57 protein-coding genes and 2 tRNA genes (1 of these 59 cut by a window edge) are annotated in these 55,839 nt (G+C 60.3%); 37 read left to right on the top strand and 22 right to left on the bottom strand.

All coding sequences use genetic code 11. The features are described from left to right. Positions 1-66: 66 nt before the first annotated feature. Positions 67-2,205: a putative bifunctional diguanylate cyclase/phosphodiesterase gene (locus tag GJ698_RS22350; protein ID WP_154360070.1), complete on the bottom strand. Its 2,139-nt coding sequence runs from the start codon at positions 2,203-2,205 to the stop codon at positions 67-69. Positions 2,206-2,207: 2 nt separating this feature from the next. Next, positions 2,208-5,021, bottom strand: a complete 2,814-nt coding sequence (locus tag GJ698_RS22345; RefSeq protein ID WP_154360069.1) for a hybrid sensor histidine kinase/response regulator — start codon at positions 5,019-5,021, stop codon at positions 2,208-2,210. 116 nt (positions 5,022-5,137) lie between these two features. Between GJ698_RS22345 and GJ698_RS22340 the strand changes: the two genes are divergently transcribed. Then, positions 5,138-6,358, top strand: coding sequence for a glycosyltransferase (locus GJ698_RS22340; RefSeq protein WP_229260118.1), 1,221 nt, complete (start codon positions 5,138-5,140; stop codon positions 6,356-6,358). A gap of 127 nt (positions 6,359-6,485) precedes the next feature. Here the strand turns inward: GJ698_RS22340 and GJ698_RS22335 are convergent, their stop codons facing one another. The 6 genes from GJ698_RS22335 to GJ698_RS22310 all read right to left on the bottom strand — a co-directional run bounded on the left by GJ698_RS22335 (position 6,486) and on the right by GJ698_RS22310 (position 12,553). Beyond that, on the bottom strand, positions 6,486-7,406 hold the full coding sequence (locus GJ698_RS22335) for a PEP-CTERM sorting domain-containing protein (protein WP_154360067.1): 921 nt from the start codon (positions 7,404-7,406) through the stop codon (positions 6,486-6,488). Between the two features lie 142 nt (positions 7,407-7,548). After that, positions 7,549-8,223, bottom strand: a complete 675-nt coding sequence (locus GJ698_RS22330; RefSeq protein WP_154360066.1) for an acyltransferase — start codon at positions 8,221-8,223, stop codon at positions 7,549-7,551. Next, positions 8,223-9,320, bottom strand: a complete 1,098-nt coding sequence (locus tag GJ698_RS22325; protein ID WP_154360065.1) for a nitroreductase family protein — start codon at positions 9,318-9,320, stop codon at positions 8,223-8,225. Before GJ698_RS22325 ends, GJ698_RS22330 begins: the two co-directional genes overlap by 1 nt. Then, on the bottom strand, positions 9,317-10,186 hold the full coding sequence (locus GJ698_RS22320) for a ThiF family adenylyltransferase (RefSeq protein ID WP_154360064.1): 870 nt from the start codon (positions 10,184-10,186) through the stop codon (positions 9,317-9,319). The genes GJ698_RS22325 and GJ698_RS22320 overlap by 4 nt, the downstream gene beginning before the upstream one ends. A 91-nt stretch (positions 10,187-10,277) precedes the next feature. Further along, positions 10,278-10,478, bottom strand: a complete 201-nt coding sequence (locus GJ698_RS22315) for a YbdD/YjiX family protein (protein WP_154360081.1) — start codon at positions 10,476-10,478, stop codon at positions 10,278-10,280. After that, positions 10,478-12,553, bottom strand: coding sequence for a carbon starvation CstA family protein (locus tag GJ698_RS22310; protein ID WP_154360063.1), 2,076 nt, complete (start codon positions 12,551-12,553; stop codon positions 10,478-10,480). The genes GJ698_RS22315 and GJ698_RS22310 overlap by 1 nt, the downstream gene beginning before the upstream one ends. Before the next feature lie 255 nt (positions 12,554-12,808). Between GJ698_RS22310 and GJ698_RS22305 the strand changes: the two genes are divergently transcribed. From GJ698_RS22305 to GJ698_RS22285, 5 genes are all read left to right on the top strand, one after another. Continuing rightward, positions 12,809-14,179: a cache domain-containing protein gene (locus GJ698_RS22305; protein ID WP_154360062.1), complete on the top strand. Its 1,371-nt coding sequence runs from the start codon at positions 12,809-12,811 to the stop codon at positions 14,177-14,179. Further along, a complete protein-coding gene (locus tag GJ698_RS22300; protein WP_154360061.1) occupies positions 14,176-14,793 on the top strand; it encodes a response regulator in 618 nt (205 codons plus the stop codon). Before GJ698_RS22305 ends, GJ698_RS22300 begins: the two co-directional genes overlap by 4 nt. A gap of 253 nt (positions 14,794-15,046) precedes the next feature. Next, entirely contained in the window at positions 15,047-16,216 is a 1,170-nt protein-coding gene (locus tag GJ698_RS22295) for an EAL and HDOD domain-containing protein (RefSeq protein WP_154360060.1), read from the top strand. A 3-nt stretch (positions 16,217-16,219) separates the two neighbouring features. Further along, a complete protein-coding gene (locus GJ698_RS22290; protein WP_154360059.1) occupies positions 16,220-18,304 on the top strand; it encodes a putative bifunctional diguanylate cyclase/phosphodiesterase in 2,085 nt (694 codons plus the stop codon). A 41-nt stretch (positions 18,305-18,345) separates the two neighbouring features. After that, positions 18,346-18,435 (top strand) — tRNA-Ser (locus GJ698_RS22285). Between the two features lie 130 nt (positions 18,436-18,565). Here the strand turns inward: GJ698_RS22285 and GJ698_RS22280 are convergent. The 6 genes from GJ698_RS22280 to GJ698_RS22255 form a co-directional block, all read right to left on the bottom strand. Then, entirely contained in the window at positions 18,566-19,585 is a 1,020-nt protein-coding gene (locus tag GJ698_RS22280; RefSeq protein WP_208023864.1) for a tyrosine-type recombinase/integrase, read from the bottom strand. A 41-nt stretch (positions 19,586-19,626) separates the two neighbouring features. Continuing rightward, positions 19,627-19,887: a DUF4224 domain-containing protein gene (locus GJ698_RS22275; RefSeq protein ID WP_166454930.1), complete on the bottom strand. Its 261-nt coding sequence runs from the start codon at positions 19,885-19,887 to the stop codon at positions 19,627-19,629. A 217-nt stretch (positions 19,888-20,104) separates the two neighbouring features. After that, positions 20,105-22,075: a ParB/RepB/Spo0J family partition protein gene (locus tag GJ698_RS22270; protein ID WP_166454929.1), complete on the bottom strand. Its 1,971-nt coding sequence runs from the start codon at positions 22,073-22,075 to the stop codon at positions 20,105-20,107. Positions 22,076-22,086: 11 nt separating this feature from the next. After that, positions 22,087-22,605: a hypothetical protein gene (locus GJ698_RS22265; protein ID WP_154360055.1), complete on the bottom strand. Its 519-nt coding sequence runs from the start codon at positions 22,603-22,605 to the stop codon at positions 22,087-22,089. A gap of 366 nt (positions 22,606-22,971) precedes the next feature. Then, positions 22,972-23,295 (bottom strand): Arc family DNA-binding protein, encoded by a 324-nt coding sequence (locus GJ698_RS22260; protein WP_154360054.1) that lies wholly within the window; start codon positions 23,293-23,295, stop codon positions 22,972-22,974. 225 nt (positions 23,296-23,520) lie between these two features. After that, on the bottom strand, positions 23,521-23,976 hold the full coding sequence (locus GJ698_RS22255; RefSeq protein WP_154360053.1) for a hypothetical protein: 456 nt from the start codon (positions 23,974-23,976) through the stop codon (positions 23,521-23,523). 409 nt (positions 23,977-24,385) lie between these two features. Between GJ698_RS22255 and GJ698_RS22245 the strand changes: the two genes are divergently transcribed. The 29 genes from GJ698_RS22245 to GJ698_RS22110 all read left to right on the top strand — a co-directional run bounded on the left by GJ698_RS22245 (position 24,386) and on the right by GJ698_RS22110 (position 49,904). Then, positions 24,386-24,853, top strand: a complete 468-nt coding sequence (locus tag GJ698_RS22245) for a phage regulatory CII family protein (protein WP_154360051.1) — start codon at positions 24,386-24,388, stop codon at positions 24,851-24,853. Further along, complete coding sequence (locus GJ698_RS22240; RefSeq protein WP_154360050.1) at positions 24,846-25,262, top strand: hypothetical protein; 417 nt, start codon at positions 24,846-24,848, stop codon at positions 25,260-25,262. Before GJ698_RS22245 ends, GJ698_RS22240 begins: the two co-directional genes overlap by 8 nt. Next, entirely contained in the window at positions 25,262-27,856 is a 2,595-nt protein-coding gene (locus tag GJ698_RS22235; RefSeq protein ID WP_154360049.1) for a DUF5906 domain-containing protein, read from the top strand. The genes GJ698_RS22240 and GJ698_RS22235 overlap by 1 nt, the downstream gene beginning before the upstream one ends. A gap of 246 nt (positions 27,857-28,102) precedes the next feature. Continuing rightward, entirely contained in the window at positions 28,103-28,720 is a 618-nt protein-coding gene (locus GJ698_RS22230) for a hypothetical protein (RefSeq protein ID WP_154360048.1), read from the top strand. A gap of 70 nt (positions 28,721-28,790) precedes the next feature. After that, positions 28,791-28,865: transfer RNA gene (locus tag GJ698_RS22225), tRNA-Gly, on the top strand. A 13-nt stretch (positions 28,866-28,878) separates the two neighbouring features. Beyond that, positions 28,879-29,205, top strand: coding sequence for a hypothetical protein (locus tag GJ698_RS22220; RefSeq protein WP_154360047.1), 327 nt, complete (start codon positions 28,879-28,881; stop codon positions 29,203-29,205). A gap of 159 nt (positions 29,206-29,364) precedes the next feature. Beyond that, positions 29,365-29,721: an HNH endonuclease gene (locus GJ698_RS31295; protein WP_154360046.1), complete on the top strand. Its 357-nt coding sequence runs from the start codon at positions 29,365-29,367 to the stop codon at positions 29,719-29,721. A 329-nt stretch (positions 29,722-30,050) separates the two neighbouring features. Further along, positions 30,051-30,533 (top strand): hypothetical protein, encoded by a 483-nt coding sequence (locus GJ698_RS31445; RefSeq protein ID WP_371865413.1) that lies wholly within the window; start codon positions 30,051-30,053, stop codon positions 30,531-30,533. 89 nt (positions 30,534-30,622) lie between these two features. Then, positions 30,623-32,245, top strand: coding sequence for a terminase large subunit (locus GJ698_RS22210; protein ID WP_371865415.1), 1,623 nt, complete (start codon positions 30,623-30,625; stop codon positions 32,243-32,245). After that, positions 32,242-33,477, top strand: coding sequence for a phage portal protein (locus GJ698_RS22205; protein ID WP_154360044.1), 1,236 nt, complete (start codon positions 32,242-32,244; stop codon positions 33,475-33,477). The genes GJ698_RS22210 and GJ698_RS22205 overlap by 4 nt, the downstream gene beginning before the upstream one ends. Positions 33,478-33,485: 8 nt before the next feature. Next, positions 33,486-34,160 carry an HK97 family phage prohead protease gene (locus GJ698_RS22200; RefSeq protein ID WP_154360043.1) on the top strand — a complete coding sequence of 225 codons (675 nt, stop codon included), beginning with the start codon at positions 33,486-33,488 and terminating at the stop codon, positions 34,158-34,160. A 64-nt stretch (positions 34,161-34,224) separates the two neighbouring features. After that, positions 34,225-35,574: a phage major capsid protein gene (locus GJ698_RS22195; RefSeq protein WP_154360042.1), complete on the top strand. Its 1,350-nt coding sequence runs from the start codon at positions 34,225-34,227 to the stop codon at positions 35,572-35,574. 56 nt (positions 35,575-35,630) lie between these two features. Beyond that, on the top strand, positions 35,631-36,008 hold the full coding sequence (locus GJ698_RS22190; protein WP_154360041.1) for a hypothetical protein: 378 nt from the start codon (positions 35,631-35,633) through the stop codon (positions 36,006-36,008). After that, positions 36,005-36,559: a head-tail connector protein gene (locus tag GJ698_RS22185; RefSeq protein ID WP_154360040.1), complete on the top strand. Its 555-nt coding sequence runs from the start codon at positions 36,005-36,007 to the stop codon at positions 36,557-36,559. Before GJ698_RS22190 ends, GJ698_RS22185 begins: the two co-directional genes overlap by 4 nt. Continuing rightward, entirely contained in the window at positions 36,559-36,882 is a 324-nt protein-coding gene (locus tag GJ698_RS22180; RefSeq protein WP_154360039.1) for a phage head closure protein, read from the top strand. The genes GJ698_RS22185 and GJ698_RS22180 overlap by 1 nt, the downstream gene beginning before the upstream one ends. Beyond that, positions 36,879-37,403 (top strand): HK97 gp10 family phage protein, encoded by a 525-nt coding sequence (locus GJ698_RS22175; RefSeq protein WP_371865412.1) that lies wholly within the window; start codon positions 36,879-36,881, stop codon positions 37,401-37,403. The genes GJ698_RS22180 and GJ698_RS22175 overlap by 4 nt, the downstream gene beginning before the upstream one ends. Next, positions 37,400-37,759 carry a DUF3168 domain-containing protein gene (locus tag GJ698_RS22170; RefSeq protein WP_154360038.1) on the top strand — a complete coding sequence of 120 codons (360 nt, stop codon included), beginning with the start codon at positions 37,400-37,402 and terminating at the stop codon, positions 37,757-37,759. The genes GJ698_RS22175 and GJ698_RS22170 overlap by 4 nt, the downstream gene beginning before the upstream one ends. A 106-nt stretch (positions 37,760-37,865) precedes the next feature. Beyond that, the gene (locus tag GJ698_RS22165; protein ID WP_154360037.1) at positions 37,866-38,513 is read left to right on the top strand and encodes a phage tail protein; all 648 of its coding nucleotides are present in this window, start codon (positions 37,866-37,868) and stop codon (positions 38,511-38,513) included. Positions 38,514-38,585: 72 nt separating this feature from the next. Next, positions 38,586-39,023: a phage tail assembly chaperone gene (locus GJ698_RS22160; RefSeq protein WP_154360036.1), complete on the top strand. Its 438-nt coding sequence runs from the start codon at positions 38,586-38,588 to the stop codon at positions 39,021-39,023. 17 nt (positions 39,024-39,040) lie between these two features. Next, complete coding sequence (locus GJ698_RS22155; protein WP_154360035.1) at positions 39,041-39,349, top strand: DUF1799 domain-containing protein; 309 nt, start codon at positions 39,041-39,043, stop codon at positions 39,347-39,349. An 8-nt stretch (positions 39,350-39,357) separates the two neighbouring features. After that, a complete protein-coding gene (locus GJ698_RS22150) occupies positions 39,358-44,391 on the top strand; it encodes a phage tail length tape measure family protein (RefSeq protein WP_154360034.1) in 5,034 nt (1,677 codons plus the stop codon). Beyond that, complete coding sequence (locus GJ698_RS22145) at positions 44,391-45,320, top strand: hypothetical protein (protein WP_154360033.1); 930 nt, start codon at positions 44,391-44,393, stop codon at positions 45,318-45,320. Before GJ698_RS22150 ends, GJ698_RS22145 begins: the two co-directional genes overlap by 1 nt. After that, a complete protein-coding gene (locus GJ698_RS22140) occupies positions 45,311-47,128 on the top strand; it encodes a hypothetical protein (RefSeq protein ID WP_154360032.1) in 1,818 nt (605 codons plus the stop codon). Before GJ698_RS22145 ends, GJ698_RS22140 begins: the two co-directional genes overlap by 10 nt. Beyond that, positions 47,125-47,748 (top strand): DUF4376 domain-containing protein, encoded by a 624-nt coding sequence (locus tag GJ698_RS22135; protein WP_166454928.1) that lies wholly within the window; start codon positions 47,125-47,127, stop codon positions 47,746-47,748. The genes GJ698_RS22140 and GJ698_RS22135 overlap by 4 nt, the downstream gene beginning before the upstream one ends. 9 nt (positions 47,749-47,757) lie before the next feature. Then, entirely contained in the window at positions 47,758-48,252 is a 495-nt protein-coding gene (locus GJ698_RS22130) for a hypothetical protein (protein ID WP_154360030.1), read from the top strand. 57 nt (positions 48,253-48,309) lie between these two features. Beyond that, positions 48,310-48,492 (top strand): hypothetical protein, encoded by a 183-nt coding sequence (locus GJ698_RS22125; RefSeq protein ID WP_154360029.1) that lies wholly within the window; start codon positions 48,310-48,312, stop codon positions 48,490-48,492. Next, complete coding sequence (locus GJ698_RS22120; RefSeq protein ID WP_154360028.1) at positions 48,489-48,962, top strand: hypothetical protein; 474 nt, start codon at positions 48,489-48,491, stop codon at positions 48,960-48,962. Before GJ698_RS22125 ends, GJ698_RS22120 begins: the two co-directional genes overlap by 4 nt. Next, a complete protein-coding gene (locus tag GJ698_RS31040) occupies positions 48,959-49,492 on the top strand; it encodes a lysozyme (RefSeq protein ID WP_154360027.1) in 534 nt (177 codons plus the stop codon). Before GJ698_RS22120 ends, GJ698_RS31040 begins: the two co-directional genes overlap by 4 nt. A gap of 88 nt (positions 49,493-49,580) precedes the next feature. Next, positions 49,581-49,904, top strand: coding sequence for a hypothetical protein (locus GJ698_RS22110; RefSeq protein WP_154360026.1), 324 nt, complete (start codon positions 49,581-49,583; stop codon positions 49,902-49,904). A gap of 45 nt (positions 49,905-49,949) precedes the next feature. On the opposite strand, the gene GJ698_RS22105 is transcribed toward GJ698_RS22110, so the two are convergent. The 4 genes from GJ698_RS22105 to GJ698_RS22090 all read right to left on the bottom strand — a co-directional run bounded on the left by GJ698_RS22105 (position 49,950) and on the right by GJ698_RS22090 (position 51,744). Next, positions 49,950-50,372, bottom strand: coding sequence for a type II toxin-antitoxin system HicB family antitoxin (locus tag GJ698_RS22105; protein WP_154360025.1), 423 nt, complete (start codon positions 50,370-50,372; stop codon positions 49,950-49,952). 122 nt (positions 50,373-50,494) lie between these two features. Next, positions 50,495-50,677 carry a type II toxin-antitoxin system HicA family toxin gene (locus GJ698_RS22100; protein ID WP_154360024.1) on the bottom strand — a complete coding sequence of 61 codons (183 nt, stop codon included), beginning with the start codon at positions 50,675-50,677 and terminating at the stop codon, positions 50,495-50,497. A gap of 90 nt (positions 50,678-50,767) precedes the next feature. Beyond that, positions 50,768-51,001 carry a hypothetical protein gene (locus GJ698_RS22095; protein ID WP_154360023.1) on the bottom strand — a complete coding sequence of 78 codons (234 nt, stop codon included), beginning with the start codon at positions 50,999-51,001 and terminating at the stop codon, positions 50,768-50,770. Next, the gene (locus GJ698_RS22090; protein WP_154360022.1) at positions 50,998-51,744 is read right to left on the bottom strand and encodes an SOS response-associated peptidase family protein; all 747 of its coding nucleotides are present in this window, start codon (positions 51,742-51,744) and stop codon (positions 50,998-51,000) included. The genes GJ698_RS22095 and GJ698_RS22090 overlap by 4 nt, the downstream gene beginning before the upstream one ends. Before the next feature lie 95 nt (positions 51,745-51,839). Between GJ698_RS22090 and GJ698_RS22085 the strand changes: the two genes are divergently transcribed. Then, a complete protein-coding gene (locus tag GJ698_RS22085; RefSeq protein ID WP_154360021.1) occupies positions 51,840-52,514 on the top strand; it encodes a hypothetical protein in 675 nt (224 codons plus the stop codon). 49 nt (positions 52,515-52,563) lie between these two features. Here GJ698_RS22085 and GJ698_RS22080 read toward each other — a convergent pair whose 3' ends face one another. The 4 genes from GJ698_RS22080 to GJ698_RS22065 form a co-directional block, all read right to left on the bottom strand. Continuing rightward, positions 52,564-52,956 carry a hypothetical protein gene (locus tag GJ698_RS22080; RefSeq protein WP_154360020.1) on the bottom strand — a complete coding sequence of 131 codons (393 nt, stop codon included), beginning with the start codon at positions 52,954-52,956 and terminating at the stop codon, positions 52,564-52,566. Between the two features lie 47 nt (positions 52,957-53,003). Next, positions 53,004-53,423: a hypothetical protein gene (locus GJ698_RS22075; protein ID WP_154360019.1), complete on the bottom strand. Its 420-nt coding sequence runs from the start codon at positions 53,421-53,423 to the stop codon at positions 53,004-53,006. Positions 53,424-53,952: 529 nt separating this feature from the next. Further along, positions 53,953-54,342: a hypothetical protein gene (locus GJ698_RS22070; RefSeq protein WP_154360018.1), complete on the bottom strand. Its 390-nt coding sequence runs from the start codon at positions 54,340-54,342 to the stop codon at positions 53,953-53,955. A 47-nt stretch (positions 54,343-54,389) separates the two neighbouring features. Next, positions 54,390-54,722 (bottom strand): hypothetical protein, encoded by a 333-nt coding sequence (locus tag GJ698_RS22065; protein ID WP_154360017.1) that lies wholly within the window; start codon positions 54,720-54,722, stop codon positions 54,390-54,392. Between the two features lie 394 nt (positions 54,723-55,116). Between GJ698_RS22065 and GJ698_RS22060 the strand changes: the two genes are divergently transcribed. Further along, positions 55,117-55,839, top strand: partial view of a helix-turn-helix transcriptional regulator gene (locus GJ698_RS22060; RefSeq protein ID WP_154360016.1) — the 5' portion only. The gene runs 312 nt beyond the window's last position; 723 of the gene's 1,035 nt are visible here — the first part of the coding sequence; the start codon lies at positions 55,117-55,119; its stop codon lies beyond the right edge, outside the window.

The following is a 55,839-nucleotide window of genomic DNA, read 5'->3' as shown; positions in this document are numbered from 1 at the left end:
GCGTTGGCGATTGCTTGGCGGTATGGTATTTGAGGATGTGGTTCCAGCCGCGCCTGGTGATGCGTATCATGTCAGGGCCAGCGCGGATTGGCTGGCCAGCATTTGCGGGATAGTTTCAGGAGGAGAGGGATGGCCGAGGTGGTAGCCCTGGACCAGGTCGCAGCCGTATTGTTCCAGCATGACCAGTTGTGCGGAGGTTTCCACGCCTTCGGCCACCACCGCCATCTTCAGTCCGTGCGCCATGGCGATGATGGCGCGGGTGATGGCGGCGTTTTCCGAATCCAGCGGCAGGCCGCTGATGAAGCTCTTGTCGATCTTTAGCGCCCGCACGTCGAAGCGCTTCAGGTAGTTCATCGACGAGTAGCCCGTGCCGAAATCGTCGATCGACAGGTGTACGCCGATGCTGCGCAACTGCTCCAGCGTGACCATGGTGGCGCGCGCGTCGTCCATCAGCGTGCCTTCGGTCAGCTCCAGTTCCAGCAGCTCGGCCGGCAGGCCGGTGTCGTGCAGCGCCGAGATCACGCTCTGCGTCAGGTTGTCGTCCTTGAACTGCTTGGCCGACAGATTGACCGCCACCCGCACCGGCGGCTTGCCTGCCGTCTGCCAGGTGGTCGCGTGCTGGCAGGCGGTGCGCAGCACCCATTCGCCGATCGGCACGATGAGGCCGGTTTCCTCCGCCAACGGAATGAATTCGGTCGGCGAGATCACGCCACGCTCGGGATGACGCCAGCGCACCAGCGCCTCGAAACCGACGATCCGCGCGCTGGCGACGTCGATCTGCGGCTGGTACAGCAGGTACAGCTCATCGTTCTGCAAAGCCTTGCGCAGGCCGACTTCCAGCTTGACGTGGCTCATGATCTGCATCGTCAGCGAGGAACTGTACAGCTTGGCGTTGTTCTTGCCGCAGTTCTTGGCGTGGTACATGGCGGTGTCGGCGTATTTCAGCAACGAGCTGCAGTCCTCGCCGTCTTCCGGATACAGCGAGATGCCGATGCTGGCGGTGACGAAGATTTCGTGCGCATCCAGCAGGAAGGGGCGACGCATCGCTTCCTTCACGCGATGCGCCACGTTGAGCGCGTTTTCCACCCGCTCCAGGTCCGGTATCAGGATCGTGAATTCGTCGCCGCCCAGCCGCGCCAGATTGGTGTTGGCTTCGGTGCGCGACACCAGGTCGCCCGGCCGGGTGGTTTCGCGCAGGCGCTCCGAGACCGCCTTCAGCAGATGATCGCCCACATCGTGCCCCAGCGTATCGTTGATGCGCTTGAATGCGTCCAGGTCCATGAACAGCACCGCGAACTTCTTGCTGGCCTTGCGCGAACGCACCAGCTCGGCCTCCAGCGTTTCCAGGAAGGCCTGGCGGTTCGGAATGCCGGTCAGCGAATCGCAATACGCCAGCCGGCGGATCTGTTCCTCGTTGCGCTTGCGCTCGCTGATGTCGCGCACCAGGCCCAGCACCTCGTCCGGACCGGTGGCCACCAGCCGCGCCTCGAAATGCCGCACCGGCAGCGGCGCCGGATGCTCGCCCTGGCGTGCGCGCGGCGCCGGACCGGGCAGCGGCAGTTCATAGTCCAGCGAGCGGATGTGTTGCGTCTCCAGCACCGTGTGCACCTGCTCCATCATGTGGTCGGCGATGTCCGGCGGCAGCACCTGGCTCAGATGCCGTCCCACGCAGCGGTCGCTGGAGAACACGCTGCTGGCCTCGTGGCCCTGTTCGTAATCGAGGTAGTAGCCTTCCTTGTTCATGCGGAAGAAGGTGTCCGGAATCGCCGCCAGCACCGCGCGGTGCTGGGCGTCGGCGATGCGCAGGCGGCTGATGGCGTCGCTGGCGCGCAGCACGTACAGCACGCGGTGGCCGAGGATAGGCCAGTTGATCGGCTTGGAGACGAAATCGGTGGCGCCCGCCTCGTAGGCGCGCGTCACGGATTCCAGCTCGTCGCCGCCGGTGACCATGATGATGGGCACGCTGACCTGCGCTTCCAGCCGGCGGATTTCGCGGCACACGGCAAAGCCGTCCATGCCGGGCATCTCGACATCGAGCAGCACCAGGTCCGGCGCCACGCGCTGGTAGCAGGCGAGCGCCTTGACGCCGTCCTCGGCTTCGATGGCGTCGAGGCCGACCTGGGCCAGCATTTCCAGCATCAGCAGGCGCATCGTGGGATCGTCGTCGGCAACCAGGACCAGGCCGCGTTTGGGAGAGGTGGACATGATCAGCTTTCCTTTTCCAGCAGTGCTCCCAACGCCTGCCGCGCGGCCTGGAAAGATTGTTCCATGTCAGCCAGCAGCGGTGCGGCGCCGGCGGTGGTGTCGTTGCGTCCCAGCTGTTCCAGTTCCTTGCAGCGCTGCGCCAGCGCGTCCGCGCCGACATTGGCGCTGCTGGACTTCAGGCTGTGCGCGGCCTTGCACAGCTGGGCGGCGTTGTTGCCGGCGATGGCCAGCCGTATCGCCTGCAGGTAATTCGGCGTGTCGCGCAGGAAGGCCTGCAGCACCCTTTCCAGCAGCGCGTCGCCATTGGCCGGGTTGAGAGCGCGGATATTGTCCAGCGCCTGCATGTTGATGGTTTCATCGTCACGCCGCGGTGTGGCGGGCGGCGGCGCCGCCACGCGCGGCAGGCTGATCCAGCGTGACAGGGTTTGCCCCAGCGCCTGCTGCGTGAAGGGCTTGCTCAGGTAATCGTCCATGCCGGCCGCCAGGCAGGATTCGCGGTCGCCTTGCAGCGCATTGGCGGTGATGGCGATGATGGGCAGGCTGCGCGCGCGGCCGCGCTGCTGTTCGTGGCGGCGGATTTCAGTGGTGGCGGCGAATCCGTCCATCACCGGCATCTGGCAATCCATCAGGATCAGGTCGAAGTCGTCGGCCTGCACCGAGTGCAGCGCTTCCTCGCCGTTGCCGGCGCGGCTGACATCCAGGCCCAGGCCTTCCAGCATTGCGCTGGCGACTTCGACGTTGACGGGATTGTCCTCCGCCAGCAGCACCTTGCGCCGCTTGCGCTGGCGTGAGGGCAGGCCGGTGCTGAGCGCGCTGACCGGTGGCGCGGTCTGCGCGACCGCGACGGGGACGGTGAGCGGCGCCGCAGCCGGCCGTGTTTCGCGGCCACGCAGCGGGGTGGCGATGGCGTCGAACAGGTCGCACTCGCGCGGCGGCTTAATCAGCTGGAAGGCGACGCCGGCTGCGCGCCGCTGCACGCCGTCGGCGGCGTTGCGTTCGGTACTCAGCAGCACCAGGCGCGGCGGCGCCAGCGTGGTGTCGGCGCGGATGGCGGCGGCCAACGCCAGGCCCGAGGTGCGCGGCTGTTCCATGTCGAGCAGCACCACGTCGAAGGCGTGGCCGTTGGCCGCCGCCTGCCGCAGCACCGGCAGGGTGTCGGTGGCGCCGGCGTAGGCGCAGCTGATGCGCCAGGCCGCCAGTTGCCGCTCCAGCGTGGCGCGGCTGGCGGGATGTTGATCGACAATCAAAGCGCGGATTCCCTGTGTTGCGTTGGATGGATCGTCGATATCGACGCGGCGTTTGTCGAAATTTACGGCAAACCAGAAGATGGAGCCTTGAGTTAGCGCATGTTCGACGCCTATCGTGCCGCCCATCAGCTCCACCAGCTGTTTCGAGATCGCCAGTCCCAGCCCGGTGCCGCCGTGCTTGCGGGTGGTGGTGCCGTCGGCCTGCGAGAACGAATCGAAGATGCGCGCGCGCGCTTCGGCCGAGACGCCGATGCCGGTGTCGTGCACCTCGAAGCGCAGGCCGACCGATTGCGCATCCTCGCGCGCCACCACCACCTTGACGGTGATCTGGCCGGCGTCGGTGAACTTGATGGCGTTGCCGAGCAGGTTGAAGATCACCTGGCGCAGCCGGTTGGGATCGCCACAGACGCCAAGTGGAATGTTGTGGGCGATGTCCAGCTCCAGCCGCAGTCCCTTGGCGTGGGCTTGCGGCGAGAACACGTTGTCGATGTCGTCCAGCAGGTCGCGGAAATTGAAATGGATGTATTCCACCGTCAGCTTGCCGGCCTCGATCTTGGAGAAGTCGAGGATGTCGTTGATGATCACCAGCAGGTGCTCGCCGGAGCGCTTGACCATGCTGGTGTAATGGCGCTGCTGTTCGCTCAGGCGCGTGGCCAGCAGCAGTTCCGTCATGCCCAGCACGCCGTTCATCGGCGTGCGGATCTCGTGGCTCATGGTGGCGAGGAAGGCGCTCTTGGCCTGGCTGGCGGCCTCGGCGGCGTTCTTGGCTTTTTCCAGCTGCTCGGTGCGCACGCTGACCTGGCGTTCCAGCTGGTCGCGGTACTCGGCCAAGGCGGCGTCGCGGCCTTCGACCTGCGCCAGCATGTCGTTGAAGCTGTCGATCAGCGCGCCCAGTTCGTCGCTGCGCTGGTGGACGATGCGCGGTGTGGCGTGGCCGCGGCTGACCTGCTGCGCCGCCGCGATCAGCTGACTGACGGGCTCGGCGATGCTGCCCTTGAAGCGCGCCGCCGTCAGCAACGCCATCATGAATGACAGCGCGGCAGCGGCAATGGCGGCGCCAAGGTTTTTCAGGATGTCCAGCCACATGCGCAGTTGCGAAGTTTCCACCATCACCACGCCGATGGCGTCATCGCCCTGGCGCAGCACGCGGTAGGCGCGCATGGCGGGCGCCCACGGCGGCCCGCTGCGCTCGGTGACGATGTCGGCGCTGATGGCCGGTGCGCTCAGTTCGTCCTGTCCCACCTGGCCCTGTGGCAGGCGCGGCGCGGTGTAGCGCGCCAGCAGCTTGCCGGCGCTGTCGTAGAGCGCTGCCTGCAGGATGTCCTGTTCGACCGCCAGCGTGGCCAGCGTCTGGCTTGCCTGGCGGCGGTCGGCGTACAGCAGCGCGGTCTTGCTGTTGCTGCCGATGACGCCGGCCAGCGAAGACAGCTGCTGGCGCGCATCCTCGCTGTGGCTGAGCACCGAGGTGGCGGCAAACGCGACAAACACCAGCAATAGCGCGCTGCCGGTGGACAACACGGACATGATCGTGAGCTTCTGGCTCAGACCGGAGCGTTCAAAGTTGAACATTGCATTCTCCCATCCGTTGATTCCAATAAGAAAAATATATGGATCAGGCAGGCTCGACATTGATTTTTGTCTAAGAGCGCACGTTTGCGCTGGCTCAAACGACGGTCGATTAAACGTTGCAAGCTGCTAGCATGGAACGCAAAAAAATCTTGTTCGTGGCCGAGGCGGTGACGCTGGCGCATGTCGGCCGGCCGCTGGCGCTGGCGCAAATGCTGGACCGGCAACAGTACGATGTGCACTTCGCTTGCGCGCCGGGGTTCGACATGTTTTTCAAGGGCAGCGAGGTTACCCGTTGGACCTTGAACAGCATCTCCAGCGCGCGCTTCCTGGCGGCGCTGGCCGCAGGCAAGCCGGTGTATGACGCCACGACCTTGTCGCAATACGTGGTGGACGATTTGCGGCTGTTGCAGGCGCTGAAGCCGGATGTGGTGATTGGCGATTTCCGCCTGTCGCTGTCGGTCAGCGCGCGGGTGGCGCAGGTGCCGTATGTGGGCTTGATCAACGCCTACTGGAGCCCATACGTGGCGCAGCGTTACCGGGTGCCGGCGATCGCGCTGTCACGGGTGTTGCCGATTGCGCTGGCCGACACGCTGTTCAACCTGGTGCGGCCGCTGGCGTTTGCCTTGCACAGCCGGCCGTTGAACCGCGTGCGGCAGGCGTATCAGCTGCCGTCGCTGGGGCGTGATTTGCGACGCATCTACACCGATGCGGATTACGTGTTGTATTCGGACATTCGGGAAATGTTTCCGGCGCATGAGTTGCCGCTGTCGCATTCCTATCTTGGTCCGGTGACGTGGTCGCCGCCGACGGAGTTGCCCTCGTGGTGGGACAGCTTGCCCGTTGCGCGGGATATGGTCTACGTCACGCTGGGCAGTTCAGGGCAGGGGGCTTTGCTGCCAAAGGTGCTGCAAGCGCTGGCGCCGTTGCCGCTGACGGTGATTGCCGCTAGTGCCGGCAATGTGGATCCCGGGCTGTTGCCGGACAATGCGAGGGTGGCCAGCTATCTGCCGGGAGAGCAGGCGGCGCAGCGGTCGCGGTTGGTGATCTGTAATGGCGGCAGTCCGACCAGTCAGCAGGCGCTGGCGGCTGGGGTGCCGGTGTTGGGCATCGCGGGTAATCTGGACCAGTATTTGAACATGGACGGCGTGGTGAGGGCCGGAGCTGGGGTGCTGCTGCGGTCGGATCGGCTGTCGGAAGAAGGCTTGCGTGTGGCGGCGCTGCAATTGCTGTCGCGCCCCGAACCCCGCGCCGTCGCAGGCCGGATAGCGCAGCAGTTTCAGCGCTACGACGCGGGGGCGCGGCTGGCGTATCTGCTGGCCCAGATAGCAGGGCCTTGAAGCTGACGGCACCCCTGCAACCCGCACACCGCTGCGGCCAGGGGCGGACCCCGTACGGGGTCCGACCCTTTCGTCAGGGGTGAAAAAAAAGCGGACCGGGTGGTCCGCCATTAAACCGCTGATGCGGTCAGGACTGCACCTTGCGGCGCGTGCCCAGCGCCAGACCCGCAAAGCCCAATCCGATCAGTGCCAGCGTGGCAGGCTCCGGAATGGTGGCGAAGCTCTGCGACGAGTCCACCTTCAGGAATGGCACGGTGGTGGGCGTGGAACCGTCCCACATCATGGTTGGGGTGAAGAACGACGGCACATTGGTGGTGCCGGTAAATTTGTCGATGAAGATCGAACCGGTCACCACATCCAGATACAGCGGGTCCACATAGTCGATCATGAAACGCGAATCGAACGAGCCGGTACCGACCGCGCCGGATGCGCTGAAGCTTGCCTCGTTGAACACCAGATGGCCCGACAGGATCAGGATACCGTCACCATCCACGCCGCCGGCGCCGCAACCGGCCGAGGTCACGCCTTCGCCGTAGCAGCGCACGGTGTTGGCGCCGTTGCCGGGCACGGCTTTGCTGCCGTCCGTGATGTTATCCAGATAGATGGCCATGTTCTGCACGCCGGCGTGCAGCGGATCGACGTCCATCGCAGCCGACTGGGTAGGCGGCAGGCCGAAGTTGACGGTGGTAGCAGTTTGCGCGGTCACCAGCTCCTGGAAGCGCACCACTTTGCTGATTTCAAAGGTGGTGTTGAGTCCAGCCGGCGTCACGATGGCCGGGATGTTGCTGTTGGACATAGTGCCGACCACCATCTGCGAGCGCAGTTCGGTCAGGTAAGGCGCGCCGGCGCCGGGGCCGACGATGTTGCCGGGGATGAAGCCCGTCGCCAGGCCGGTATCGGTGACGTTGGTCCACAGGTCAGCGTAGGTGCTATAGGTACCGGTGCCGGTAGGGTCCAGGCCCAGCGTAGGGCCGGCGCTGGCGGTCAGCGGCGCCGTCAGCGCGGCTGCCAGCATGGCGACGGCCAGCGCGGGTTGGTAGGTTTTCATGTGTGCTCCTCGAAAAGGGCCACGGGGATCGAGGCCGTATCGCTTCAAGAGCAAAACCCTTGCCAGTGCTGGTGTATGCTGTGAAATCAAGCACTTGCAAACGACGTAGACGCGATGGCGCCGGCAAGTGTAAAAAAATCCGTCAGGCCTGGCCGGGCGCGGCCTTGAGCCGGCGCGCCGGGATGCCGCCCCAGATTTCGCCAGCGGCAATCTGCGTATCCTTGGTGACCACCGCGCCGGTCGAGACGATGGCGTTGTCGCCGATCCGCACGCCGGCCATCACCACTGCCTTGGCGCCGATGGTGACGGTGTTGCCGATGCGGACCGCCTTCAGTTCCAGCTTCGGCCCTTCGATCACGTGCGCGAAAATCACCGCGTCGTGGCCGATGATGGTGTTGGCGCCGATGTGCGTCAGCGGCGGGTCGAGCAGCGCGCCGGCGCTGTAGGTGTTGGCGCCCAGCCTGGCGCCCAGCGCCAGATAGATCAGCCGCTGGATCGGCACCGGTATGAAGTGGGTGCGGATCAGCGAATTGAACAGCAGCAGGTAGAACAGGATGTTGACGTTGGCCGCCAGCTCGTGACGCGAGTGCTCGGCCACCTGGCCTTCACGCAGCGGCAGCGCCAGCAGGAACAAGCGGTAGACCAGGAACGCATACACGTAGATCAGCACGACAGCGGCTAGCACCAGTGTCACGCCGCGAAAATCGCCCAGCGGCAGGCGGTCGACCACCAGCGCGGTGGTGCCGATGGCCAGCAACAGGATCAGCATCAGCAGCCACAGGAACACCGCCACCTGGCAGAACTTGATGGCGCGCATCAGCGGCCTCCGCTGCCCTGTACCAGCAGCTCGCGCAGCGGACGCCGCAAGGAGCGCGCCGACGCCGGCTCGCCGGCGCCGATGCGGCCCATGAATACCGCCGCCTCCCAGTCCTGCTGGCCGACCAGCGCCGCGCCCTGGCGCGCCAGTTCCGCCGCGCGCGCCTGCATGCCCGGCGTGCTGGAGAACACGCGGCCTTCGCGCACGTAGCGCGAGAAGATCAGCGGCGTCATTTCCGGCTGCATCTGCAAGCCGAGCGACGTCGCGGTCAGCCAGAAGCGCTGCATGGCGCGGCCGGCGGCAACGTAGTCGTCGGTGCGCTGCGGCTTGGGCGACGCGGTCAGCACGAAATGCGCGGCGCAGGCCAGCGACGGGATCAGGTCCATCTGCAGGCGCGGCGCCAGCGTGCCGGCCAGCCAGGTGTTGAAGAAATGCACGCGGCTCCAGTCCTGCATCACCCAGCGCATCAGCCTGGTGGTCATGCCGTCGGCGCCCAGCGCCTGGTCGGGGATGCGGTCCTCGCTGTAGCGGGCGTTCCACTCGATGATGGACTTGTGCACGCGGTGCGCTTCCGGCATGGTCAGGCGCAGCTTGGCGTTGCGGAACATCAGCCGCGCGGCGGCCATGCGCCGGCTGCCTTCCAGCCAGCGGACCTGGTAGCCTTCCGGCAGCGCGGCGGCCAGCGTGGCTTTTTCCACCACGGTCAGCGGCCGGCGGCTGAGGGCGCGGCGCTGCACCGCGCGCGGCAGAATGGCGTCGGCCAGCGGATCGGCTTCCATGCCCGGCGTGGGCAGGAATTCGATGCTGAAGGTGGGGCGGTTGTCGGGCGTGTCGGTGTGGCGGATGCTGCGCAGCGCCAGGCCGAAGGTGCTGGCGGCGATGGCCATGGTTTCCAGCAGCGCGCCAAGCGAGATCTGGCTGGGGTGGCCATCGAGGTCGTAGACGCAGTGGTCGCGCGTGTCGTGGCCGTGCACCACCAGCCGGCGCTCGTCGAGGATTTCGAAGCGCCACGGTTGCGTGTTGTCGCCGCTGGGCGCCCAGCGCGCCAGTTCGAGGATGTGTTCCAGCGTCGTGTCCAGTTGCTGCATCGTATTCATCTGTTCTCTCCTGGCCGGCGCCGCTTGGCCAGCATCATCGCCAGCCGTTGCAGCGGATGGCGGTTGCCGCCGGGACGCCAGGTGCGCACCAGCTTGTTACGAAAGGCGTCGAACTGGTAGCCGCGCGGGGCTGCCAGCACGTCGCCGCGTTGCAGCAGGATCTTCAGCGCCTCGGTGGCGGCCGCGCCCGCGCACAGCTCGCAGCCCATGATGGTAGACGGGCCGCGCTGTTCCTGCAAATTGATGGCCGACGGATCGACCAGGTAGCCGCCGTGCAGCCCGGCCGGCGCCAGACCGACCAGGAAGCGCAGGGCTTTTTCCATGTCCGGCTTGTCGCCCCAGCCGAAATACTCCTCGAACGTCATGCGGCCGGGCAGGAAGTTCATCACGGCCGTGCCCATGCCCAGCGGCGCCGCCGTCACCGCCGGAATGGCGAGCCGGGCGCAGGCGGCAAAAGTGGCCTGCCGCGCGCCGAAGGCAAAGAAATCCAGGCCGTCGACGTACAAGTCTACACCGTTGAAAAACTGGGCCAGGTTGTCCTGGCTGACGCCGTTGGGGAAGCGCACCAGCTTGAGGTCCGGATTGATGTCCAGCGCCATCTCGGCCAATACATCGACCTTGGGCTGGCCCAGCGACGACATGGTGGCGCCCACCTGGCGGTTGAAGTTGGCGATGTCGAAGGTGTCGAAATCGGCGATGTGGAAGGAGCCGATGCCCAGCCGCGCCAGCGTCAGCAAATGCACGCCGCCGACGCCGCCCATGCCGGCGATGGCAATGCGTTTGGTGCGCAGCGTCGCCTGCTCGGCGGGCGTGACCCAGCCGATGTTGCGCGCAAAAGCCTGTTGGTAGTTGAATTGATGTGTCATGCGTCTCCCGTTTTATGGGGTTGGACGCATGGGCACGTTAAAAGTTCCGCCGGGACGAAAAAAAAGCCGGCTCACTGGGAGCCGGCTTTCATCAGCAGCAACCGCCGCGTTTGCCTGCGCCGCCGTAGCGGGCTTCCTGGCGTTCGCGGAAGAATTCCTCGTACGTCATGTACGGCTCGCCCGGATGGGTGGTTTCGCGGTGCGTGACGTAGACGTCGTAGTCAGGCAGGCCCATCATCAGGCGCATGCTTTGCCCGAGGTAGCGGCCGGCCTTGGCGATTTCGCCCAGCATCATTGCACCTTGGCGGTGGACAGGATCAGCGGGCTCTCGTTGGCCGTCGGCTTGCTGTTGGCGCGCGCCGCCATCACGGTGCGGGCGCCGAAGATCAGCACGCTCAGCACGACGATCACGAAGAAGCCGGCCAGCGAGGCATCCAGGTAGTCATTGAAGATCACCTGCTGCATCTGCGCGATCGACTTGGCCGGGGCCAGGATCTTGCCTTCGTCCAGCGCTGCCTGGTACTTGGCGGCGTGGGCCAGGAAGCCGACCTTCGGATTGGCGTCGAAGATCTTCTGCCAGCCGGCGGTCAGCGTGCACAGCAGCAGCCAGATGGTCGGCACGATGGTGACCCAGGCGTACTGGCCGCGCTTCATCTTGAACAGCACACAGGTGCCGAGGATCAGCGCGATCGCGGCCAGCATCTGGTTGGCGATGCCGAACAGCGGCCACAGCGTGTTGATGCCGCCCAGCGGATCGACCACGCCCTGGTACAGGAAGTAGCCCCAGGCCGCCACGCACAGGCCGGTGGCGATCAGGTTGGCGAAGGTGTTCTCGGTTTTCTTCATGGCCGGCACGAAGGCGCCCAGCAGATCCTGCAGCATGAAGCGGCCGGCGCGGGTGCCGGCATCAACGGCGGTGAGGATGAACAGCGCCTCGAACAGGATGGCGAAGTGGTACCAGAAGGCCATCATCTCGCGGCCGCCCAGCACGCCGGACAGGATGTGGGCCATGCCCACCGCCAGCGTCGGCGCGCCGCCGGCGCGCGAAATGATGCTGTGCTCGCCAACATCCTTGGCGGTCTGCACCAGCATTTCCGGCGTGATGAAGAAGCCCATCTGCGAGACCGCATGCGCGGCGGACTCGGCCGTGGTGCCCAGCAGCGCGGCCGGCGAGTTCATGGCGAAGTAGACGCCCGGATCAATGGTCGAAGCGGCCACCAGCGCCATGATGGCGACAAACGATTCCATCAGCATCGCGCCGTAGCCGATGAAGCGGGCGTGGGTTTCGTTCTCGATCATCTTCGGCGTGGTGCCGGACGAAATCAGCGCGTGGAAGCCGGACACGGCGCCGCAGGCGATGGTGATGAACAGGAAGGGGAACAGCGAACCCGACCACACCGGACCGGTGCCGTCGATGAACTTGGTGAAGGCCGGCATCTGCAGATGCGGCGCCACCACCAGGATGCCCAGCGCCAGGCCGACGATGGTGCCGATCTTCAGGAAGGTCGACAGGTAGTCGCGCGGCGCCAGCAGCAGCCATACCGGCAGCACCGAGGCGACGAAGCCGTAGCCGATCAGCATCCAGGTCAGCTCGGTGCCGGTGAAGGTGAACATCGGCGCCAGCGCCGGATTTTCCTGCACATATTGGCCGCCGAAGATGGCGCCCATCAGCAGGATGAAGCCGATGATCGACACTTCGCCGATGCGGCCGACGCGGATGAAGCGGGTGTACACGCCCATGAACAGCGCGATTGGAATCGTCGCCATCACGGTGAAGCTGCCCCATGGCGAGCCGGTCAGGGCTTTCACCACGATCAGCGCCAGCACCGCCAGGATGATGACCATGATCATGAAGGTGCCCAGCAGCGCGATGTTGCCGGGAATCGGGCCCAGTTCGGACTTGATCAGGTCGCCCAGCGAGCGGCCGTCGCGGCGCATCGAAATGAACAGCACGATGAAGTCCTGCACGGCGCCGGCGAAGACCACGCCGGCCAGGATCCACAGCATGCCGGGCAGGTAGCCCATCTGCGCGGCCAGCACCGGGCCGACCAGCGGGCCGGCGCCGGCGATCGCGGCGAAGTGGTGGCCGAACAGCACGTACTTATTGGTCGGCACGTGGTCGAGGCCATCGTTGAGTTTGTTGGCCGGCGTCATGCGGCGGGCGTCGAGGCCCAGCACTTTATCGGCGATGTACAGGCTGTAGAAACGGTAGGCGATCAAATAGACGCAGACCGCGGCGATGACGATCCAGATCGCGCTGATCGATTCGCCGCGGTGCAGGGCGACCACGCCCAGCGCCGACGCGCCGGCCAAGGCCAGCGCAGCCCAGCCGAGCTTGCTGGCCAGGGTGTTCGGTAAGGTGTTCATGCTTCCTCCAAGGTTCTCTTTTTTACCTCCGGGGTCAGGTCCCCCATTTCTACACGGTCTCTGCCGTAGCGCGCTACGGCAGAGACCGTGTAGAAATGGGGGACCTGACCCCGGAGTTGCTTATGATCAGTATTCAGGATTGTGATATCAGCCGCAAGCGCAGCACTACGCACGGTTTGTGCGTACAACTACGTAGGGTGGCGGGCGCGCGGCAGCGTAAAATCGCGGCTACAAGAAGAGAGGGAGGCGCGGCGTATGAAGTTGCGGCAAAAAGTGATTTTCCTGGCCATCACGCCGCTGATCCTGGCGCTGTGCGCGATCGCGCTGGCGGTCCGGCACCAGTCCGTGTTGCTGGCCCAGCAGCAGCGCGACACCATCCAGCACGCTTACCTGAGCAGCAAGGAAGCCGAACTGAAGCACTACGTGGCGCTGGCCTCGCATTCGATTTCGCACCTGTACGAATCCGGCCGCGACGACGAGGCCACGCGTCAGGAGGCGATGCGCATCCTGGCGTCGCTGAGCTACGGCGACGACGGCTATTTCTTCCTGTACGACATGCAGGGCAACACGCTGATGCATCCGCGCCAGCCGGAGCTGGTCGGCCAGAACCTGTTCGGGCTGCGCGACGAGAACGGCCAGCTGACCATCCAGAACCTGATCCAGCGCGCCCGCGCCGGCGGCGGACTGGAACGGTATATGTGGGTCAAGCCATCGACGCATAAGCCGGTGGCCAAGCTGGGCTACGTGATCGCCATGCCGAAGTGGGGCTGGATGATGGGCACCGGCATCTATCTCGACGACGTCGACCAGGCGCTGGCGCAGATCGACGTTCAGCAGTCCGGCAACATCCACAACACCATGCTGTGGATCGCCGGCATCGCGATTGCCGCCGCCGTGGCCGTGGCCAGCTCCGGCCTGGCGCTCAACATCAGCGAACTGCGCGTGGCCGACGCCAAGCTCAAGGTGCTGGCCCAGCGCGTGGTGGAGTCGCAGGAAGAGGAGCGGGCGCGGCTGTCGCGCGACCTGCATGACGGCATCAGCCAGTGGCTGGTGTCGATCAAGCTGCAGATCGAGGCCGGCATGATCCGGCTGTCGTCGGGCAAGCCGGCGCAGCAGCAGGCGGCGCAGGCGGTGTTCGAGCACGCCGCCGACCAGCTCAGCAACGTGATGGCCGAGGTGCGCCGCATCTCGCACAACCTGCGGCCGGCCATCCTGGACGACATCGGCCTGGCCGCCGCCCTCCACCATCTGGGGCAGGAGTACACCCATAGCAGCGGCACTCCGGTACACTTCGAAGCATCGGGCTGCACCGACGCCTTGCCGGACGTCGCCAACACCGTGCTGTTCCGGCTGGCGCAGGAGGCGCTGACGAATATCGAGCGCCACGCCGGCGCCAGCCGCATCGACATCATGCTGGCCGGCGAGGCGCTCGGCGTCACGCTGCGCATCCGCGACGACGGCCATGGCTTCGACGCCGAGGGCATCGCCCTGCATCCGCAGCGCGGCATCGGCTTGCGCAACATGATGGAGCGGATGGATGCCATCGGCGGCCGTTTCGAGATCCGCTCCTCGACCGACGGGACCGTGGTAACGGCCTATGCCGCCAACAACAGTGAAATGCTATGACGAATACAATCAAAATCCTGCTGGTCGACGACCACCCCCTGGTGCGCGACGGCCTGCGCGCACGGCTGGAAGCCATGCCGCAATTTGAAGTGGTGGCCGAGGCCGGCGGCGCGGCCGAAGCGCTGGAACAAGCCGCGCGCCACCCGGTCGACCTGGTGCTGATGGACATTAATATGCGCGGCGCCAACGGCATCGAGGCCACGGCCCAGTTCAAGCAGGCTTTTCCGCAGATCGCCGTGCTGATCCTGTCGATGCACGACAAGCTGGAATATGTATCGCAGGCGATCCAGGCCGGCGCGCGCGGCTACGTGCTCAAGGACGCGCCCGGCAAGGACATCGTGGTGGCCATCGAAACCGTGATGTCCGGCGGCATCTATTACAGCGCCGCGCTGGCCCGCCAGCTGGCGCAGCCGCAGAACCAGGACAACCAGCTGACCTCGCGCGAGCACGAGGTGCTGCGCCACATCGCTCACGGCGAGTCGAACAAGCAGATCGCCCGCGCGCTGGACCTCAGCGTGCGCACGGTGGAAACCCACCGCCTCAACATCAAGCGCAAGCTTGGCATCGAAGGGCAGGCCGAGCTGATCCGCTTCGCGGTGCAAAACGCCCAGTAAAGTGTGGGGAAAAGCCGACGGCGTCAGTCGATAGTATTGAGCAAGTTTCAATAGAACGTGTTTCTACAGCAATATCTGATATATTTCTGCACCAGTCGCTGAAATATTGCTATTGTGTAAAATATTACGTTTGGCGCGCCAGATTGGTCTTAAACTGGTCGTATTGATAACTGCATTGCTCTCCTTTTGGTATATGGTTGCCATAAGTTAAGTGTTGCACTAAGATGGCGCGCATAACCCTTATGAGATATTGATGTCTGCGCCTGAAATCAGCCTGTTTCCACTGGTGGAATTACAAGCAGTATCCAACGCTCATAACGAGTGGGTGGCACTGATTTTTGAGCTCGCGCCTGACGCGGGCGATTCCTTCCAGGCAACACTGACCCTGCTGAAAACGCCGGACGTGTTTGCCGCCCTGGCGCCGCTGGAGTGCATCCTGCCCGTGCCGCAACCGCATTTGCTTGAGCAGTCCCAGCTGGAAGACCTGCCGCCCAACCGCATCATCCTGCGCGTGCCGTCCGGCGCCTGCAGCGACGTGGCGGTGCAGCGCAAGCTGGCCAACTATGCCGAAGCCGGCTACCGCATCATGGTGGAAGGCGTGGCCGAAGGCTCCGCCGCCACCATGTGCAGCGCCCGTTCGCTGATGGTGGACGCGTCGCTGACGCTGCCGCCGGTGCTGGCGCTGGTGGCCCAGTCCGGCCCCCATCTGGCGACCGGCATGGGCAGCGAAGAACGCATCGCCGATTGCGCCAAGGCCGGCTTCAGCTGGTTCACCGGCGACTTCGCCCTGCATCCCTCGCAAGACAGCAACATCGGCGACGGCACCTCGCGCAAGCGCCTGCTGGCACTGCTGGGTCTGCTGGCGCGCGATGCCGATTCGCGCGAGCTGGAAGTGCTGCTGAAGCAGGATCCGGCGCTGGCCTATCACTTATTGAAACTGGTGAACTCGGCGGCGTTTGCGCTCAGTTCGCCGATCCACAGCTTCGGCCAGGCCATCAACGTGCTGGGCCGCCGCCAGCTGCAGCGCTGGCTGCAACTGCTGCTGTACGCGCGCCAGCAGGACGACGGCCTGGCCAATCCGCTGCTGCCGCTGGCGGCGGTGCGGGCGTCGATGATGGAAGGGCTGGCCAAGCAGCTGGGCTGGGACCGCGACCAGCAGGACATGGCCTTCGTGGCCGGCGTGTTCTCGCTGCTGGACGTGCTGCTGGCGATGCCGATGACCGAAATCGTCGCTGCGCTCAGCCTCGACCTCGACGTGGTGATGGCGCTGCTGGACCGCGCCGGCCCGCTGGGCGACCTGCTCAAGCTGGTGGAACAGCCAAACGGCGCCGACCTGGAACAGGCCGGCATCTCCCGCGAAACCTATTGGGAAGCGCAGCTGCAGGCTTACCACTGGGCGATTCAGGTGAGCAGGAACATCTAACCCATGCTCGCGCAAACCGGCTCCGATTTCCTGACCAACAGCGCGGCCCTATGCGACGCGGTGTTGCGCTTGCGCGGCACCGCACTAACCGAGGAGCTGGGGCGCATCGTACGCGCCGTGCTGAACAGTCCGCTGGGCGAATACCTGCCGGCCGATGCCGCCTCGCTGCTGCTGCGTCCGCCGCTGGAGGCGGTGCAGGCTGCCAATGACGACGCCGTGCCCAGCCTGAGCCAGGACATCTATTTCGACCAGCACTATTTCGGCCGCTTCGTGGTGTCCGGCCGCGCCGAGTACAGCGAGCAGGACCGTCAGCACCTGGCCAGCCTGGCCAGCCTGGCCGCCAGCGTGCTGCAAGTGCACTCGGTGGCGCAGCGCACCACCCACGCCTATGTGCAGGTGGAAGCGCAACTGCAGCATCAGGCGCAGATCCTCGACCAGATCCACGAGTCGGTGCTGACGATGGACATGAACGGCTTCATCATCAGCTGGAACAAGGGCGCCGAACGGCTGTTCGGCTACACCGCGGTGGAAGCTGTGGGGCGCAACATCCTGTTCCTCTACGATGACGAAGACATCGGCTTCCACGACGATTTCCTGGAATCGGGCGGACGGCTGATGGAGGTGCGCCGCAAAAAGAAGAATGGCGAGGTGTTCTGGGCCAGCCTGTCGCTGTCGCCGCTGTGCGACATCAACGACCGCTCGATCGGCCTGATCGCCTACCTGACCGACATCACCGAACGCAAGACCGCCGAGGAGCGCATCCACCACCTGGCCTATTACGACGCGCTGACCGGGCTGCCGAACCGCACCCTGCTGACCAAGCTGGTCGACCAGGCGCTGATGGTCGCGCAGCGCAACAAGGCGCATGGCTGCGTGCTGTTCATCGACCTCAACCGTTTCAAGCTGATCAACGACACGCTGGGCCGCAACATCGGCGACGCGCTGCTGGTCGAAGTGGCGCACCGCTTCCGCTCGGTGCTGCGCGACCAGGACCTGGTGGCGCGGCTGGGCGGCGACGAATTCGCCGTCGGCCTGTTCGACATCGGCCAGCATTTTGAAGCCAGCATGGTGGCGCAAAAACTGCTGGCCACGCTGAACGAACCGATCCTGCTCGACGGCCACGACCTGCGCGTGGGCGGCAGCATCGGCATCAGCGTCTACCCGCAGGACGGCGCCGACGCCGAAACCCTGCTGCGACTGGCCGACATCGCCATGTACCGCGCCAAGCAGGAGGGCGGGGCGGAAGGCGACCATGTGGCCTTCTACAGCCAGGACATGAACCAGGGCATGCAGGAACGCATGCGCATCGAAACCGGCCTGCGCAATGCGCTGGGCAACGGCGAACTGCTGCTGCACTACCAGCCGAAATACTCTATTCCGGACGGCAAGATCATCGGCGCTGAAGCGCTGGTGCGCTGGCGCCATCCGGTGCGCGGCCTGGTGCCGCCGTCCGAATTCATTCCGCTGGCGGAAGCGACCGGGCTGGTGGTGCAGGTCGGCGAATGGGTGCTGGAAACGGCCTGCGCGCAGGCGCAGGTGTGGAAGGATGCCGGCCTGCCGCCGATCCGGCTGGCGGTCAACGTTTCGGCGCGCGAATTCACGGCCGCCTTGCCGGGGCGGGTCAGCGAGACGCTGAAACGTTACGGGCTGGAACCGTCGTGGCTGGAACTGGAAATCACCGAAAGCACGCTGATGCACAACATCGACCGCGTGATCGGCATCATGGACCGGATCACGGCCATGGGCGTGACCTTGTCGCTGGACGATTTCGGCACAGGGTATTCATCGCTGTCCTACCTGAAGCGCTTCCCGATCGATACCTTGAAGATCGACCGCTCGTTCACCATCGGCATTCCGGAAGACACCAACGACTGCGCGATCGCCAACACCATCATCAGCATCGCCCAGCAGCTCAAGCACAAAGTGATTGCCGAAGGCGTGGAGACGGTGGAACAGCTGGCGTTCCTGAAGAATTCCGGCTGCGACGAAGTGCAGGGCTACCTGTTCTCCAAGCCGCTGGAAGCCGACGCTTTCGAGCGCGCCTTGCGGGAAAATTGGCTGCCCGACAGCGCCTACCGTGCCGCCTAGGTGGTCTTGGCGGTAGAAATCTGTATAATGCTGCACACTTAGGAAGCGTGGCCGAGTGGTTGAAGGCAGCAGTCTTGAAAACTGTCGACGGGTTAAACCGTTCGTGAGTTCGAATCTCACCGTTTCCGCCACCGAAAACGCGAAAGCCCTTGATTTTCAAGGGCTTTTTTGTTTTTCGGATAGGATTTTGAAGCAGGGAAGAGGTGTTGCCGCAGCAGAGAACTTGCACAGTTGCGGAACGGCGTTCCGCAACCCTCGTTGTTATTTGGTCGGTTTGACAACTTCGCCAGCGCGGCGGTAGACGCGTTTGGTGATACCCAAGTCGGTGTGGCCAAGCAGCTTGCTGGCGTCGTCCAGGCTTTCGATTTCGCTGGCGGCCTTCGGGCGGATGTCGCGGAACTGGAAGGCGCGAATGCGCTTAGCGAGGTCGCGGTTATGGCTTTCCGTGGCCTTGTCGGCGGCGGAAGTACGTGCATCTTCGAAGCGATCACGGATCATTTTTGCCGACAACGGCACACCAGCTTCGGTGCAAAGCAGTTCACCGCTCAGCGGGCGCACGGGCTTGGCCAGCAAGCGGTCGACCAGCTGGCCAAGCTTAGTCCGGTTCCCGTCCACCGTCATGCGTATGCGCAGCACCTGGCTGGTCTTGCCCTGGCGCACGTGTAGCTCGTCGTTGCGGATGCGGCGCTCGCCCATAGCCAGCACGTCCGCTGGCCGCTGGCCCGTGAGGTATGCCATGTCCATCGCCTCCTGCAGCTCAGCTACGCCGGCCGAGTACACGGCATCCCACACGTCTTGCTCGGCGTAGTAGTCGCGCGGCTTCTCCTTGTTTTTACGCACGCCCTTGCACGGATTCTCCGCGTTTGTGACGCCCCATTCGCGGGCCATGTTGAAGACGTGCGACAGCAGCGCGATTTCGCGGTTTGCGCGGACGGGCGCGCTGCGGGCGTCACGGTAGGAGGCGATAGCCGCCGGCTGGATGGCGTCTACCGGCGCCTGGTCGAACACCGGGCGCAGCTGCGTGAGGCACAGCATATTCTCGCGCTGGGTGCTTGGTGCCTTCTTGGGAAGGATGTCCCGGATGTAGCGGTCGAACAGCGGCCCCATCAACTTGGCGTCGACCGGGATGGGGGAACAGTCCAGATCGGCCCACTTGCGCTTGGCCTCGTTCAAGTCTGTCCCGAGGGAAATCTCCTTGCGGTTCCCATTTTCGTCGCGGCCGTTGTACATGTACAGCGTGTAGGTCTTGCCCCCTGCACGTTTGCGCTTCCGCGCGATCATGCGGGGTGGCAGTTGGTTGCCGGTAGTCTTTGGTCGCATGCTTAACGTACCTTGCTCATATCGATGCTCCAGCCGCTGGCTTGCGCGCTGCTGGCCAGCGTGGCTGGGTTGATGCCGGCCATCTTCATGCGCGCGAACATGCGTCCGATGATCGGAATTCCTGCCTTATTCGTGTGAAAGATCCAGCCGTTTCGATTCAGCCATGCCAACTGGTCGGCGCGGCGAATGCAACCGGTGATATCAGCTACTTCATCCGAGCTGAGCGTTTCACTGGTCAAGTGAAGTTCAAAGATTGCGGTCATATTACTTGCCCTCCACTGTAGAAGGTTGGACTGGTGCGCTACTTGCGAATGGGCAGGCCGGGCATGCGAGGCTGCGGGCCTCACATGCATCGGCCTGGCTGTTCGCGAAGCCGTTATGAGCTGCCGCCGAGTAGCACGCGATTGCGATAGCGGCTTCTTGGCTGGCGTATTGGTGATCGATTGCGATGATGTTGCGATCCATTTTTTTCAGGCTTTCTTACTCGTTCGGATATTCCATGTCGGCAGGCAGCCCATCGTTTGGCTGTGGCGATACGGTACGGCTTTTCTTGATTTTGATTACGGGACCGGCCTGTTTTTCTTTGGCGTCCTCTACCTTCTGCTTGAGCTTTAGTTTCGGACGTGGCGCCGGCGACGGCGTTGCGTCCTCCGCCTGGGTGCGCGGTTCTGCATCGCCAGCGCTGGCCGGGACCGACTGTTCCTTCGGAGGCGGCATTTGTATCTCCGCTTGCTTCGGCTTCTTGGCCTCTTTCTTTGCTGCCTTTGCCTTCTGCTTCGCTGCCTTCTCTTTTTCTTTGGCCTTGGACTCTTTTGCAATCGCTGCCCGAATAGCAGCAGCGTCCACCCCTTGATCCGCTGCCGCTGCGAGCATCTGGACCGGCTCTTCCAGATTGCGTGTGTAGGTGAACACGGCGGTTTCCCTAACCAGCAGGACGTCGCGAATCAGTTGCTTTGCCTGGTCAACGCTCATCTGATGAATTTCGGCGAGGATTTTGTTGGTGCCGTTGACGTATTGTTTCTTCTCGTTGTCGTAACCGCTCTCGTACTCAGGGCCTGCCCAGTTCCAGAACTTGCGCAGATGGGCCTCTTCCTGCTGGCCCAAGCCGCGGTACAGTTGGCCAGCCACGATCCGCTCGTCATACAGAGTTGCAAGGCCAATTGGAGCTACGCGTACGGCCTCAAAGAGTTCCTTGCGATATTTGCGCTCGATGCCAGCTTCGCGCTCGGACTTCTGTTCGCGTACTTTGTCCAGCGCCGCGCGGGCAGCGTCGGTTTTGCCGGCGCCGATTACGCCCTCCACCAGTTCCTCCAGTTCATCGGTGCGAGCGATGCTCAAGAATGTGCCTTTGACGTATGGCGACTCAAGCAAGGTGATTTCTGGCAGCTTGTCCTGCAGTAGCGTTCTGTAGTTGGTTGAACCACTGGACAAGTACATCGTCTTGTCGATATCAGACCAGCCAGCGCGAAGGCTTCCGTAGCTGTTCGGCATGATCTTCTTTGCGTCGTCGCCCACAATGATGGTCTGGCCAGTCTTTGCCGCTTCGTCGCGTTTGCGCTGCTGAAACGCTGCGGTCTTCTCGTGGTAGCACGCTGGTTCCGTACAGTAGTCCGTTGCTTCTTCGTCGTCGTCATTTGTATCGACGTCTGGCTGATTGCCCGTACGCTTTTGACAGGTCTCGCAAGAGCCGGCTTTTTCGACTAAGCGCGCGTCTTTGATTGGGAACACGGCGTTCCCAATATCAAGCATATAGTTATGGCGCATATGTTGCTGCGCGGATCGATACGACATCGGCTCACCGGTGTAACGGTTGCCGTCGATGATTTCCTCGGCGGCCTGCACTTGCATCGTCGGCGTCGGTAACCTGGCGATCAGCAGGGCGATGGATGCACTGAACTTGTCGTCCAGGAAGTCGTCGCGAACGCCGTTCGCCAGGGCGCACAACTTCAGGCGCCCGTACACGTAGGACCTTGACTGCTTCACCTTGGCGGCCAGCTGGTCAGCGTTGTAGCCGTGATTGAGCATGAGCTGTTCAAAGCCGATAGCCTCTTCCAATGGATGTGGATTCTCGCGCTGAATGTTTTCCAGCAGTTGAATTTCAGCGGCCTGCTTGTCAGTCAGAGTTTTGACGCTCGCAGGGACTGCGTACAAACCTGCCATGCACGCCGCACGGAAGCGGCGCTCACCGGCAACGATTTCAAATATCTGCGGCGCCTCGGTGGTCGGCGTGCATGGGCGCATGAGGATGGGCTGAAGGATGCCAACCTCTGCGATGTTCTCCGAAAGCTGTTGCAACGCTTCCAGATTGAATCGAGTGCGGTTGGTGTACGAGATGCGGATTAGGTGAGTTGGAATGTCACGATAGCCGTCGCTCACAAGTTCATCGGCAACGATCACTTGGTCAACTGGTGCCGGCACAACCGGCGCAGGAAGTACAACGAGTTTGCTCATGGTGTGGTCTTTCATTGATCGCGGTCGTTTGCCGCTTGGCGTTTGAAATCGGTGATTGGTAGCGCGCGGCGGCGCTTGTTACGCGCATAGCTGTGGATGGCGATGCTGAGCGCTTTATCTTTCAGGGCTTGCTCCAACGGACCGCTGATCTTGAGCGCGCGGTGCGCTACCTCCAGATCAGCAAAAACTGCCGGCATCACGGAAATGCCGAATGGTTCATCGCCCTGGCGTTCAGCCGCAGCTGCATACGCACCTTGGCTGGTGTGGGCTGTGACTGTGCAGACGTCTGCACTGGCTCCGGCGCTGGTGCGAATCTTTACGACGTACTGCTGCAGCAGATGACCATGGATCGCCAGTGCAGTCCGCAGCGCATCTGCGGTGTCGCCCAGGAAGCCGGAGAATCCTGACTGCTGGAGTAGGTCGCCGGCATTCCTGGCGGCGAGACTCAGGCGGTCAAAGCTGGTTACTAGGGCGGTGGTGGTTTCCTCCTGAGTCGCGTCGAGGAGGGTTTGCTTGGTCGGAGAGTTCATTTGCAGACCTCCGCCCGCCCAGCCGGCGATTGTGCAGACGTCTGCACACGTTTGACTGGTGGGTTGAGGTTGCGTGCCTTGATGTACGCGTGGCCTTTGAGGCCATGGAACTTATCAGTGGCCACTGCGACTACACGGACAGGTCCGAGTTCGTCAGATGGGATAGATCTGGGGGATAAACAGTTCATTGCCGCTCCGTTGAAAGATGACGGAGTGGATATTACTAAGTGGTAATTTAAACGTCAACACCAAATAGTAATAATTACTTGAAAAATTACCGTTTCTTAATCTTTGAGGTGAAAAAAAATCGGCCCGTGGCCGATTTCTGACTATCGTGTTGCAAGGAAAAGACGCGGGACGCTGTCGTCAACGAGTGCGTACTAGTCTCAGGATCTCTTGGGTAACCGCCTTGATTTCGGCATTCTCGGTGTGCAGCACGTCCAGCGATTCCTTTGTGTGGAACTGGGAGAGGCGGAACAAAACTTCGGCGTTAAAGGATCGATCATTCAACTGCGCCGCCTGCGTTATTTCACGATGTAGTTCCTCGGGGATTCGAAGCGCAGTCTTAACGCGTGGTGGCTTTTGTTTTTTTGCTAGGGTCATCGCGCGATTGTCGCGCGTTTGTGTAAAATGGTGGAAAAGTGCCGCCACTTTGGCGGCACATCGACCTTCACCGTCATCTATCCCCATCAGAACCAGTCCAGCGAAAAAGTTGCTCCACGGATCGAGTTATTCTTTTTGAGATATATTTACTATTTACTTTGAACAATCAGTAACACTATGCCCGGAACAACGACGCCCGACGTACGCCGCCTAACAGATGCGTATTTAGCAATGAACTTGGAAGCCAGAGAGCAGTTGATAAGAATTGCGGAAGGGCTGGCGGCGCAGCACCCGGCTGAGCGTCCATCTGTATTACGACTGGTTTCCAATAACAGTAACAAATCGTTTTTCTGACACTTCTGCAGCAATCATGATCGAACTGCGCCCGACGTCTGTCGCCTGGCGATAGTTAGTAAGCAGCTCCAGTTCGGCCATGTCTACGTACACCAGCGCCGCCTTCCCCTTTTCAATTTGTCCGAGTGGTATCACTGGCACTAGCGGGGCGCCCATGCTTGGGCCTTTTTGGGCTTCCGGAGGGGCGGCCACTTCATCTGCTTGTGATATAGGGCGATCCAGCCATCCAGCAGTCAGGCCTGCCTTCTTTTCAAGATTACGGGCCTTCTTCTCGCCAAAAGATTTCGTCCGCAGTAGGCCCGAAATCTCCCCCTGGTTCTCACCAGTCTCGTCAATAAACCGCGCCTGCGAGTCTCCGTAGCTATCCCGGATTAGTTGGCGAAGATTTTGTCTGCGTATGTCTTGTATTTGCATAGTGTCATTTTCCCCGCCAATTACCGTTCAGTAAATAACCAAACGGTATTGACCAATCCATTACCATTTAGTAATATTTGCACATGGAAAACTTACTTAAATTTCTAAACCGTTTGTCGAAGCCCGAGCGCTTGGCGTTCTGCACTGCTTGTGCCACGTCTGAACGTTATTTGCGCAAAGCCGTGTCTATAAATCAGCAGCTCGGGGAAAGCCTTTGCATTCGGATAGAGCGTGAGTCGCAGCGGCAGGTGCAGTGCGAATCTCTACGGCCCGATGTTGATTGGGCATTTCTTCGTGGCACCTGCGGCTGCTGCTCTGCTGTCGCGGTAGCGGCAGACGAAAGCAAGTAATCGAGTCCAGTTTAATTTATTGCAGTTGCTTTTTCACCATTCTTTTTAAGAGGTTTTGCATGAGTGTTTCAGACGCCCTTCACAAGACTGTTCACAGCGCGACTGGCGGCCATACGGCGCTTGCGGCGCGCCTGGGCATGTCGCCTGTGATCCTCCGTAACAAAGCAAATCCCAATTCGACCAGCAATAAGCCTACGCTGGACGAAGTGGATCGCATTATCGGTCTGACGGGCGATGCCAGCGTGCTGCATGCCTTGGCGGCAAATCACGGTTACGTTTGCGTGTCCGTTGAGGGGCCAGAAACGGCCAGCGAAGCGGCAATCCTGGAAACAGTAACGAAGGTCTGGATGTGCAATGGCGACGTGGGTGCTGAAGTCCATAAAGCGCTGGCTGACGGAGTTATTGAACTGAGCGAGATTGAATCTATCAAGAAGGTGGTGTACAGCATGGTCCAGGCCGCGCACCAGATGGTAGCGCGCTTAGAGGTGATGGCTGATCGCACCGTCCGAGGTGGCATGCATGGCTAATCACGAACTCCCGCGCCGCGAAAGCGCCGCCCACTTGGCGCTCCGTGCGCTGCAAAACATCGGCGGCATGGCCACCACTCCCGAAATAATGCGCGTGCGCAATTGGCGCGGCAGCCAGTTCACGTTCTGCCGTGACGCCATTGATCGCCTGGAGCGCTGTGGCCTCATCAATGTTCTCGGCGCGAAATGCACGGTCACCGATGCTGGCCGCCAATACCTGGGCATTCCGGTCGAAAGCCGTCCGGTTGCTGCTGTGCCAGTAGGGCCGCGTTACGTAGCTCCCCGGCGTGAACTCAACCTGGCCAAACACTTTCCCCCGCGCCCCCAGCGCCCGGAGGGCGACGAGTTTCGCGATATCCCCTCGGTGATGGCTGGTCAGCGGATCGAATACCGGAGCGGCCGCGCCTGATGTCCCAATTTGAAGCTATTCCACAAGAGCTGCGTCAGCGGCCACAGTGGCTTGTTTGGCGTTTCGAACCGAACCCGAATCCGGCGAAGCAAAAGCCGCTGAAGGTTCCGTATTGGGTCAACGGCAAGCGCCGCCGTGGCGTCCAGGGCGACCAGGCCGACCGCAGTGGTTTGGTCACGCTCGACGTCGCCCTGGCTAAGCTGGCCGCGTCCAATGGCCACTTCACGGGCATAGGCTTTGCGTTTCTACCTGGTGATGGTCTGATCGGCGTCGACATCGACAAGTGCATCGATCCAGAGACAGGGGAGGTCAGCGACCTGGCGATGCAGACCATTGCCGGCTGCGACTCCTATACCGAATACTCGCCTTCGGGCACTGGCGTCCACATCATTGTCGCCGGCGCCACCACGACCTTTAAATCGAACGACATTGGCCTGGAGGTGTTCTGCTCCAGCCAGTTCTTCACGTTCACAGGCCGCCAGTTCGCCGGCTCGCCTGACACGATCAATGCCGTTTCGGAAGCTGAGCTTGACCGCCTGCGCGTGCTCGTCCGTGGCGCTCGTCCTGCTGCTACTCCAGTGCGTGCCAACAAGACGGCGGTCCCCCTTCCCCCCGGCGCCAGCGATTCGCGCGACCTGCGCGCGCGTCTTGACGCCGCTCTTGCTCACATTAGCCCGGAGGGCTATCACACTTGGATTCGTGTGGGTATGGCGCTCTACAGCGCTCTCGGCGAAGACGGCTTCCGCGTGTGGGATTACTGGTCTTCGCGCGCCGAGAACTATGACGGCCCGGAGGCGCTGAAAAAGCGCTGGGCGTCGTTTGGCGGCCGTGGCGTAGTTATCACCGAGGCGACCATCTTCAAAATGGGCATTGATAGCGGTTGGAAGCCGCCTCGCTCCGTCCTTCCTTCTCCTATCAAACCTGGTTCTTTGTCCCCCCGCCCCCCGAGCGGAAGCGAAGCTGTCGGCTCGTCCGACGCCCCCCCGCCCCCGGCTGGAAGCGATGGCGGCCTAATCAGCGCGGGGCCTGCCCCGCGAGGAGAGGAGTTAATTCAAGCGGGGGCGAAGGCCCCCGAGAACGACGACCAAGTCGTCGAAGCCGCAGCCGGTGACGCCGCTGATTCGTTCGCGGTCGCCGTCGACTCGACGGTGGTCCCCGACGGCTATCCGCTAGCCGCCGCCGACGACGACCAGCCGGCCGGCCTGGACGACATCCCGTTCGGCGAGAGCGCTCCGCTTTTCGCCGGGGGGGAGGGGGAGCGGCCGCGTAAGGAAAAGCCCAAGAAGGTTTATGACGATGCGCACTGGCGCGCCGTCGATGACGTGCTGGAGAACTTCGTGCTGATCTACGGCGAAGACCTCGTATGGGATCGTCGCCAGCGCATGCTGATGAAGCTGTCGGCCATGCGTACCATTGTCCAGAACTCCGATGTGATGAAGTTCTGGAGCGGGCCAGCGCGCAACTGGGTGCTGAAGAAGAACATCGTCTTCGATCCGACTGAAACGCCGAGTCCCGAGCCAAGCGGTCCCACAGCAACCTTGAATCTGTTCAGCGGCTGGAAGATGACGCCCAAGCAAGGCAACTGCCTGAAGATTCAAACGCTGCTGATGCACCTTGTCGACGGAAACGACGATATGTATGAATGGATCGCGCGCTGGCTGGCGTACCCGCTGCGTAATCCCGGCGCCAAGATGGAAACATCGATCATCATGCACGGCGACGAAGGCTCTGGTAAGAACTTCTTCTTTGAGAAGGTCGTCAAGGCGATCTATGGCGAGTATGGCTATGTGATCGGCAATGCCCAGCTGGAGGCCAACTTCAATGACTGGGCCAGTATGAAGCTGTTCATGGTCGCGGATGAAGTGGTGACTCGCGCCGAGTTGAAGCAGATGAAAGGCAAGCTCAAGTACCTGATCTCGGGCGACTCGATCATCATCAACCCGAAAGGCCTGCCAGAACACAGTGAGCGCAACCAGATGAATTTCGTCTTCCTGTCGAACGAACTGGTGCCGCTGGCCTTGGATAAGACCGACCGCCGCTACTTGGTGATCTGGACGCCACCGGCGCTGGCGCGCGAGTTCTACGTTGAGGTGGCGCAGGAAATCGCTGCGGGAGGCATCGAGGCCTTCTACTACTACCTGATGCATGAGCTGGACATGGGCGACTTCAACGAACACACGAAGCCGATCTACAACGACGCCAAAGACCGGCTGATCGAGAAGAGCCTGAATCCGGCCGAGCGCTTTTACCGCGAATGGGCGGCCGGCCTTCTGCCACTGCCGTTCCACACGGTCAGTGTGCAGCAGCTGTATGACGCATTCCAAACCTGGTGCAGCCGGTCCGGTGAATCGAAGTACACGACCATGACGACGTTTAGCCCGCAGGTCGAGCGCTACGCTGGCCAGGCGCTACGCAAGCATGCCGTGAAGTACGAATATGGCCACGTGGTCAAGCAGCGGACGGTGTTCCTCGTTGGCGACCAGCCAGAAGGGAAGGCAACTATCCGCGACTGGGCCGAAGACGCCTGCGCGTCGTTCGAGCAGGCGTTTCAAAAGTACCGGCGGCGGGACTATGTTGCGGATGTTGAGAGTTAACCCTCCACATCTAATACAACCCTCCACACCGCAAACCCGCATGGATACTAGGTTTGTGGACGGTGTTGACGGTATTGATGGTTTTTTTGAAGTCCACGCGCACGTAGAGCGCTGGAAACAGCAGACAAACGAAAACAGCGGCGTAATTTTTTTAAGTAATTCTGATTTAGGTATCAACACTGTCAACACAGTCAACAAAGCTAGTAAAAATCAGGCTCTCCGATGTGGAGGGTAGTGTTGAGGGTGTTGAACCTGACAAAAAAACGGGCAAATGGGAAAGGTTGGACGATGGCTGTTGAAATTGAAGTGGGTGATGAAGTAGTGGTAGAACCGACAGGCGCGGCGCAGCCAGCGCGCCAGCGTTCGACGGTGCGCAGTGAGCGTGTGGCCGCGCCTGCGCCGCGTGACTTTGATGCGCGCATGGACAACTGGCGTCGGGTGGTCAACGGTGGTAGCGGCGGCGCTGACGCCAGCGTGTGCGCCGCGTGGGCGAAATGGTACGTGGCGTTGCGCACGTCCGAAGCGCCGCCACAATCGGACGTGTACGAGGCGAAGTACAAGCCGTTGCAGCCACTGGTATCCCCGGACGTGTTGGACGGCTGGATCGTGGAGGAAGCCTACCGGAAGCTGGGCGACTTCAATGACCGCATGGCGCTGAAGTGCCGCCACATCTACGGCTTTGATGAGGCGCGCATTCGCACGAAACTGAAGGGCGTTCGCGGCCCGCACGTGCGTCTGGTGATCGCGCGCGCAGAAAATAATTTGCAAGCCATCTTGAAAAAGCTGGACAGCCGAAATACTATTCGCTCTACAACTTGTCTGCCGGGGTGTCCCGAGCCTACAGCCGAACAGGCGTCTCCGTGATGGAGGCGCACGTTCGTCTGTAGTCAGACAGTCAGCCGAAGGCCCGCCACTGCGCGGGCCTTTTTCATTTGCGGGATTAGTTCAGCGGTAGAACAGCAGCTTTCCACGCTCCGTGTCGCTGGTTCGAATCCGGTATCCCGCTCCATCAAGGAATTCAAATGCATCAGTCTACCAAGCCTGACCGGGCCAGCCGGCAGATAGCGATGCTGTCCGCCATTGGTGAGCCAATCGAAATCAAGATCGCCCTCTGCACCAAGCTGCCGTACTACGTTGAGTGTGTGCGCATGAACAAGGCCGCGCTGTACCTGGGCGCCACGCATGACGATCTGGTTCCGGGGCAGTGGCATACAGTGGTCACGTTCTACATCAACGACTTTGACGAGTGGCTTGCTGCTCATCGTGAGCTTGCGCATCAGGCGCTGCTCAAGTCCTACCAAAAACTGAGCCTGCTCGATGCGCGCATGGCTCGATCCAAACAACGTTGAAGCGACCCGCCAGCGCGCTCCAGTGGCGGGATGAATAACGGGCGCAGTCACCGACGTATCCAAGGGCAAGAGGGTTCCGGCTGCATTCGTGCGGCTCCGGCTTGTCGCGGGCGGTGACATCCATAACAACCGTGCAGACGTCTGCACAAAGGAGGCTAGATGCCTGTATCAGCACCTCGGCCGTGTTCTTTTCCCACATGCTCCGTCCTGGTGCGGGATGGCAGCGGCCGATGCGCGAAACATCCGCGCGACCAATGGAAGAAGACAACACCGACGAAGCGAATCACTGGCCGGCGATTACAGGCGATGCGCGTAGCGCTGTTCTCTCGTCATCCGCTGTGTGCAGAGTGCTTGCGGCAGGGCAGGGCAACACCGGCAACGCAGCGTGACCACGTCATCCCGCTGGCCGAAGGTGGCCTTGACGATGAAACCAACGAACAGGCCTTGTGTCAGGACTGCCACGATGAGAAGTCGGAGCGCGAGAGGCAGCGCGGCACGAAGCGGAGCGCTCGATGAGCGCCGATAGTCTGGTCCGGTTGAAACGTCGCCCATGGCTCAGCAGATTCCTACGCAGCTATAGCGGCTTCCGTGCCTTCCTGCCGATTTGGCCGTCCCTGTGTGCCGCGTGGCTCCTGACGCGTCCTGTCGTGTCGCAGGGGTATTCTCGGCGCGCCTGAAGGCATGGACGCCGGGTGGGGGCGGGTGAAAAGTCCGGGGCGAATTCGGCGGAAACCGACAGGTTCCCTGTATTTTTTCGCGGAGCGAAAACTACCCCCCTGGGGTTTGCCCCATGTATGCCTCCCCCGTCCACCTCATCAACTTCCGACCACTACGGAGGAATGACCATGAACCTGAAAAACCAGTTTGGCACGGCGCCTCCCGCAGTCGGCGCCGACGCGGTGACGGGCGCAGGCGCGATGACGTCGCCGGCACCGCCACCAGCTATTGAGCTGACGGACCAAGAGCGTGAGGTCTACCAGTACATCTGCGAATCGCTACGCGCCGCTGGCATCGAGCATATGACAGCGGGCATGCCCATCGCTGTGATTGTGCGGACGTTCATCGACTGGATGCGCGCGCGCGATGAGTGCGAAGAGAAAGGCCGGTCGCAGATTTCCAAAACCGGCTGGGCGACGCCCACGCCCTGGGCCGACGACGAGAAACGCTTGAAAATGGAGTTGGGCCAATGGTTGCCGAAAGCTTGTTTGACAATCCCGTCGCTGGCGCGCGTCCGAAAAGACAGCGGGCCGCAGGGGCAGCAGGACGACCTGTTCGCAAGCCTCGTAAGCCACGGCATAAACTCTCCCCGAAAAAACTCCAGTCACTGACCCCGGACGTTTTACACGAATGGGATATCGCCTACGGACTGCCAGTTCTTCGCGGCGAAATCACTGTCGGCCGTTATGTTTTCCTGGCCGTGCAGCGACACTATCAGGATCTGGTCGATGGTGCATATCGCGGCATCTACTATTCGCCGGAGCATGCGCGTCATGTGATTGACTACATCCAGCGCTTCTTTGTGCACATCAAGGGGCCGCTGGCCAGCAAGCCGATTCTGCTGGACCCATGGCAGCGCTTTTGGACGGCCGTGCTGTATGGCTGGCGCCGCGCGAGTGACGGCCAGCGCAGGTTCAGCCGCGCATATGAGGAGGTAGCACGTAAGAACGGCAAGAGTACCTGGAAGGGACCGCAAGGTGCCTACCTGTTCTCGATGGACGGTGAGGCCGGCGCCGAAGTCTACGCGGTCGCCACCACGCGCAACCAGGCTATGACGGTATTCAAACCGGCGTTCGACAATATCCGCCGTTGGGCGAAGCGCTCGGCGGGCGTGGCACGGTCGTTCAAGATATTTGCCGGCCTGAACCATGAGAAGGTGGAGCTTGATGACAACTCGGTCTTCATGCCGTTGCCGGCGAACGCTGAAAACCTCGACGGTCTAAACCCATCAGCCATTCTGTTTGATGAGCTACACGCGCAGAAACACCGCGATGTATGGGACGTCATGGAGTCCGCACTGGGTGCACGCTCGCAGCCGCTGCTGTCGGCCATCACAACGGCCGGGTTCATCTTGGACGGTATTTGTACCGAACAGCGGGACTACCTCGTATCGGTTCTCGATGGGCGGCGAAAGGACGATACGTTCTTTGGCTACATCTACACCTTGGACGAAGGCGACGATCCGTTCGATGAGGCGAACTGGCCGAAGGCAAATCCCGGTTTGGGCCTGTCTAAGACGGTCGAGTACATGCGCGCCCAGGCGCGTAAGGCGGCAGCGATGCCGGGCGCACGGGTCAACTTCTTCACCAAGGATCTGAACATCTGGTGCAACAGCGCAGATGGTTGGTTTGATATGGCGGTGTGGGATCACGGCAAGCGCAAATTTGATCCCGAGGTGCTGAAGGGCCGCCGCTGTTATGGCGGTCTCGACCTTGCCTCGACGCGCGATCTTACCGCCTTCTCGCTGGTGTTTCCGCCAGGCGAACCGGGTAGCGACTGGTATGTGTTGGTGTGGTTCTGGTGCCCTTCTGAAAAGGTCGCCACCCAATCAGCGGATGACGCGGCACCGTATGAGGCATGGGTCAAGGCTGGCTGGTTGACTGCGACCGAGGGCAACGTTACCGACTATGGGCCGGTACGTGAACAAGTTCTGCAGGCGATGCGAGATTACGACGTGGTCGAGATTGGCTTTGACCGCTGGAACGCACTGCAGCTGGCCAACGAACTACTCGCAAAGGACGTGCCGCTGGTTGAGGTGCCGCAAAACACTGGCGGCATGTATCCCGGCAGCAAGCTGCTGGAGGAGCTGGTGTACGGAAAACGCTTCCAGCATGGCGGCAACAAGGTGCTGCGCTGGTGCGCCAACAACACCGCGCTGCTTTTCGATACCAACGGCAACTACCGCCCGGACAAGAAAAAGTCGAATGCCAATGGGCGCATCGATGGCATCGTCGCAACGGTAATGGCCCTGAGTCGCATCGCTGCTGCAAATGACCAAGACGGCAATCTGGACGACTTCCTGCAAGGACCAATACGCACATGAACTTTATTAATTCACTACGCTCGTTCTTCGGACGCGGCGGAGCCACGGCGGAAACCGTCGGCCCGCAGGACGGCTTGCCGGGGCATTCGCTCATTCCGGATACCCGGCAGGTCGGGGTCGATGGGGCGCTGCAAATAAGCACGGTCTGGGCATGTGTAGACCGGCGTGCAACGACGGTGGCCAGCCTGCCGTTCTTCGTCTACAAGCAGGTGAACGGCGAAAAATCCCTGGCTCGGACGGAGCGGCTATACGCGCTGTTGCACGATCAGCCTAATCCCCGTATGACGCCCTTTGAGTTTTGGCGGGCGCTCATGATGTGGCACGACCTGCGCGGCAACGCATATGCTCGCATCGACCGCGATAGCAACGGCGAAGCGCTGGCGCTCTGGCCGATGCCAACGGATCAGGTTGAACAGGTTCTCCTGGAAGACGGCTCGCAGGTCTTCCGCTACACGCTTGGCGGAAACATCGCGGTCCTGGCCGCGTCCAACGTGCTGCACCTGAAGAACCTCGGCAATGGCACTGTCGGCCTATCGAAGCTGGAGTTCATGGCGCCCACGCTGGACGGTGCGGCGAAGGCCCAGCTGGACGCAAACAAGATGTTCGGCGCCGGCGGAAAGCCGGCCGGCGTCCTGATGATCGACAAGGTGCTGAATAAGGAGCAGCGCGAAGCGGTCAAGCGCAACTTTGCGGATATGAGCGAGGGAGTGACGTCCCGCCTCCACGTGCTAGAGGCGAACATGAAGTACGAGCCGGTGTCACTCACGCCCGCAGAACGGCAACTGCTGGAAACGCGACGGTTCGACGTAGAGGAAATTTGCCGCTGGTTCGATGTTCCTCCCGTTCTGGTGCATCACGCCAACGTCACCTCATGGGGGTCCGGCATAGCTGAAATCCGCGAGGGCTGGACTGTATTCAGCATCATGCCTCTGGTTGTCAACATCGCCCAGGCGGTGCGCCGTTGCGTACTGACGCCGGCCCAGCGCGCGCGCCTGACGGTCGAGCATTCGATGGATGCGTTGCTGCGCGCAACTCCCAAAGACCGCGCGGACATCCAAGCGAAGTATGTGCAGAACGGCATCCAGTCGCGCTCCGAGGTACGACAGCTGGAAGGCCTTCCTCGTCGGCCTGAAGCTGACGTGCTGACCGCGCAATCCAATCTTGTCCCGCTCAGCATGCTGGGCAAAGTCCCCGCTGGCAAGGGCGGGGACGGCAACACAATCGCACAGTAAGGGGAAATATGCATATCAAGAAGCTGTTAAAGCTGGAGGACGTCTCCCTCAAGATGAAAGGTGACGGTGGCACGTTCGCGGGCTATGCGTCGGTATTCGGTGGCGTTGACAGCTACGGCGACACCATCCTGAAAGGGGCATACGCGGCGACGCTGCGCAACATGAAGCCGAAGATGTTCTTCAACCATGAGTGGCGCATGCCGATCGGCAAGTACACGCTGCTTAAGGAAGATGACCACGGCCTGTATGTTGAAGGGGAATTGACGCCGGGCCTGACCCTCGCGTCCGATGTCCGCGCCGCGATGCTGCACGAAACGCTGGACGGCTTGTCCATTGGGGGCTTCGTTAAAAAAGGCGACTACGAAGAGACCGAGACGGGGCGCATCATCCACAAGTGGACCAGCCTGATGGAAATCTCTCCGGTTGTCTTCCCGGCTGATAGCGATGCGCGCATCGATATGGAATCGGTCAAGAGTAATGACTTCGAGCTTGAGCTGGCCGAGTGCCGGACTGAGCGTGATTTTGAGCGACTCCTGCGGGATGCAGGACTTAGCCGAAAAGGGGCTGCGGCGGTGGCCTCTCGCGCGAAACAGGTTTTCTCGGTGCGGGATGCACCGGTAACAGGCCTGGACGCGAAGACCGCCAACCAAGTATTGCAACGCCTGCAGAGCCTGGCTCAGTAAGCGATTCACTGTTCGAACTATCGGCCGCCAACAGGCGGCTTTTTTTATCCCCGAAAGGCTATTTATGAAACGTACTGTATATGGTGTTCAGCTGCGCGCTGTGGTGTTGGTTGGTCTGGCCGCTGCGGCTGCTGTGGCGCATGCATGTGGTTTTGACCTCCCGTCGCTGTTCGGTCTGACCGAATCGGCCAGCACCCATGGCGCCGCTTTGAGCATGGGCGCCGCAGCGCTGATTTCCGGCGAAATCGATGGCAGCCATATCATGAAGGCACTGGACAGCATCGAAACCAAGATGTCGGCAATGTCGGATAAGGCGACTGCTGAAATCAAAGACCTGGGCGCTGTTACGAAGGACACCAAGACGGCCCTGGACAATATTGGCACCGAGCAGCGCGCACTGGCGGATCGTCTGCTGCAGCTGGAGCAAAAGAGCACCGCGCAGAAAGACGATGAGACGCCTGCCGACGAGAGTGTCGGTCAGCTGTTCGTGAAACATGCAAACTACGACAACTTCCTGAAAAACGACGGCCGCATCAAAACCCGCGCCGAAGTGAAGAACACCGTTACCAACACGGTCGGCGCCACTTTCTCGGAGCGCCGTCCAAACATCATTGAAGGTGCTTTCCGCGTATTCACGCTGGAAGACCTGATGACGCGCATCCCCACCACCAGCAATGCGATTGACTGGGTGCGCGAGAACGTGTTCACGAACGGCGCCGCTGAAACGGCGGAAGGTGCTGCGATCCCGCAAACCTCGCTGACCTTCACGCCGAGCCAGATGCCAGTGTCGACCATCTCGCACTACATCAAGATTTCGCGTCAACTGGCCATGGACAACGCCGCGCTGGCGGCGTACATCAATCGTCGCATGGTGTATGGCGTCAACCTGCGCGCAGAAAATCAGATCATCGCCGGCAACGGTGTTACGCCGAATATGTCGGGTCTGACCCTCGCCGGCAACTATGTAGCCCACGGCTACACGGCAGCGATCCTGGCCGCAGCCGGCCTGCTGAACAACCGCTTCGATCTGATCGGAAAAATGATCGGTGACTGCGCGGCATCCGACAACCCTGCGGAAGTGATCATCCTGAACACGGCCGACTGGTGGACCCTGCGTCTGGCCAAAGATCAGACTGGCCGCTACCTGTTGGGCGATCCCGGCTCGAACGTCGTTCCTATGCTGTACGGCCTGCCGGTTGTCGCCAGCAACGCGATGACGGCGGGCAAGGTGTGGGTCGGCGCACTGCGCCAAGCGGTGACGCTGCACTACCGCGAAGGCATTGTGATTGATCTGTCGGACTCCGATGCGGACAACTTCACCAACGGCCTGGTCACCATCCGCGCCGAGCGCCGTCTGGCGCAAACGGTGGACAAACCAGCGGGTTGCCGTTTCGGCGATCTGGTTCCTGCCTAATTCAACCGGGCCGGGATCAACCGGCCCATTTGTGCAGACGTCTGCACAGGAGAAAAATGATGAACGAAGTACGAGTAAAAATTTTGCGCACGACTGCTACGGCGCAGCACGGTACGCTGGCTGATGGCACGATCCTGCGCACGTCGAAGGAGTTTGCCCAGCATCTGGTCGAAGACTGCGGCGCTGCTGTCTATATGGATGTGCAGGAACCTTCGGTGGTCGCCGGCGCGGCGCTTGTGGATACCGATCTGCCGCCCGTGGCGACCAAGCAGAAAGCGGTCAGCCGTAAAGCCGCCGCTTCGGCGCCGCCTGTAGAAGTGCAGACGGCGGCCGGGCCTGAGCTGGCCGATCAGCAGATCGATCTGACCGGCGTTGCGGTCGATGCGGTCGAAACCATGGCAGCGGACGCGGAAGGCTCCGCTGTTGAGCAATGAGCTTTCGCCGCGTAGTTGAGCCAGTATGTCTGCCAGTTGAGCTGGACGCGGCGAAGGCAAATCTGCGGCTCGATGGCGACGACCTCGATGCGGTGGTCACGGACTGGATCAGTGGCATCACCGACAGCCTGGAGCATGAAATAGGCCAGTGCCTGATGGCACAGACCTGGCTGGGAACGATGAACAGTTTCGGCACCACCTTGGAATTGCCGCACCCTGCGGTGGCAATTACGAAGATCGAGTATGACGACGCCAGCGGCAACCTGTGTGAGATTGCGCCGGCGGATGTGCAAATTGTCCGGAAACGCTACAGCAGCACATTGCAGCTGGCTAAGCCCGGTCCGTGGCCGGCGACTAGCTGCCGCGACGGCGCGGTACGAATCACGGTGGAGTGCGGCTACGGCGACGACCCGAAGTTCACGCCGCGCAATGTGCGCCTGTACATCCTCGCAAAGCTAGTCGACCAGTTCGACCCGGCGACGCAGAGCGAAAAGCAGACGCCGCAGTCCGCGTATGTCGATAGGCTTCTGGACGCCTGTAGGAGCTATTAATGGCCGCGTTCTCGATAACACTGAATCGCCGTGTCCAGCTGATGAAGCCGGGCGGGAGTGATGAGCTGGGCCAGCCTGATCCGAATGCATCCACTCTGATCGGGCCTGCCTGGGCGAACATACGCAACATGAAAGGTGCGGAAGCGGTCCGGGCCGGCGCCATGTCGGCATCCGTGCATTGCTCGATTCGTCTTCGCTTCCGCGAGGATCTTGCCGAGGGCATGCAGGTGATTCACGGAAACACCCGCTACACCATCCGGTCCGTGCTCCCTGATGAAGAAAAACGCCGTCATGTTGACCTCGTTTGTGAGGTGTCGCCGTGACTGTAGGAGTTTCTGTCAACCTGGGCGCCATGGAGGCGATGTTCGATGCGTTGGAGGATGACGTGGTTGCTGCTGCACGTCCTGCGGCGCAGGCCGGCGCCCAAGTGCTGTACGACGCGGTGAAGCAAAACGTGACCAATCTCGGCCGTGTCACTGGTAACCTGGCCAGCTCCATCTATCAGGTGTACTCGCAGGACAAGAGCGGCGACGGTCGCGCGGTCTACCACGTGAGCTGGAACCGCCGCAAGGCCCCACACGGCGGCCTGGTGGAGTTTGGCTATATCCAGCGCTATGCGACGTACGTTGGCAAAGACGGGCAATGGTACACGGCTGTCCGTGCCGAAATGCGCGGCAAGCCCAAACCGTCCCGCCGCGCGCCGCAGGCGGTCAAGGATGCCTACTACGTCAAGTTGCCGCAACCCAAACAGGTCGGCGCCAAGGCATTCTTGCGTTCGGCTGTGGTCAAGCTGCCGGAGGCGAAGAGCGCCGTGGAAACCGAGCTGCTGCGGAGGCTCGCATGACATTAGAAGCGATTCTCACGGCGTCGCTGAAGCAGGTATGCGACCAAACGTACCCTGACTTCGCGCCGCCGGCAACCAAGCTGCCTTACATCACCTATCAGCAGATCTACGGTGATGTCATCCGCTACATGGGAAAGGAGGTATCGAGCAAGGAAAACGCGGTCATGCAGATCAACGTTTGGTCCGCCTCTCGCAAGGAGGCGAAGGCGATGATTTTGCAGATCGAGGCGCAGCTGATCATGGCGAACCAGTTTCAGGCATCCCCGGTCGCCGCGGCCGTTTCCGATTTTGAGGCTGATGTACCAGCCTACTGCAGCAGACAGGACTTCAGTATTTGGGCTGACCGTTCCACGTAACACGCCGCAAGGCACACAACACAAGACCGCCGGAAGAGATTCCGGCGGTTTTTTTTCGTCCGTATGGACTTCCTCTTGTGCCCACTAGGGCAAGAAAGGCTTACCAATGGCAGCACGTCTTCCTGATGGCGCTATCGTAACGCTGGGCACCACCTTTGGCGCGTCCAAGCAAATTACCGGCATCACCAACGCCAACCCTGGCGTAGCAACTTCGAATGCCCACGGCTTCAACAACAACGATCTGCTGGTTGTCACGTCGGGCTGGTCGAATCTGAATAACCGCGTTGTTCGCGCTGCCGGCATCGCGGCCAACGCGTTCAACCTCGACGGTATCGATACGACGTTGACGAACCTGTATCCGGCCGGCTCCGGTGGCGGTAGCGCGGCGGCCGTGACGGCATGGACGCAGATCAGCCAAATCACCGGTTTCCAGACTAGCGGCGGCGATCAGCAGTTTACCAGCCTGTCGTTCCTGGAGCAGAACTTCGAAACCCAGCTTCCTACCGTCATCAGCGCGATGAGCATCAACATCGAGATCGCCGACGATCCATCGCTGCCGGGCTACCAAGCTTTGAAGGCGGCCTCGGATGCGCGCGCGATCCGCCCGCTGCGCCTGTCGCTGCCAGATGGCTCGTTCATTCTGTACTACGGCATGGTGTCGTTCAACGAAACCCCGACGCTTGATAAAGGCCAGGTCATGAAGGTCAAGGCGACGTTCTCGCTGCAAGGCAAGCCAGTGCGCTACGCCGCCTAACCCACCTACCGCATTACCTTCCCGGCCGGCGTCGCTGGCCGGCTCATTTCTATTCTCGAAAGACACAACATCATGGCAAAAATCGTACTGGGCCAACGTCCTACCCACTTCACCCGCGCTGTCAAATTCTCCCTGCTGGATGGCACCGCCGCGTGGATCAACTTCAATTACAAGTACCGCACCCGCTCCGAGTATGGCGCCTTCGTTGATGAAAACGTGGAGCGCCACAAGCAAGCGGCCGAGGCGGCCATTGCCGACGCCATCAAGGTAGCCGAAGAGGCAACCAAGGATGCCGGCCAAGTCACCAAGCTGCCGGGCATGAAAGACGTGCTGGAGAAGTCCAGCAACGACAGCATCGAGTTCCTGCTGGGCGCAGCCGAAGGCTGGAACCTCGACGCGCCATTCACCCGTGAATCGCTCGAACAACTGGTCGATGAATACCCGCAGGCGGCGCTGGCCGCAGTGGAGACCTACCGCCTGGCTTGCACCGAAGGCCGCCAGGGAAACTAAAGGCCATCGCGCGGGGCATGTACGAACGCATATCGGAGGATGACAAACCCAATGCGTTCGGCCTGACGCGCGCCGACTTTGAGCGCATCCCCATCGAGGTCTGGCCGGAGCACTGGCCGGCCTACGTCCTGTTTTGCGATCTGCAAACCCAATGGCGCACTGGTGCCGCTGGTTGTACCGGCCTTGACTACAACGTCCTCGATCGCCGGCTTGATCGCCTGCAGCAACGGCAAGGCCTGTCTGACGATGAGCGGGATGCGCTCGAAGACGATATCCGCACGATGGAATACGAGGCGCTGGCCACGATGCACGAGAAAATTGAATAGGAGAATGGATGGCAGCAGAAGAAAGGATTATTCAATTAGCCGTTGAAGTCGATGCCACCGCCGCGCGCCCAGGCTTTCAGGAAGTGCGGCAGGAAGCCCAAAATATGGCGACCTCCGTTGCGCGATCTGGTGCCGAGGCCAGTAACGCCATTGGGGACATCGGGGACGCGGCGACCAATTCGGCCCGCCGCGTTGAGGTGGCTGAGCGCAATCTGATCGGCTCGATCCAGCGTGCCACCGCTGTAGCGCAGGCGGGAAGCCGCTCGGGGGCAGAGTACTACCAAGCGCTTGCAACGCAGCGCGGCGTCGATCCCCGCGTACTGGAACCGTATCTGGCACAGCTGCGACGAGTCGAGGCAGAGCAGCGAGCTGCGAACGATGCGCTGAACAATTCGCGCTCGGCGTTCAACAACGTCAACGTGTCAGCTGCACAGACTGCCGCTGCGTTGCGCGGTGTGCCGGCGCAGTTCACGGACATTGTGACCAGCCTCCAAGGTGGGCAGGCTCCGTTGACCGTGTTCCTGCAGCAAGGTGGCCAGCTTCGCGATACCTTCGGCAGCGCCGGTGGTGCAATTCGTGGCCTGGCTGGTTATGTGGTCAGTTTAATCACGCCTGTGACCGTCGCCGCTGGTGCGTTTGTCGCGCTGGGCGTAGCGCACCATGCCGGCGCCGAGGAGGCGCTTGCTTACGGTCGCGCTATCGCGCTGTCCAATAACGCTGTAGGCGCGTCCGTCGAGATGATGGCGGACGCGGCGCGCACAATCGGCAAGGCCACTGGCTCGCAGCATGAGGCCGCCGAGGCGGTAACGATGCTGGGTGCTGCTGGTCAGGTCGCTGGCGACCGGCTGGCTTTGTACGGCAAGGTTGCGGTTGCCAGTCAGCGCGACGTCGGCATTGCAGTCAAGGATACCGTCGCTGAGTTCAATGAACTGGGCCGGTCGCCGCTGTCGGCGCTGGACAAGATCAACGAGAAGTACCATTTCGTCACCGCATCCATTTACGCGCAGGTCAAGGCGTTGGAGGATCAGGGGAAGCATAGCGAAGCCGCCAAGTTGGCGCAGGACGCATATGCAAACAGCATGACGGAGCAACATGACCGTGTGGTCGATGCGCTGTCTGACTGGGAGCGTGGATGGCTGCGGATCAAGAAAGCTGCCTCCGGAGCACTGGATTCCGCTATTGGGTTCGCGATGGGCCGGGAGGCCACCAGTGCGGAGAAGATCAATTCGCTGTTGACCGAGCGTGAGCGCATCGAGCAGCGGCTGGCCGCCGCAGTGAAAAGCGGGGACACTCGTAAGCAGGCGGAGTTCAACTTCGAGCTTGAGCAAAACAAGTCCCGCATCAATGCGGAGCGCGACAAGCAGGATGCGGCAAAGGCCACCGCCAAGGCGCAGGCCGACGCGGTAGAGGCTGACGCCGCGCGCATCAAGTGGATGAAGGACGGTGATGAATTCCTGACGCGTGGGGCGCAGCTAGAGCGCGACATCACCAAGGCGCGTAACGAGGGAGCGGCAGCGCAGCTGTCTGCCGGCGAGATCGAGAAGCGCGTTGGCCTGATCCGTCAGAAATACTCTGACATCTTCAATGACCAGATCGATTCGCAGATCGCGGCCCTGAAGCGTCGTAACGCCGTGCAGGATGAGGTTGCGGGACGCGCTGCTGATGCGCTCAGTTCGGTCCATTCGTCCGGCCTGGTCAATGACGAGGATTATCTGAAGGGCGCGGCGCAGATCGACCAAGCCGCCATTACCCGGCAGCGGGAGCAGCTGGAACAGGAGCTGGCTCTGACAGCCCGCAAGCAGAACAGTCTGAAGGATCAGGCTGAGCTGCGCGGCCAGTTGGCGGTACTCGATGAGAAGGCGACCTCGCGTCAGATCAAGCTCGAAAATGATCTGGCGGCGCTGGAGGTGCGACGTACCCGCACAGCGGCAGACAATTACGGCAACGTGGTTGATAAGGCTGCGGAGGATTCCGACGCGTTGCGCAAGCAGGTACTTGCACAGCAGGACTACAACGAAAAGATCGGCCTGTCTGCAACCGGCCTGGCCGAGCTGGAGGCGGCGCGGCTGGAGAACCTGGCCGTACTGAAGGATGAGGCAGCAACCACAGCTGATGCCGCTGACTTTAGTGGGCGGCTGTCTAAGGAGTATCGCGCCCAGGCTGATTCGCTGCGTCAGCTTGCCGACGAAAAGCGGCAGGGCGCTACCAAAGAGATTCTGGCCAAGCAGGCAGACGATGCTGCGCAAGCGTGGAAGCGTGCCTCTCAGGAAATCAGCAGCAGCCTGACGGATGCGCTGATGCGTGGCTTCGAAGGTGGCAAGAGCCTGGCGGTAAATCTGCGGGACACCATCGTCAATCTGTTTAAGACGATGGTGCTCAAGCCGACTATTCAGGCCGTGGTGACGGGTAGTCCGGGCGGGGCCAATGGCGTTATGAGCGCCGCGCAAACCGCGTCTGGCCTCGGCAATCTGTATGGCACGTTCGCCAACATCGGCGGCACAGTGACTGGCATCGGCAGTCTGCTGGGTTCTGGCACGGTGTCGGCCTTCGGCGCCGGCCTATCGGGTGGTGCTGGCGTTGCTGATGCCATCGCCGCGTATAACGCCGCTGGCATGACATCCATCGGTACGGCGATGTCAGCCGGTTCCACCATTTCGACGGCAATTGCGGCGATTCCCGGTTGGGGCTGGGCTGCACTTGGTGCTGCCGCTGTCGCGTCGACGTTCTTTGATGACGGTCCTGAGAAGGATACCCGCCTGAAGTTCAGCAGCAACAACGCGGCGGGGAACATCAGCATCAACGAGCGTGGCAACGAGGGCAAGACGACTCAAAGCTACATCGATGGTTCCAGCACTGGCGCCTTCGGTACGTTCGGTGTTTCGTCCAGTTTCTGGATGAATGCCAGCCAGCCGGTGGTGCAGAGCTTCATCCAGACGGTGACGAAGGTTGACGACCAACTGGCCCGCTTCCTGACCGATTCCGAAAAGTCGTCGGTCATTACGGCGGTCACGAACACGTCGACCACGGCTCACACCGGAGAGGAGGGCGCAAACCCGAACGCGTCCGGTCAGCTGGATGATGTGTTCGCCAAGCGCTTGGCTGCGATTTTCGACGGCATCTCGCCTGGGATGTCTTCCCTCATTGCCGGCTTCAAAGGCACATCGGAAGAGCTGGCCACCGAGGCGGCTGCACTGCTGCAGTTCCGTCAGGCGCTGGGGCAGTCCGGTGAGGCGATCTTCGGCGCCAAGGTAACGTTGGAAGACCTCGCGAAACTGAAAGATCCAAGCGAGGCCACCAGCGTGGCGCTGCAGCGTGTGACGAACGAATTCAATGCCACGAACGCGGCGGCCGTCACGGTAGGCAAGGATGCAACGGGTGCGTTTGGTGCGGTCGGGCTGGCGTCGCTGGCCGCGCGCGAACGCCTGGTGCAATTTGCCGGGGGCTTGGATGCGCTTAGCCAGCAAACCACGTTCTACGCCGAGAACTTCCTGAGCAAGTCTGAGCAGCTGGCGCCCGTGGCCAAGCAGGTTGAAGCCCAGCTTGCAGCGATGGGGCTGGCCGGCGTTGACTCGCGTGATCAGTTCGCGGCCGTGGTTCGTGGTCTCGATCTGTCCACCGAGGCAGGCGCCAAGCAGTATGCCCAGTTGATGGCGCTGGCGCCGGCATTCGCCCAGGTGCACGATGCGATGGCAAGCGTGGAGGACATTGCCAAGAGCCGTGCCGATCTGGAGAAGCAGATTCTGGAAGCCGCCAGCGGATCGGCGGCAGCGCTTGCATTGACGCGGAAGCAGGAACTGGCTGCGATGGATGCCAGCCTGCGCCCGCTGGCCGAGCGCCTGTATGCGCTGCAGGACGAAAAGACCGCACTGGAGGCTGCGAAGGAGGCAGCAAGTGTTCTGGTGTCGAACGCTGATGATGCGTTCTCGGTCCTGCAGAAAGTGGTGGACCGCGAGAAGGCGGCACGTAGTGCGGCGCACGATGCTGAGATTGCAGCGATCAGCCAGCGAATTGACGTGGTCAACGCATCGATCACCAAGATTAAATCGCTGTCCGACTCTCTGCACTCTTCACTCGACCAGCTGCATGCACCTGGCATGGAAGCTCAAGACAGGCTTTCGGCGCAGGCGCAGATCAAGGCCGCTTTGGCAATCGCCAAGGCTGGCGGACCTCTGCCGGATGCCGACAGCCTGAAGAACGCGCTGGGTGTTGTAACGCAGGATGCCTCGAATCAGTTCAGTTCCTATGCTGACTACCAGCGCGATTTCTATAACACGGCCAGCGACATCTCGGCGCTGAGCAGTGTGACCGATAGCGCGCTAGACGTGCAGCAGAAGCAGCTCGACGTGCTGCAGGCGCAGAAGGATGCCGCTGACGCGGCCTACGAAGCGGAGATTGCCCGCCTTGACGGCCTTATCGCGACTGGGCAGCAGCAGATCGATGGGATCAAAGGTGTGGATACCAGCGTGCTGACCGTAGCACAGGCGCTTGTTGCGCTGCAGTCGGCTATCAGCGCCGCCCAGCAGAACAGCATCGTCGCCGCGAACGCTGCAGCTGCCAGCGCGCATATGACGTCGCCAGGCACGCCGGCAGTGGCCAGCACGACGGAATCGCAAATCGTGGGCCTGTATCGCACGCTGCTTGGGCGGGAGCCTGATGCAGCTGGTCTGGCGCTGTGGGTGAATTCGGCCAACAACGGCGCATCGATGACGCAGATTACGAACGGGTTCCTCAACAGCGATGAGTACAAGAAATTGCACCCGTTCGCTGTGGGAACCAACTACGTGCCAACCGATATGCCGGCATTGATCCACAAAGGCGAACGAATCATCCCGGCGGCTGATAACCGCGAACTGATGGCGAGGCTCAACAGCCCGGCCCTGCAATCGAACGTCTCGGCGGCCGACTTGGAGGCGATCCGGACGCTGCTGGAGCAAATCGCTACTTCTAGCAACATTTCCGCTGACGGTGCTGCGCGCGCTGCAGGCATTCTCGAAAGAGTGTCAGCAGGTGGTGGCCCGCTGCTTGTAAAAATGGAGGGTTAATGGCGGCCAAGGTATCTGTTCTTGTGCCGGTTGATGTCGACAGCAAGGTGCTGAAGTCCAGCACCGCTGTTGAGACTTATGCGGACTACGTGGCGGGCAAGGTCTACAAAAAAGGCGACCGCTGCGTAAGTCCGACAAAGAACCGGATTTTTGAAAGCCTGCAGGACAACAACTCGGGGCACGATCCAGCCATCACGGACAACCTGACGGGCAACACGCCGTGGTGGATGGACTATGCGCCCACCAATCGCATGGCCATGTTCGACACCGACGTCAGCACGGCGACCGTGGCGCCGTCCCCGCTGACCGTCGTGCTGCAGCCGGGGTTCTTCAGGGATTTGTACCTGAACCTGGATGCGGACGAGGTGGATCTGGTTGTGCGCGATTCGCCCGGTGGCTCGGTGATACGGGCGACGCACGAGGTGCTGGAAGGCTCTCAGCCGGGTGACTACGACGAGTATTTCTTCGGGCGCTTCGAGCCGCGCTATGACTTCATCGCGCAGGACATCGAGCCGTACAACGCGGCAGAGATCACCCTGACACTGACCAGTGCCAGCGGTACGGTCAGCTGCGCGGTGATGGATGTTGGCGACCTGATCGCACTGGGGGACACGCTCGTCGGCGCCAAGGTCACCCCCAAGACTTACAGCTATGTGGATCAGGACAAGTTTGGCGGCGCCAAGATCGTCCGGCGCGGCGCGGCCAACGATTTGGCGATCACCGGCATTCTGGATCGTAGCGAGTCTCCCATGGTGCATCGCACGTTGATGAAAGTGCTGGATACGCCTGTCCTGGTGACGGCGAGTACGGGTGTGGATTACAGCCCACTCCGAAACTTTGGCTTGGTGAGTGGCGGCATCGAGTATCCCAACATCCCAGATAAATGCAATTTGAATATTAACGTACAAGGCTTAATCAGATGGCAGTAACACAACCCCCTAATATCGACGCGCCCCCAGTCGCGCCTCAGCGCAAGGACCGCAATACCTTCGCCGGCCGTGTAGACGCGTTCCTGACCTGGCTGATTACGGCGGTGGCTCAGTTTCTCGCACTGGCCGCTAACGTTTTCAACAATGCCCAGGAAGCGTACAACTCGGCCGCGCAAGCCCTTGCTTCGGCCGATGCGGCGGCAGCTGCGGCGAAAACAGCCACGCTGACCGCCAACGCAGCGATGTTCGATCCAGCATTTGCATATGGCCAAGGGCAGGCTGCAATTGCACCAGCGAATCTGCAGGTTTATCGCCGCAAGTCTGCGGGAGTTTCTGTCGCAGATCCGTCGACCGATCCGAACAATTGGCAGCGTGCAATAAACGATCCGTTCGGCGCCGTGGATGCGCTGAACATTACTGGTGACACGGCGCTCACCCTGAATTCGCGCAACGTGTTGCGTGTGGCGGCGACGATCAAGAATACGTCGTTACGACTGCCGGTTGCAACGTCGATCAATAACGCAAACGGCACGTACCTTATCAAAAACATTGGAGCATATCCGCTGGCCTTGCGAGATAGTGCGGGAACGCTGTTGGCCGTCCTCCCTGGTGGCGGTGCAAGCGGCATCTTCGCGTGCGAAGATTTCAGCACGGTTGCCGGAACGTGGTTGGTGATGGTGCCGGAGAACATCGGCGCCATAGCGACCGGCGCCGCGACTTTTTGGGCGACAGCAGTCTGCAATTGGATTAGCGTCAGCGCTATTCCGGGCGTCGCTGATAAGGCCTTGATCGCCTGGTGCGCTGGCGGAAATATGTATGCCGCGATTGCTAGCCGGTCTGGGGCGACAATGGTTTCGGTCGGCGCGCCGGTGACGCTCGGCGCAGGCAACGCGTCGACGAACAATGGATCAATGTGCGTGGCAATGTCCGCCACGGCAGCGTTCGTGGCCTCGCCGAACCCGGCGACCGCCGCTTATGGTCTCTATGCATTGTCGCTCAACGTTGTCACGAACACGGTCACGGTTGGCTACTCGTTGGCGAATGCTTACGGCGCCGTGCCGACCGCATTTATTGATCCGCAGCCGCAGGTGTTGGATGCGACACGTGCGGCCTGGCTTGTGGCGTTCAGCAATACGGTCTATTTGATGCTGGCGCAGCACAATGGCTCTGCTGTTCCTGCATTTTCAGTTCAGGCCCTGAACGAGCTTAATGGCGCCGCCTCAGCTGCCATAGCCCATGTTGGTAACGGCAATTTGATGCTTGTGGGAGCGGCAGGAGGATCACTGAATTCGACTGCAGGGACTGCTATCACGAGTTTGGGTGTACGCAGTTGGGGCAGTCAAAACGTGATTGATCTGTCGTCGGGCGCCAGCAATTTGATGTTCTCCCAAGGGAATAACCGCGCGGCTGTAATTTCGGGGATAAGCGGCACGTCCGCCGGTTCGAGGGACAAGACCTTTACGGTGGTGAGTTCCGGCGGCGCTCCAAATATGCCGAGTGGTCATCGCCACTTTCCTTCAGGCTCCGTCTCGGGTAGCAACTCGTACTTGGCTAGCGCCGTCGTCGGGACGACTTACTGCCTCTTCGGATCGACTTATTCGGCACGTGGCCATGGTATGCGTTTGATGCGATATGCAAATGATGCGCTTTTTGAATTTGCATATAGCTGGCCTGACGATATGCCGCATGTTGCCAGCAATTTTATGTCGTGGCGCGTCGCTGGCGTTGGCGGCCAGTTCGCTATTGCCGCGTCTTTGGATGCAAGTGGCTATCCGCAGGTTGTGTTATTGGAGGTATGCAAAGTATGAAAACCGTTATCGTTGTAGATGGCATCGCGGCGCTTGCCGCAAATTCAGTGCTTTTGTTTCCAGACCACGCCGTGGTCGACGCAACGCACTTCGATGAGCAGGGCGCACCGCTCGATGGCACGCGCTACCTCTGCTTTAGCGACGCGTCGCAGATAGTGGAGGTTGAAGTGTTGCCGGTTCCATGGGTGGCTGGTGCCTACCGCGTTGTGGAGGGGGCGCTGCTGCTGGATGCGGAGCTACCAGCGTGGCAGGCCTACCTGGCGCAGCTGGCCAGCGCTAAGCAGCAGCTTAATGTACGCATTAACGACTGGCGTGCGGAGGCCAACGGGACGACGTTTCCCTATCTGGGGAAGCATATCCAGTGTGATCTGACTAGCACCATTGATTTGATGGGAACCGCCAATCAGGTAGCGCTGCTGGGGACGTTCCCGCCGGACTTTCCCGGCGCGTGGAAGGCGTACGACAACACCTATATTCCGTTGCCGACAGTCGAGGATTTCAAGGCGCTATACGAAGCGTTCACGCAGCGCGGCTCGTTGAACTTCCAGCACGCGCAGGAATTGAAGGCGGCAGTTGCTGCCGCGTCGACGCTCGATGAGCTTGACGCCATTGCGTGGTAGGAGGTGGGCATGATCCAAGACATTCAACCTGCCGGCTTTCATGTGGCTTTCTATAAGGGGACGCGGCCAGGCCTGTCCGGCATCTACAGCCGCGCTGTACGCGGTTGGGAAGGTGGTCGCTACAGCCACTGCGAACTGGTGTTCAGCGACGGCGTATCGGCTTCGGCGTCGTTCGTGGACGGTGGCGTGCGCTTCAAACGCATCGAGTATGACCCTGCCAACTGGGAATACCTCCCGTTACCTGCCGCGCTGGAGGGCGAGGCGCGCCAGTGGTTTGCTGAACACGAAGGCGAGGCTTACGACATCCTGGGCAACGTCCACTTCGTGATTGGCTTCGTTCCACAGGCCCGCCGCAAGAAGTTCTGTTCCGAAGCGGTAGGCGCAGCGCTGGGTGTTCCGGATGCCTGGCGCTTTGGCCCGAATGCTCTCTCCGCGCTGCTGCTGTATCTGGTTGATCCACCGCCGCCATCGCCATGGCGACTAGTGCCGGCCGCCGCGAACTGAGCGACCAGTGATCTAACAGCCACCTTCGGGTGGCTTTTCTTTTTTTGAAAGTGTGCAATGCAAGACCGACGCAATTTAACTGACGCCGATGTAAAGGCAATCGTAGACGAAATGGAACAGCGCATGACTGCACGCTTTTACGGCGACATCGGGCGTGGTGTGTGGGGGCTGGTCTGGAAGGCCGCCATCGCCGCCATGCTCGTATTCGCCGCATATGGTTCCACGAAAGGGTTCAAATGATTATCTCTCTGATTACCGCGCTGGGCGGCGGGCTGATGCGCCTGCTGCCTGAAATCTTCGCGCTGCTGAACAAGCGCACCGACAACGCGCACGAGCTGGCGATGCTGGACCGCCAGTTCGAGCTGGAGAAGTCGCGCGCGGCAGCGCACAAGGATGAGCTGCAGCTGACGACCGACGCGGCGCAGACCTTGGCGCTACTCGATGCGCAAAAGTCCGCGCTGGTTGGTCAGGCGCAGTTGACCGGCACATGGTGGGTTGATGCGCTGAACATCCTCGTTCGCCCGCTGACGACCTATTACATGCTGCTGTTGTACGGGCTGGCCAAGGTGGCGCTGTTCGCGGTGGCGGTGCATTCCGGCGGTAACGTCTGGCAGGCCGTGTTGCAAGCCTACGATTCGGAAGACCGCGCACTACTGACTGGCATCCTGTCGTTCTGGTTCGTCGGTCGCGTTCTGGATAAGAAGTCGTGAGCGCTGCGGCTGACCTGGCGTGCGGCCTGATACGGCCCTTTGAAGGCCTGTCGTTGCGCGCCTATCCTGATCCGAAGTCGGATCTGGCCAGGGCCATGCGCAAGGCCGGCATCATGACTGCCTACATGCAGGGCAGGGCGGAGATACCGCCCGCGCTGCGCGGGCTGGATGGCGCGCCCTGGACGATTGGCTACGGCGAAACCTTGGGCGTCCACGAGGATATGTGGTGGACGCAGGAGCAAGCGGAGGCGCAACTGCAGCGCCGTGCTGCCAGCTTCCTTTTGGGAGTGCTGGGCGCTTGTCCGCAACTGCTGCGGGAGTCCGCCACCAGACAGGCCGCGTGCACCTCGCTGGCGTACAACATCGGGGTGAAGGCCTTCCGGCTGAGTTCTGTCAGCCGTTGCACTATGCGGCGCGAGTATCCCGCTGCAGGCGACCGGATGCTGCTCTGGAACAAGGGGAACGGTGTTGTGCTTCCGGGGCTGGTGGCACGACGGAAGGCTGAACGTGCGATGTATCTCACCGCATAAGTGCAGACGTCTGCACAATCTGTTACCTAAAGTATTGTTTTAAGGTATTATTGCCGTGTGGAAATGTCAACCTTATTGAAAGGATTCTATGGGATTTTTGGATTGGCTTAATGTTGCATTAGTGTCGGGCTGGAAAGCACTTATTTGCGGCTTCGTGATGTACTTCGTGTTGTTCTGGGTAAGCTTGCAGTGGAGTTGGCCAACTGTTTTGAGGTTTGCGCTGACTTTTGTCGCTATCATTATCCCTATGGTTCCAGACTTTTACCATTTGCTGGTTGCGCCGGACGTAGTTGCGTTCCTTGAGGATAAGAGTTTGGCGCCAGATGCTTTGTGGCTGGCAATCAAGGCTAAGTTCTGGGCTGGTTTGGTAGGGCACGCTTTAGCCTACATCGCCCACGAATATTTCTCGTAATTGCGATAGGAAAAGGCCCGCTGTTGGCGGGCCTGGATCCGATAGTCAAGCCGCTTGAACGTGCTTTGACTCCTCTTCGATAAGTTGCATCGCTGCACGTGCCAACAGGCCACTACGTGACTCGTGGCGAGGTGCAACGTATCTATCGATCTTGCTCAGAACGAAGCGAGGCAAGCTGATATTGATGCGCTCGGGTGTGCTGTCCAGCTTTTCCAGATCAATATCGACCAGTGCCCAAATGCCTCCGGCATGTGCAGGATCAGCCTGCAAATCTTCGATTTTGCTTTTGGTGATTTCGACAACATCACCCAACTCCAAAAGCGTTTCAATATGACTGGTGATCGCCTCTTTTGCGTTCTTCAGCGCATCCTCTACAGTATCGCCCCATGAATGCACACCTTTGATGTCCGGCACGTTCACGCCGTACACACTACCTTCATCTTTAAAAATTACGACTGGGATATCCATGTTTAACTCCTTCGACCGGCTCCGTGCTCCACGTCCGATCAGCAATAACTACTATGGCTTGGTTGGTATTCGTGTGTTTCCTCAAGTAGTCCCCGGCATCCTCCCAGATGCCGGGGCGCTGCTTACTTCAGTCCTGCGTCTTTCAAAATGCTGTTCCACGTTCCAATTGGCAGGTCTTTTTTCGGGTGTGGGACCGTTACAAGACCGGGCTTTTCAGCGTGTTTGAAGTGATGGTGGCTTCCTTTAACTCGCACTTCCTTCCAGCCATCTTCTTCCAGCATTCGGATCAATTTACTTGAGTTCATCTACCCCCCGAATGTTGATGTGTGTAATTATACACACAAAAATCAAAGGTGTGTAGAAGTGTGTAGAAATTTGATGGTGAATTTTCGCACTCAGATTTCGGCATCAGAACTGCTTACTATTTCCAATTGTCCCTTTCTAAAGACCTCAAACCGTAACTCCCCATTTACTACCCATTCGCAGTAGATGCCGTTTCTGACGCCTTCCCAGTTGTGCTCATCGCCCAGGTCTGAGCATGTCACACGCATGATCGCTCCATATTTATCCCCGATCATTCGTACAAGATCATTGTCGCGCGGCTGAGCGGTTTTCATTCCATCAGTCATAGCAGATCCAATTGCGTGTTTGCTGGCGCGCTCGTCGTGGCCGGGGTTCGGGTACGCAAGGCTTGTGGTTCGGCCCATGACTTCATAAGGTCCGCTGGATAGTGCCGCAGGAAGCTACGGGCGAAATCTAAGTCTTTGCATTCCAGCCAGTCATCCCACTCTGCCTGGGGAACGATCACCAGTGAGCGCTTTTCATCGTCTGGCTTGTGGAATCGGCGCATCAGCGGGTGTTCGTCGGCGTTGATGGTCAGTTGCGTGAATGCGACTACAGGGCCGTCCTTGCCAGCCCACTCGCGCCATAGGCCGGCGATGGCAAACATCGACATATCGGCCATGCCGATGCCCCAGCGCACTGCTGTCCCGGTCTCGTAGCACGGCTCGAAAAAGCAGGTGGCAGGCACCAAACAGAACTGCTGACGCTTCCATGCTGGCGTGTACAGTGGGCGCATCAGCAGGTCTTCGGAACGTGCGTTCATCGTGTCAAACCATTTCGGCTTGGGTACTGGGAGGCCGCGTTCTAATGCCTTCGCTTTTTTAGCTTCGTATTCTCGCCGCTGCACTTCCATGGGGTACATGGCGTAGTTGGCCAGTACTCCCTCTCGCTGGCCATTTGCCCCGCGCCGCACGATGGGCGCACTGTAATCCTTCCATATTTCCCGCTCCCATACCTCGCTTATGCCGAATAAGCCGCCCATGTTGGCGTTTAACGTTGCGGTGTCCGGTGGTCGATAGTTCACGCACATGGCTGAGTTCCTTTACCGATGGAATTTCATGATAGCGCTTTTCCGCTCGGGTGATTATACTGTACAAACATACAGTAATCTATTAAGGGCTAGAAATGAAGGTCTGGGTGTCACGGCGCCGGGAAGAGGGGGCGGCGCTGGCCAGCGCGTTGCCGGTTGTTGACGGTGCCTCGCTGCTGGAGCTGGTGGTGGTCGAGGTTACGCTCGACGGTAATCGTCGGCCAGCCAAGGTCGCTCGGTTGCGGCCAATTGGTGAGCAGCGCATTCTTGCACAAATGCTGCTGCCGAAACTGGTAAAAGTCCACGGGTGGAACCTAGTGCTGAGCGGCGTCGAAGAGGTGCGGATGGAGTACGGCAAGCCGCGTGGGTTTGCGCAGACATGGGTTTGTAAGTTGTGGGTGCCAGAGCAAGCGGCAGGTTTTAGAGTTCGACACACATACGAGCGTGGTGCGGCAATACCTAAGAGCGCGATTCACCAAGCCAGCGGCACTCGTGGCACGTTGGTTGTGACAACTGACTATGTAACTCCACTTCAGCGCCACACACTTTGCGCCGAGATGCATCACTACAAGACGGCTACGTTTCCGGCTGGTCGCCTTGTGGACTGCCATATCGAATGGATGTCTGATAATACTTTCGAGCTTGGCGGTCTACAGGTTTGGGACGCGCACGGTGATCGATCCCAATGGGTAGAGCGCGCCGGGTGGCTTTGTGAGTTCGATGTCGAGCAGCGGGAGTTGACCAAGGCGGAGTACCGCATGCTGCGATAGCTCAACGTGGGAACTGGCGGCGCTGTCACGTAGGCTTTGTCGCAGCCTACTAATCCGAAATACGTGCTGCTGGAGTATTAGCCTGTTCGTTAGCTTGCAACGCGGAAACATCCGTAACCGCGCTTGAGTGCGATTTGGAGGCAACACGCAAGTTCTCTAAACGTGCATTGTTTTGTAATGCGGCCGCCTCTCGCTTAGCCTCCTCGCTTGCATTGGGATCTGAGAGAATAAGATTTGCGTTTTTGTCTATAGGGAGAGTACGCTTGTTCAGTACCTTTTCTGTAGAGCTATGTACAAAGTCATCCCAAATAGCCTTGGTCCGCCAGATCGCCCAAGCAGCGATGGGAACGCACAACACCGATCCGTACGGTAGGCACATTATTAGAGCCTTCCGCACGTCGTGGTTGGACACGTTGTCGACTAAATAAGCGATCAACGTCATGATGCCCCCAGCGACCAAGCTAGGGGATACTTTGCGTCCGTCGTCGCTCATTTTTGCTTGACTCCCTCCCAGAAGACCGTGCTCCCATACTTTAGTGCAGAGATATATCTCGCAAAATGCGCTATCACTTCCTTCGGAGAACTGGCGAGCACCTGTATGACGATGTGGACCGTCTCTTCTACTAGGTGGCATTTTACAAATTTGCACGTTTCGTTAACTTGCCGCATCGTCTTCAAGACGTTGGAATCTATACTAGCGTTCGGTGCTGAGTACACGCCGGGAAACGCGATCTGGTAGAAGCCTTTGTCGTCCTTTTCTTGAGCTATCAAATACACTCCACCATCGATTTTCAGGCGAATAATTCCGTTCACATGGGCATCTACACGCCATCCTTCCTGGGTTAACAGGCCAGCTAATTCCGCAAGCTCCGCTTGCGTATCGGTAGGTTTCTTCGTAAACCAAGTCATAAAACTAGCTCCAAAATTAGTACGAGTTTCAGCCGCTTTCGCAATGATGGCTGGATCGTGACACCGGTACGCACTCCCCCTGTTAGCATGTCTAGTGGCGGTAGAGTGCGTACAAGCAACTTCTCCGGAGTGCCGAAGGACAGTGAGTCCTGATAGTAATATAAATTTAACGGTAGCTACATGTTATGACGGAAAAATCGTTCCGCAACGCATGTGGTAGCCTTGTAGAATCAATGGCCTAGCGTTGCGTTTGCGAACGTAGTTGCGGAATGAAATAACACGTATGTAGTTGAATTAAATCATTTAGTTCGGAGACTTGAAAACTGCCGACGGTGAGAGCCGTTCGTGAGTTCGAATCTCACCGCTTCCGCCAAGAAAACGCAAAAACCGCCCACCGGGCGGTTTTTTGCTTTTTCGAGCCGCTGGGCCTACCAGTCCAGCCCGCCGAGGGCGCGCGTTCCTCAACTAATCTCCCACCTTGGTTCAAATTTCGATACTGACCGGTCCGCTTAAATTCTTCGTCAGATAATCAAAACTTTTTCTTTGTCGGGCCATCGACAGCCTCACAAGAAAACTCCTTTCCAATATGTCCGTTCCACTCGGAATACATTGATCCTTTTACCCTGTCAATTGTATAAGTTTGAATTCCTGATGGGAGGCGATGCTCCCATACGATTTCATTTTCCGATATTGAAATACTTTTATCGTAAACGCGATAATTCAACCTAGCACTATCCCGATCATTGTCATTGGTTACTGATAAGGTGTGCTTTCCATTTTCGTCTTTTTCGATAACAATATAAAGTGCGGAGCATTGTATTTTTATTTCACCGGCTCTGGCAGTGCCTGCTAGGAAAAATATTAAGATTGTAAAAATAAAAAACAACGCCAAATTTATGATTTTGGGATTTTTATTCATGTTAGCTCGAAGTCGAATTGCTGAAGTGTAATTGGCTTCCTGATTTCTTATCGTAGCCGCTTACAGATGGCAGAAGCCCTTTCAATGAAAGCCTTGAAACTCTTTCCGCCTTCGCATGGATTGATTCCTTGGTAACCTTCGACCGAAATTTCTTTATAACTCCAACCTTTTCCTAACTGCCGGCAATCTTCGCGAGCCTCGCGTTCCATGTCGGCACGAGCCCATTGAAGCGCGCTGGCCCTGGTTGCTTCACATTGCTTCCAGACGCCACCCGCAGGAATCGTTTGATAAATGTAATCGCTGTCCTCAGCGCTCGCATTTATAACGATAGTCGAACCCAGAATGCTGAATATTGCTATCAATATGCCGAATCGTTTCATTTTTTTCTCTCTAGACAGGTTTAATGGGATTATTAAAGATTGAACTAATTATTGAAATATTGATGGATGAATCCCTATCCATATAGGATTTTATTTTTTGAAAAAATGGCATGCATCACCAATTTGGATGAAAACCTAAAATAAAATATTTCCATATGGGAATTTCTAATCATCCTTGCTCGAACGCCATCGCTGGTCGCGTGGCAGGGCTGCGCTCAGCCAAGGCCGCTAGACGTGCTTTAGTTGTGAATCCGCGACGCTGGCCTGCAAATTTCCAATGACGATCTGCTATCACGTATAGTTGTCATTTTCACTGTTGCCAGGTGCGATATTGGATAATTGCATTGCGTCCATCTACTCCGCTGCAATGAAACCAGGCCACTGGACCGGTTTGATGGCGCAGCTTGGCGCCAATTTTGGCGCCGACTCGTCGTTCATGTTCACTTCGCATTCGGAGACTGATCCGGAAGCCACGTTACTTGGTCAAAATACCTCCCTGGAAATGATCGAGGGCTTCAGGGACTACTGGTGCCAGGAGGACATTTGGGCAGCCGAGGCCAGACGGCGCGGATGGATGAAACGCGATGTCGTATTGATCGGTAATGAGCTGATTGCCGACGACGAGCTGCGACGAAGCCGCTACTACAATGAGTTTGCGCGGCATTACGGCATGGAGGGCATGCTCGGCTCGGTGCTGTTTGACGGCACCGAATCCAGCGGTATTCCCTTTACCAATCTGTGCTGGTACCGTCCGCCTGGTCACGGCAATTTTCAACTCAGTCATAAGCGCCATCTGAAAAATCTGCTGGGTCACATTCAGCAGGCACTTAAGATTCAGTACAAGTTAAAGGCACTGCATACGCAGCGGGATGATCAGTACAGCGGCGCGGCTTCGATATTGTTAAGCGCCGACGGCCGCATCATCAAGAGCAACGCCCTGGCCGACTCCTTACTCAAATCCAGCAATGGGCTGTTCCGCTGTGTAAACGGTCGCTTGCGTGCGCTCGGTAGGCGTTCCGCGCCGGCTATCGATGAGGCCTTGACCATAGGCCGTGCGTGCCAGCGGCCAGTGCATCTGCTCGTGCAGACCGCGGATGGCTTGCTATTGCGAGGCGTG

The organism is Duganella aquatilis, from assembly GCF_009674565.1.
In the GTDB taxonomy this organism is placed as follows: domain Bacteria; phylum Pseudomonadota; class Gammaproteobacteria; order Burkholderiales; family Burkholderiaceae_D; genus Rugamonas; species Rugamonas aquatilis.
This window is presented reverse-complemented; position numbering and strand designations above follow the sequence as displayed.

What these genes read in the sequence shown, in the direction of transcription:
- GJ698_RS22315 (WP_154360081.1), bottom strand. Translation starts at nt 10,478, where the DNA reads ATGCTGGGCGAAATCGCCAAGGCCGGCCGCTACCTCGGGCAAAGCATG.
- GJ698_RS22270 (WP_166454929.1), bottom strand. Translation starts at nt 22,075, where the DNA reads ATGAGCAAACTCGTTGTACTTCCTGCGCCGGTTGTGCCGGCACCAGTT.
- GJ698_RS22200 (WP_154360043.1), top strand. Translation starts at nt 33,486, where the DNA reads ATGCATATCAAGAAGCTGTTAAAGCTGGAGGACGTCTCCCTCAAGATG.
- GJ698_RS22100 (WP_154360024.1), bottom strand. Translation starts at nt 50,677, where the DNA reads ATGAACTCAAGTAAATTGATCCGAATGCTGGAAGAAGATGGCTGGAAG.
- GJ698_RS22235 (WP_154360049.1), top strand. Translation starts at nt 25,262, where the DNA reads ATGTCCCAATTTGAAGCTATTCCACAAGAGCTGCGTCAGCGGCCACAG.
- GJ698_RS22135 (WP_166454928.1), top strand. Translation starts at nt 47,125, where the DNA reads ATGAAAACCGTTATCGTTGTAGATGGCATCGCGGCGCTTGCCGCAAAT.
- GJ698_RS22265 (WP_154360055.1), bottom strand. Translation starts at nt 22,605, where the DNA reads ATGAACTCTCCGACCAAGCAAACCCTCCTCGACGCGACTCAGGAGGAA.
- GJ698_RS22220 (WP_154360047.1), top strand. Translation starts at nt 28,879, where the DNA reads ATGCATCAGTCTACCAAGCCTGACCGGGCCAGCCGGCAGATAGCGATG.
- GJ698_RS22330 (WP_154360066.1), bottom strand. Translation starts at nt 8,223, where the DNA reads ATGCGCGCCATCAAGTTCTGCCAGGTGGCGGTGTTCCTGTGGCTGCTG.
- GJ698_RS22110 (WP_154360026.1), top strand. Translation starts at nt 49,581, where the DNA reads ATGGGATTTTTGGATTGGCTTAATGTTGCATTAGTGTCGGGCTGGAAA.
- GJ698_RS22130 (WP_154360030.1), top strand. Translation starts at nt 47,758, where the DNA reads ATGATCCAAGACATTCAACCTGCCGGCTTTCATGTGGCTTTCTATAAG.
- GJ698_RS22275 (WP_166454930.1), bottom strand. Translation starts at nt 19,887, where the DNA reads ATGACCGCAATCTTTGAACTTCACTTGACCAGTGAAACGCTCAGCTCG.
- GJ698_RS22120 (WP_154360028.1), top strand. Translation starts at nt 48,489, where the DNA reads ATGATTATCTCTCTGATTACCGCGCTGGGCGGCGGGCTGATGCGCCTG.
- GJ698_RS22155 (WP_154360035.1), top strand. Translation starts at nt 39,041, where the DNA reads ATGTACGAACGCATATCGGAGGATGACAAACCCAATGCGTTCGGCCTG.
- GJ698_RS22245 (WP_154360051.1), top strand. Translation starts at nt 24,386, where the DNA reads ATGAGTGTTTCAGACGCCCTTCACAAGACTGTTCACAGCGCGACTGGC.
- GJ698_RS31445 (WP_371865413.1), top strand. Translation starts at nt 30,051, where the DNA reads ATGAACCTGAAAAACCAGTTTGGCACGGCGCCTCCCGCAGTCGGCGCC.
- GJ698_RS22085 (WP_154360021.1), top strand. Translation starts at nt 51,840, where the DNA reads ATGAAGGTCTGGGTGTCACGGCGCCGGGAAGAGGGGGCGGCGCTGGCC.
- GJ698_RS22290 (WP_154360059.1), top strand. Translation starts at nt 16,220, where the DNA reads ATGCTCGCGCAAACCGGCTCCGATTTCCTGACCAACAGCGCGGCCCTA.
- GJ698_RS22260 (WP_154360054.1), bottom strand. Translation starts at nt 23,295, where the DNA reads ATGGGGATAGATGACGGTGAAGGTCGATGTGCCGCCAAAGTGGCGGCA.
- GJ698_RS22190 (WP_154360041.1), top strand. Translation starts at nt 35,631, where the DNA reads ATGATGAACGAAGTACGAGTAAAAATTTTGCGCACGACTGCTACGGCG.
- GJ698_RS22125 (WP_154360029.1), top strand. Translation starts at nt 48,310, where the DNA reads ATGCAAGACCGACGCAATTTAACTGACGCCGATGTAAAGGCAATCGTA.
- GJ698_RS22345 (WP_154360069.1), bottom strand. Translation starts at nt 5,021, where the DNA reads ATGTTCAACTTTGAACGCTCCGGTCTGAGCCAGAAGCTCACGATCATG.
- GJ698_RS22075 (WP_154360019.1), bottom strand. Translation starts at nt 53,423, where the DNA reads ATGACTTGGTTTACGAAGAAACCTACCGATACGCAAGCGGAGCTTGCG.
- GJ698_RS22325 (WP_154360065.1), bottom strand. Translation starts at nt 9,320, where the DNA reads ATGAATACGATGCAGCAACTGGACACGACGCTGGAACACATCCTCGAA.
- GJ698_RS22180 (WP_154360039.1), top strand. Translation starts at nt 36,559, where the DNA reads ATGGCCGCGTTCTCGATAACACTGAATCGCCGTGTCCAGCTGATGAAG.
- GJ698_RS22240 (WP_154360050.1), top strand. Translation starts at nt 24,846, where the DNA reads ATGGCTAATCACGAACTCCCGCGCCGCGAAAGCGCCGCCCACTTGGCG.
- GJ698_RS22335 (WP_154360067.1), bottom strand. Translation starts at nt 7,406, where the DNA reads ATGAAAACCTACCAACCCGCGCTGGCCGTCGCCATGCTGGCAGCCGCG.
- GJ698_RS22065 (WP_154360017.1), bottom strand. Translation starts at nt 54,722, where the DNA reads ATGAAACGATTCGGCATATTGATAGCAATATTCAGCATTCTGGGTTCG.
- GJ698_RS22295 (WP_154360060.1), top strand. Translation starts at nt 15,047, where the DNA reads ATGTCTGCGCCTGAAATCAGCCTGTTTCCACTGGTGGAATTACAAGCA.
- GJ698_RS22185 (WP_154360040.1), top strand. Translation starts at nt 36,005, where the DNA reads ATGAGCTTTCGCCGCGTAGTTGAGCCAGTATGTCTGCCAGTTGAGCTG.
- GJ698_RS22280 (WP_208023864.1), bottom strand. Translation starts at nt 19,585, where the DNA reads ATGATCGCGCGGAAGCGCAAACGTGCAGGGGGCAAGACCTACACGCTG.
- GJ698_RS22205 (WP_154360044.1), top strand. Translation starts at nt 32,242, where the DNA reads ATGAACTTTATTAATTCACTACGCTCGTTCTTCGGACGCGGCGGAGCC.
- GJ698_RS22305 (WP_154360062.1), top strand. Translation starts at nt 12,809, where the DNA reads ATGAAGTTGCGGCAAAAAGTGATTTTCCTGGCCATCACGCCGCTGATC.
- GJ698_RS22145 (WP_154360033.1), top strand. Translation starts at nt 44,391, where the DNA reads ATGGCGGCCAAGGTATCTGTTCTTGTGCCGGTTGATGTCGACAGCAAG.
- GJ698_RS22300 (WP_154360061.1), top strand. Translation starts at nt 14,176, where the DNA reads ATGACGAATACAATCAAAATCCTGCTGGTCGACGACCACCCCCTGGTG.
- GJ698_RS22255 (WP_154360053.1), bottom strand. Translation starts at nt 23,976, where the DNA reads ATGCAAATACAAGACATACGCAGACAAAATCTTCGCCAACTAATCCGG.
- GJ698_RS22350 (WP_154360070.1), bottom strand. Translation starts at nt 2,205, where the DNA reads ATGTCCACCTCTCCCAAACGCGGCCTGGTCCTGGTTGCCGACGACGAT.
- GJ698_RS22165 (WP_154360037.1), top strand. Translation starts at nt 37,866, where the DNA reads ATGGCAGCACGTCTTCCTGATGGCGCTATCGTAACGCTGGGCACCACC.
- GJ698_RS31295 (WP_154360046.1), top strand. Translation starts at nt 29,365, where the DNA reads ATGCCTGTATCAGCACCTCGGCCGTGTTCTTTTCCCACATGCTCCGTC.
- GJ698_RS22105 (WP_154360025.1), bottom strand. Translation starts at nt 50,372, where the DNA reads ATGGATATCCCAGTCGTAATTTTTAAAGATGAAGGTAGTGTGTACGGC.
- GJ698_RS22090 (WP_154360022.1), bottom strand. Translation starts at nt 51,744, where the DNA reads ATGTGCGTGAACTATCGACCACCGGACACCGCAACGTTAAACGCCAAC.
- GJ698_RS22140 (WP_154360032.1), top strand. Translation starts at nt 45,311, where the DNA reads ATGGCAGTAACACAACCCCCTAATATCGACGCGCCCCCAGTCGCGCCT.
- GJ698_RS22150 (WP_154360034.1), top strand. Translation starts at nt 39,358, where the DNA reads ATGGCAGCAGAAGAAAGGATTATTCAATTAGCCGTTGAAGTCGATGCC.
- GJ698_RS22310 (WP_154360063.1), bottom strand. Translation starts at nt 12,553, where the DNA reads ATGAACACCTTACCGAACACCCTGGCCAGCAAGCTCGGCTGGGCTGCG.
- GJ698_RS22320 (WP_154360064.1), bottom strand. Translation starts at nt 10,186, where the DNA reads ATGACACATCAATTCAACTACCAACAGGCTTTTGCGCGCAACATCGGC.
- GJ698_RS22160 (WP_154360036.1), top strand. Translation starts at nt 38,586, where the DNA reads ATGGCAAAAATCGTACTGGGCCAACGTCCTACCCACTTCACCCGCGCT.
- GJ698_RS22095 (WP_154360023.1), bottom strand. Translation starts at nt 51,001, where the DNA reads ATGACTGATGGAATGAAAACCGCTCAGCCGCGCGACAATGATCTTGTA.
- GJ698_RS22080 (WP_154360020.1), bottom strand. Translation starts at nt 52,956, where the DNA reads ATGACGTTGATCGCTTATTTAGTCGACAACGTGTCCAACCACGACGTG.
- GJ698_RS22195 (WP_154360042.1), top strand. Translation starts at nt 34,225, where the DNA reads ATGAAACGTACTGTATATGGTGTTCAGCTGCGCGCTGTGGTGTTGGTT.
- GJ698_RS22170 (WP_154360038.1), top strand. Translation starts at nt 37,400, where the DNA reads ATGACATTAGAAGCGATTCTCACGGCGTCGCTGAAGCAGGTATGCGAC.
- GJ698_RS22070 (WP_154360018.1), bottom strand. Translation starts at nt 54,342, where the DNA reads ATGAATAAAAATCCCAAAATCATAAATTTGGCGTTGTTTTTTATTTTT.